The following is a 57671-nucleotide window of genomic DNA, read 5'->3' as shown; positions in this document are numbered from 1 at the left end:
TAGGAGCTTCGGGAGCTTTTGCGGGTTCAGCTTTAGCCTTGTCTTCTTTTGGTTTTGCAGCAGCTTGAGTTTTTTGTGCCTTTTCTTTGGGATAGAGTTTCTTTTGAATGCTATCTAAAAGAACAGATTGGCGGATTAAGACCTCCTGCCCTACTTTGGAGTTCTTTTCTTTAAGAGCATTGTACTTATTGATTGCCTTCTTTAATTTCTCTAAATCCCCTGTAATGAGAGCTTTTTGCTCAGGAGTAAGCTTTAGCTTCTCTTCAATGTTTTTTTCAGTAAGGTCATATTTTGAAGGCTTGGAACCGGTAGCTTGTTCTTGTTGTGATTGTTGCGGCTGTTCAGGTACGGCTCTTTTCCTTCTTGAGAGTACACTACTAGGTGCACTCACTTTACTAAGAGGTTCCGTTTGAAGAAAGGGATGCGTATATTTCCGAACATTTACAGGATTAAGAAGAAAGGTAGTTTTTCGTTTTCTCGGGGAAGGATGTGAAGTATTTGTAGGAAGGAGATGCTCCTCTGTTTTCAGGTTTTCTTTCGGAGATAATGGCGTTTCAGAAGAGGAAGTGTTTCCTTGAGAAGGAGGAATCGTTACAGGACGTACCCGGATTGGTTGCATCGTGGAAGGGAAAATCTGTGCAATCACCTGAGCAAGATTATAGAGAAACGAGGTTTTCCAGTTCCCGGAGTGGTGCGAAGGAGAAACTGAGAAAGAAATGTTTTCACTACCCCCCCCCCCCCCAGTCAGGTTATGGAATTGATCTTGAAGTTGTTGACCGATTCTTAAAACGTCTTCAATAGAGGCGTTTTTGGGAAGCGTGATATTGTCATATACAGAAACTGATCTTTCAAAGCTTTCCTTGGTTCGAAGGCGTTTTGGAGAAAGAGGGTGTGAAGAAGAAGAATTTGAAGATGCTATCCCTTGAGCAGGAGTAATTGGGTTAGAAACCGGCATGCATTCTCAGAAACATAATGTAAAACAAAATTTTAAAAAGGATAGAAGAGATTATGATTTTGTAGAAAATTAAAAAACAAACATTTTCTGTGAATTTCCTAAAGAAATGTAAGAAATCCTACTTGAGATCAAGGGGTAATAGGATTTTTATGAGATAATAAATTTTTTTAAAGTAATTTTAACATGAGAGTAAACTTTCGAGTAGTATAGCTTTAGAAGCACTTACCTAAATAAGATTTTCTATCTTTAGTAAGAAATTCGCAGAGTGTATTTTTACCCTGAACAAAGGTTATTAAGAATACAGTTTTCTTTTCTAGAAGCTAAAATTAGTTTTTTAAATTAAAACTTGTTTTCAAGAACAACAAAATGTATTTTTATTTTTTAATAAAAAAATCGATTTGTTTATAATTCTATTAATTTAATTAACTTTTTATTTTTTCTTAGTAGGATATTATGAGCACCCATAGTATTGGGGGGGGGGGGGGGAAGTTCAAGACACCACCCGTATTCAAGAAGTCATCATCACTATCACCGATCCTCACGAGAAGAAGAAAAATCGAGTTCTAGAAGAAGTAGAGAAGTATCAAGAAGTTCTAGGGACTCTCATCATAGATCTTCTGGGTCAGAGAGAATAAGATTATACAGGCATGATGATGGACATCATAGTGAAGGGAGCAGAAGGAGAGATCGCTATGGGCATAGACATGATGAGAATGTTGAAAGCAGAGTATCTAGTTTAGCCATACCCAGATTGCAAAGAACTGAAGAAAGAATAAGGATTTTTTCTACAGCCCAACAAACATATAATGAGCCTATAAGCATGATTTGTAGTGCTATTGAAGGTGCTAGAAGTCGGGTTGTTTTAAAAATTTATCATATTACTTCAGAAAGAATCATAACATCCTTAGTTAAGCAATCTCATAAAGTTCCTGTTAGTATTTATTATCAAGATTCTTTTAATTTGGCAGCCCTTACTGCAGGCTCTAGTATTGTATTAGATAAGAGAGCAAGTGGATCAATTTTGCATAAAAAAACACTTCTTGTGGACAATAGCCTTGTGATTTCGGGTAGTGCAAATTATACCGACCCTTCTTTAATTCAAGATATTAACTTCACATTGAGAATGCGTGGATCTTCATTGTGCAATATTGTTTCTAGCAATACGCGTGGAGTCGTAGATGTAGGAGACCAAATAGTAAAATATTATCCTCTGAGTAGAGTCAGGCATCGTGCATATAAAGATCATCATTTGCCTATTACTTCTGAGATTAATGAAGCTAAAAGTAGCATCCTTGTTGCCATGTATGCTTTCAGTCAATTAGAGATTCTCATGTGCTTAGAACAAGCTATAACAAGAGGAGTTAAGGTAAAAGTCATTACTGATAAAAAAGAAGCTTCTCTTCTTCAAAACATTACTCAGGGTAAAAAAGTTCGTTCGTGTATTTATGTTTACGATCAAATAGATAACGCAGATTATAGAGGCCTCTTTCATGCAAAGGCTTGTTGCATAGATTCTCGAGTTCTTTTGTGTGGTTCTGCCAACTGGACTAGTTCAGGATTAAATAAAAATTTAGAAGATTTTTTTGTGGTTTCTCCCCTAACAGAACGTCAAATACAGTGTTTCTCTGAAGCATGGGCATTCTTTGAAGAAAGAAGCGAACCAGCTTTCCCTGATTCAGCACTTCCTTCTACTTCCTCCTCTTCATTACCTCCGACCTCAGCTTCTTCTTAAAGTTACCTCATAAGCTATGAAGAGTCTTATTGCAGTCAGAGTATAAACAAAGCATTTTTCTTAAAGTTTTATCTCATCGATTTTCTAAATACAGGGCAATTGTTCCGTAGAATAGCAGTGTTTTCCCTATGTCTTGAGTAGTGTTTGGTCCATAAAATGGATTTCTTAAATTGCAATTACAGATATAGGCTTTCTATCAAGAAATTTTAATCTTTGAAGACCATGAGTTTTTATAAATCAAGAGACTGGTCTTCTTTTAATTTGTATTGCAGAATTCTTAATTATATCTTTATATAAAGAAAATTTTGTTTTATTTTTTGAATAATAAAATTAGTTTTTATAAAATTTTATTCTAAGTTTTTATTAATTTGTTTTTTTTAACAAACTATCTTACTGGAAAGTTATGAGTACACGTAGTATTGGGGGGGGGGGGGGACCTTCTGGTTCAAGATATCATCCCTACATAAGAGATGATCATCATAGATCGTCTCGAGAAGAAGTATCGAGACGATCAAGAGATCATCATAGGCGTCATGGATCTAATCAAAGGTCTAGAATACATGGACATCATGGACATCGTAGTAGGGAAACAGAAAGAGGCCCCCATCAGCAGCATAGGCATCATGAAGATATTGAAAGTAGATTATCTAGTTTAGCCATACCAAGATTACGAAGTAGTGAAGAAAGAATAAGACTTTTTTCTGCACATCAACACACATATAACCAGCCTATAAGCATGATTTGTAGTGCTATTGAAGACGCTAGAAAACAGATTTTATTAAAAATTTACCATATTTCTTCAGAAAAAATAATATTGTCACTTGTTAAACAAGCAAGAAATGTTCCTACTCGTGTTCAGTATCAAGAATCTCCTAATATAGAAGCTCTTTCTGCAGGTTCTAGTATTGTATTAGAGAAGAGACATGCTAGTGCAATACTGCATAAAAAAACTCTTTGTGTTGACGAGAGCCTCGTGATTTCTGGTAGTGCAAATTATACTGAGTTATCCTTACAGAAAGATGTGAATTTAACATTAAGGATGCGAGGATCTATGTTATATGAGATGGTCTCTAGAGGTCGTCGTGGAACAGTCAATGTTGGAAATCAGCAAGTAATTTATCATCCTATTACTAGAGTCAGAGGTCGTGGAGATAACTATAGATTTATTACTTCTGAGATTAATGAAGCTAAAAGTAGCATCCTTATTTCTATATACGCTTTAAATCAAAAAGAGATTTTATCTTGTTTAGAACAAGCTTTGTTAAGAGGAGTTTATATAAAAATAATTGTTGATGCTAAAGAATCTTGTCTACTCCAAAAAATTACTCAGGACATGAAGATTCGTTCCTGTATTTATGAACGAACTTGTGAGGAGACTCTTCATACAAAAGCTTGTTGTATAGATTCCAAAGTTCTTATATGTGGCTCAGCGAACTGGACTGGGGCAGGATTAAATAAAAACTTAGAAGATTTATTTATAGTATATCCTTTAACTGAAACTCAGTTGCAATGTTTCTTAGATATATGGAAGTACCTGGAAAGTAATAGCAAACTAGTTTTCCCTGATTCAGAAGTCCCCTCGACTTCTGTTTGAGGTTTGAGTTGTGTATCTCTTTCATGGGAAGTTTTTTAGGTTTGATTTGGGAAAAATATGCCTGAGATTCGTTAAGTTTTTATAGGTAGCGTTATAACATTGGGATCGTTTTTAAGTTTTTCTGTTTCTTCTGGGGCGAGTTCCATAACGATATAGATCCTTTTTTTGTTATATTCCGTTTCATCGATTTTCCTGACTATGAGTGTCACATCTTGTTTAAGATTTAGTGAGGTATCTCCAGATTTCTCGTGGGGGGTAAGGAAGGGTTCTAATCCTATAAAGCTATAGAAAATATCGAACCCTTGCGATCGTTTCTTTTTAAAGATGTTATTTTGTGATGTCGTAAGATACAGGGTTACTCCTTTAGCTGGGAGCTTGACTCTAGAGGCTGCTCTAAGGCGATAGCGTACCCAAGTTGGGACTTCAGATTTGTAATAGGTTATGGCTCCTTTCAGGAGACTTGGAGAAATTTCCCATTTCGGAACAGGTTTATCTAAATGCATAGCTGCTTCTAAGAGGTAGCTATCGTACATTTGTGAGCGCAAGCTAAAATCATCAATATGAGCTTCCCTGGCTCGTGTTTTAAGATCCGCCATGAGTAAATCTGTACGTGAGAAGAACTGCTTTACCGTTAAAGGGTCATAGCGGAGAACCTGGTCGTTGTTAAAGAAAATCATACGAGATCTGGAGATCGCTTTATCTTGAACTCTATCCTCCCCTTTGTCTGTATGGTGTGTTGTAAAGCCAAATTCTATATGGCGCAATTCTGGGCCATAAAATTGCAGTGCTGTCCCAACATTTCTGGTGCTAATTTCTGGAGTGTGCATAGATGTGAGCACAAAGGGATAAAACGCCTCTCTATTTTTCTTATAGCCTTTAAATGTAATAACAAACGCTTTCGTTTGTGGGGTTTTCATTAGGATCCGTGTTGCATAAAGATCTCCGCTTACAGGATCTAGGTAATATGACCCTATCGGAGAGGTGGGGAGTGGAAGGCGGAATTCTTTTAAAGCCCCCTCTAAGAAAGATAAGGTTGTCGAGGGTAACTCAGTATCTTTAGGATCTATAGTATAAGTTAATACTGCCAAATCCATCTCTTGGAATTTTTCTGGGATCAGGAGTTTGTGTTTATCCTGGGACATAGGAAGAATATGTTCTTTGCTACTAAACTCCTGAACTAAAATTGCTAGGTTTAAAGTCTCATCCCCTAATCTTAACTCAAGAAACTCTCTATATTTAGGATTGATTAACTTGTGAGCATTTTCCGCAAGGAGCGGTAAGGCTTCTTTTAAGAAGGTTTTCTCGGAGATGTCATTCATGGAATCTACGAAGAAGTTCTTAAAGGTGATGAGGACAGAACCTATCCCTTTAGTATGTCTAACGTAAAAGAGCTTTAGGAGGAGATCTGTATTGCGGATAGAAACGAGATTCTGTACGTATAGCAGCTGTCTATATAGGGCATCTGTCTCTTCATCGATAACGTAGCGGATGAAGTTTTCCAAGTATAATGAAGTGTTCTCTACATTGAGCTCATCATAGGAAGACCAGACCCTTTGTGAATATCGTGAAAGTGGGGTTTCTTTAGCATAGAGTATTTTAGGATACAAGGTGCTATAGAATAGGATGTTTGTCCCTGTGTCTGTGTTCTTATCGTTGTCCGTAAAGAAGAGGTATTTAGTTTTATGTGCATCTGTAGTGATGTCAAACTCGTTTAGGTTTTTAGTGAAGTAGATCTTGGTTTTTAGATCTTCCTTATACGCACCTGTGATGTGGCCAGATTGCATTTGCCCGTGCATTTTGATGTTGATATCTTCAGAGTTTTCTATCGCGAAGAGGTGTTCATTCTTTCTTTTGTTCTCACTCAACATTAAAATGACGGTGTTATTAAGACTGCGTACATTTTCCACCCTCTCTGGAATTAAGGTTTTTTCATGATAGATTACGTTCCATGCATATGGATATTTAGATTTTGTCAGTTCAGAATCTACAAATCCTAATCTGATTTGGGTAGAATCATTGATTTTAATTTTACTTTTGCTTGGAAGAGGCCCTTTCCAGGTTAATCTCACTGCAAGGCGATGCTCTGAAGAGGAAATCTCAATATCGATCTGTTGTATCCCGGATCTTTTTGCCATGATCGTCTTGGGAATGATAGAGCTGACATCGAGAATTTGCGGATAGAGAATATCATCGTGCGCTAAGAATATCTCCGTTTGTTTAGTGATTTGTGCACTGTAGTAGATTGTAGAGAGTACATAAGTATCCCCCTGAGACCCTTGGATTACCACACGGATATCTTGTTCTTGGAAGATTTCCAAAGTAGTATAGGGAGCGGGATAATATGTAACCTTCTTACTTTCTTTGAAGTAGATTGCAGTTCCTTGCTCTAAGGTAAACTTCACTTCAGCAGCTATCTCCCAAGATCTTTTTGTTAGCCAACGAAGTGCGTACTCAGGAGAGATAATCCCTTCGGGATGTTTTTTCTGCCATTTTACTAGGTTGCAGGACTTCACTCCTAAGGTAATTTGAGGTTCTTTTTTCTTATCTTTCTCTATAACATAAACAGGAACTACAGTCAGGCCATCCCCTAGGCGTGCCTCGTAATGATCTACCCAACGCGAGAAGTTTGTACTTTTATCTTCATTAAACACATAGATTCCCGAGAGCTGTTCATCTAAGAGTTGGGTGTTGCTTGCAAGACTTAAGCTCCCTGAGACAGGCTTAAGATGGGAAGCATCCATTTCTGTAATGATGAGGTGGCTTGTAGAGTTCTTCGATAAAAAGATATTTAAAGGAGCGGTAAGCTTCGGCACGTGGTATTCTACATCTCCCCCTCCAGAGTAGATCGTTCCCCCTTTAGGACTGACATAGAACTTCGTGTCAATATTCCCTACAAATGTATCGTTCCCACTACTTGAGCCGATAATTGTATTAAAACCTGTCTGGAGGATCTTTAGCATGTTCTCCCGGGTTCCATTAGGACGGATAAAGGGAACATCTTGCTCTAAGAGAGTAAGGTTAAAATTCACACCAAAAGGAGGAGGAATGGCTCTGAAAGAGATGGTGTTATCTACATGGGGATCTCCAGTAAGGTTATAGTACCCCGCACCCCCTACTTGAACTGTAAGGCCTCCTTTTCCTCCTACAAGGGTAATTTTATAGTCTTTGTACGATGAAGCAAAGTCGAGGGTCTCCCTGGTATCCTTTTCAAGTAGACGCGTAGGAATCACTGTTAAAGGCTCATTTCCACCTATGACTGTACTTGCCCTATTCTTTGCTTTTAGGGGGTCTTGATAGTATCGAGAAGTTTGCTCCATAATGGCTTCTCTCCATACAACTTGATTGGATAGATAAACAACTTCAGTAACAGCTTCATAGGTAGCACCATAGCCTAAAATTACAGTCCTATAGACTCCCTCTGGGATTTCAGGAATGCTACTAGGCCAAAAGCTATTGGCATGTCCTTGAGCTAAGGCATAAGAGGGACTCATCCTATAGGCGTAGCCAATCTTATCTCTGATTTCCCAGTCTGTCCAGCCAGCCTTATTCCCTATCCTCCAATTGGAATTATAGGAGCGATCTCCCTTAAGAATGGGAGGATTTTGCCTAAGATCTAAGTAGAAGTTTCCTAAAACATAGTTTCCAGAAAAATCTAGAAGGTGGCGTTCAGGAGAAGCAAAGAGAATATGCGCACTGCCATCTGTTAGGAATTTCTTATATACCTTCCACTTCTCATGTCGATCTTCACGAAGGGCAACGTTACGAGCGATAGCGCTTGCTCCCATTCCGATCGCAGCTAAGGGACCTGCAGCTAGCATCAATGAGGGGGCAGCTACGGAAGCTAGGGTAATCCCTAGCGTGATGCTATTAAAGGCGACATCTACGGTTGCTCCCACGCGATCAGGACGGTTATCTGAATGTATAAGTGTTTGAATACTATCGACAAGGTCCCATGTTCCTACAAGTGTTTCTAAAACGGGAAGTTCCAACACTGTCGCAATTTTAGAGAAAGCATTCCCGATTTTTCCTCCAGTCTTTGTGGCAACTTTTCGAAATTGCTCTGCTAAGAGATTCTCTAACCGAAAGCCATCAATCCCCTCGCTAGTGATAAATTTTTTATAACATGCTTGAAGGACAGACCCCAAGGTCATTTCCGTGAGTTCTTTCATATCAAGGAAGAGGTTCGCAATGGCAAGAGGCTCGTCTCCTCGTCCTTCTTGTACTAAACGGATATATTGCACTAAAGAGACGATGCTCATTCCGAGCTCAAGATCCGTCACTCCTGAGGCTCCAACTCCATTTACAAGTTGTCCAAAATCCCTAAAGAGAGAAACAAAAGTACTTTTAGGGAAAGAAATTTTTTCTATGGAAGATCCTTTTTTAAATTCTAAAGAAACACTATCATCGTCATGAATTGTGACTTTAGGAGGAGTTTTTCCATCGAGTTGCTTCGTTTTTATTTTGTTATAAAGATCTGAAAAGAAGCCCTTTAAGGCGCTTTTTGTTTTTGATGTGGAACTTTGAATCAGTTTTAGTAAAGAAGCTGCTTCTCTAGGGGTTTCAACAATCAGCGAGGGACTAACGTGTTTGGTTCCATCTTCAATTCCCCGAGTTTCTAAAAGAGTTAAAATTAATGTCACCAAATCAGCACTTAATGCGTTTTTAGATATGAAGTCCTCTAAAACATCTCCATTGAGTTTCATTTGGTCTAAGTCTTTATTGGAGGTATTTTCGTCTATCCTCCTATGCTCAATTGAGCCGCCAATCTTATATAGGGTTGCCCAGGTAGTTCGGATTCTTTCGATAACGGTAGCGCCCCTTTGACGCATTTTTTCTAGGGTGGTCTCTTGATAGTGAGAGAGTAGACCCGCATCTGTGGAGGAGAACCATGCATTTTTTGCCTCCTGTGTAGCAGGAAAAAAGACTTTAAGTTGTTCAGAGATAGGTTTCTCATTGGAAATCCCGTAGCGCATCTTGATAAGATCAGAGGATTGCACCATCTCCTCAATGAAGTGAAGCGCCATTACAATGGAAGGAAAGTCTACATGGCCAAAGTTTGGGTCCGTAACTCTAAAGAAGGAATCCATGAAACTTAACGTCAGAGTGTGAGTTGGAGTAGTAATCAGTAGGCTTTTGGTATTTTGCGTTTCAAAGATGTGCGTTAAGGTTTGTATATTCCAGGACTTTTCTGTGAGGATTTTTTTCTCCAAAAGGAAGCGGTTTCCTTGATATTGTAGCCAGTTGATTAAAGAAAGTGAGCGATTGAGAAGATCTTGATCAGACTTTGTTAAGGGAAGATGTTCTCGTTCTTTAGTTTGAAATAACGCTGAGACTGTCTCGAGGTTTTCCTGAAGGAGTCTATAGCTAGCAGCACTTTCAGCTGACATATAGAGCATAGACAAACCCATACAGCGCCCTTCTATTTCATAGAGGAATGATTGTGGGTGGGCAGAAAGAACATCAGCGCCATAGTGTCTGGCAAGGTCACTCCATAATGTAGAAAGGCTATGATAAAACTCCGGCCAGGAAATGAGAGTATATTTTGCCTGTTCCACTACAGATTGTGTTGTAGGAACCTCATGAGGAACAGAAAAGATATCCTTGCTTAGCCCTACACCAGTATAATCATAGGAATGGAGAGCCACAGAATCCGTCATGGTAGTGAGAAGAGGACGACTGAAATCTCCTTCTCGTTCAATAATTCTTCCTATTCCAGGTAAAACCACAGTCATCAATTTTGCTGAGGCTTCTGCTAAGTTTACCTGATTAGAAAGAGTTTGGTGAATCTCTGTTAATGAAAGATACTTTTTCTCTTTAGAGGCTTGTAGAAGCTTTTCTATAGCAGTTTTGTCATGTAGGAAACATGAGGCTCCTTTAGACTCTAATATATACTTCACAAAATCTTCAGTTAGAGAGCCCAGTTGTATACGTCTATGGATAGAAAACAAAGCTGAGAGATAGCGGTTCATGGAATAGGAAGCCCCGTTAAAGAATCCTGGGCTCACACTTGTCATGGTGTTTTCAGTTTCTCGCCCCCCTTCCATTCCAAAGCGCATTCCCCATCCAGAAACTTGCGTATCTATAGGAGGTGTAAGTAAATTCTTTGCTGTCTTTCCTTCTAATTTTTTTCTTAAATCTTCAGGGAGATCGTTAAAGAACTTTTGAGATTCTTTACTATCGTAATCTTCTGCGAGCCAGGAGTAGATTGTTGGAAGAACATCATGCATAGTTTCATAATCGTCTCCTAGAGTGGCTTTTAGAATGTCTACGAGGGTATTTGAGGGCGCAGGAAACACACTGCCTTCAGAAAAAATCCCAGAAATTCCATATTCTGCAAGAAGGTAACGAGAAATTTCCGTAAGGTCGGAAAAAGCATAGCCTTCAGTAGCAAGATTCAAGAATAATTCCGCATTCTTGAGGTAATTATCCATGTTTAAAAGAAAGATCCTTTCTGGCTCTGGGAGTTTCTTTATAAATTCTTGGATTTTCTTAATCGGTTCTTCGATCCTCTTTTTAAACCCTTGCTCATAAAGATCATCGAAAAGCTTTCGTTTCTGCTGGTCGGGATGCTGGTCTTTTCCCATGGTCGCTTTCATGTAATCTATGACCTTTTTCTTAAGATCTTGAGATGACAGTGACGCCCAGCCAGCTAAGGTTTCTTCTAACCTTAAGTAATATGCTCCAGAGGAGAGTTTATTTTCGATTTGTGTGACGCGCGAGCTCAATACGTCACTTTCATAGATCAAAGAAGAAATGGCTAATAATTTCTCTTGCTCTTGGGAGCCTAGAATGTCCAAGGTATCTTTAGATTGTAGTTCCGACCATTCTGAAAGGAGATTTTGTTCCGCTTCTGATATTGGAGTTTCTTCTGGATCGGAAAAACTTTCTTTTAGGAGACGATCACGTTCCACGATAGAAAGGATGTCTCTTAAGAACATTACCCTGTCGTTTATTGTGCTATGCCAAAGAACAATTTGGGTTTGAGTATGGCTTTGAAGATAGAGCTTTATAGACTTTTCTAGGTCTAGGTTGAGGTTATTGTGGAAGTTAAGAAACAAATTGACTTGGTTAGAGACAGGAAATGACATCGCACGAATAAGGTCTGCCATCTGCACTTGCAAAGAAAATATAGAGTTCTTTGCAGCAAAATCATCTCCTAGCTGATTGTAAAATGTATAAAGCTCTCTATCGAGCTCGGAAAATTTTAGGATATCAAAGTTTGAATCCTCAATTAACGCATTAAATTTATCCAAGAGATCTTTGGGTAAACGCTTTTTAGACTCTTCCTTCCAAAGCTTAGTGAAATCTTCTTTGTTTACTTGAGTACGAGTAATGCCTTTAGGCCTTTCCGGAGATAATTTTGAATCGTCTGAAAATAACAGTTCTGCAACGCAGCGTTGCTTCACTCCACACCAAGTACTCTCGTCCGCAGGAGTAACATCATTCGCTCCAATAGAAATAGGATTCAGCCAGTCATAGGTCTCCTTCCCCTCTACGATAATTTTATTATAAGCCCCTAAAAACGCTTTTTTCGCTAACCTCTTTCCATCAAGATAGTCTTCTCCAATTGGTCCTAGATTACGAAAATATGCTTTCATCTCTTTCATAATTAAATCAGGCCCTGAAATCCCTAAGGTACTTAAGGCTCCAGCAATGATGGTATCTTGCCTAAAGTTAGAAAAGAGACTGCCCCCAAGATAATTCTCAACAAGGTGGCCTCCAATAAGCGCTTTATGGTCGAGGTCTTTAAGATCTTCGATTTTTTTAAAATATTCCCCACTTAATACACTCTCACGCAATCCCTTGAGCTCATCATAGGCTCTGCGCTGTCCTTCAATAACAGCATCTACAGTAGCACTACCTTGATGTGCCATCATCAAGCCATTTAATCCCCGGACGTTCCAGCCAGTGTTCCACTTGTGATACCTTTGCAAAATTGGCATAAGGTCTCGAACAGAATCTGGAGCCATCCTTTGGAAAAGAGAGAATTTAGTATCCGAATCTCCTGGAACTTTAGCTTTTGCCCCCTCTCCTTCTGAACCTTGAGCTTTAGCCTTTTCTCCATCTTTACCGTCTTCCCCATTTTTGGATTTTTCACTTTCCTCTTTACTCTTGTCCTTTTCCTTGCCATCTTTGTCTTTCTTTTTATCTTCTTCACTTTCTGAGTCTTTTGAAGATTTTGCCTTATCTGCTTTTGTCACAGCGGGAAGTTTTTCTTCGATCTGCTTTAAAAGCTCGGTGACTTTCTTTCTATCGTCTCTTAAGAGCTTTGAGATATCGATATCTTGACTAATTTGTTCTATAGTAATACCTCTCTCTCCATTTGCTAGCTTTAATACGCCATCAGAAATCGCTCTTCTAATAGGGAGAGATTCAAAAAAACGGTTGCCTCCAATATCCATGATCATCTGTGTGACTTCTTTAGAGTACTGAGGCATCATATCTAAGTCTGTATAGATTCCTCCGTATTCCTTAAGCATGTACATTCTGGTTTGGTCTGATGCTGCAGGATAGTTCCAACGCAGAAGCATCTCCATCTCATAGTTATAGGTATTGACCTTGTCTTTCATGGAGTGCAGCTCCCGAATGTCTTTGATAAAGACTTTTTCCGAACCGAGATCTTTATTAACTTTATCGACGATACCTTGGATTTTCTTTTTATTCGCTTCGATAAGATCTTTGTATTGCTTGATATCTTCTTCTGGGAGCTTTAATACGTTTTGAAGGTATTCTATACGTGTTTCATCGTTTGTCGTTCCGAGACCTTTCAGGATACAATAGTTGAAAAACCCATCCTGAGAAGTCACCATGTTTTTAAGAAACATGGCATCAAAATTTGAGCGAATTTCCTTACTAATCTTTTGATACTGTTCGAAGAGCTTATGTAAAGCTTCATAATAGCTTTGTTTCAACTCACGGTTGTTGGCAATTTCATAGTTCGCTTTAAGCTCATCATATTGTTTAACAAAATCTTTAACTTCTTGGGAGGTTGCACTGCGTAACTCTGCAACAGCAGAATCAAAAGCGATTTTCTTTAGCATGGAGGAAAATTTCGCTGCAGCGTAGGCATGACCATCTACCCAAAAGTAAAAATCAAAGTCATTATAAGCTTGAAGAAATGTTTTAATGTATACATCGGTCCCATCTGGAGGCGCTCCAGCAATCCAAATTCCATGGAAGTGTTTGTTAATCTTTACACGATGGGAATCAAACTCTGTTTTAATCGTAGTCATGACCTGCTTGTACTCTGCAGTCTCTTCCAATTTCGCTCTTACACGAATGTTATTAAGAAAAGTGGACTGCTTAACAAGAAGATCTTGCCCTACTCTAGAATTCCTCTCTCCCAGAGCTTCACTTAAACTTAAATAGCGACGAATTGCTTTTTTTAAGTTGTTTAGCGAGACTTGGGATAACTTTATCTGCTCTGGAGTAAGTTTTAGTTTTTCTGCTATTGTTTCTGGGGTAAGGTCATACGGAGTGCTGGTGGCAACATCATCCGATTCTTCAGGCTCTAAAGCTCGCTTACGTCGAGAGCTTTTCTTAGGTTCTTTTACTCTAGAAACTTCTTCTGAAGAAACCTCAGAGGGAAATCTTTTTAGGGCTCTAGGAATAGGAGCCCTCTCTACAAAAGGCTTCTTTTTTTCAGGGACAGAAGACGCAGAGGAAACTCTTGGTTGGTGTTGAGAAGGGGTTTTTTCTTGTGTAGTGGGTTTCTTTTTTATTAAGGGTTTAATTTTTGGAAGAGGATTCTTTTGCGTAGGCCCGATAGGAATAGGATCTTTTGTAGTAAGATTCTTCTCTGGAGCCATCGGATTTTCTTGGGTCGCTCCCTCCTGAGGGTCTTGAGGTTCCGAAGGTGGAGGAATTACCGTGGTGTTCGGAAGGATCTTTGCAGGAACAATTGTGTTAGGGAAAATCTGCGCAACAAGTTGTGCAAGGTTATAAAGAAAAGAGGTCTTCCAATTCCCAGAATGATGAGAGGGAGAGGCTGAAAATGACAGATTTCTATTTTCCTTCATATTATAAAATTGATCTTGGAGTTGCTTCCCAATCTTAACAACATCTTCTGTAGAGTGGTTTTTATGGAGATCTATATCGTAAATAAAGAGAGAACTTGCGTTTGCAGAAGAAGAGTTCGTGCTAGGAACTGCAATATCAGAACGGTTTTTCGTTGAGGAAACAGGCGCAATTTCCGGCAGAGTCATGTGATATTTTCCTTTACAAACCTTACAGAAAAAAATAAACCTCGAAACTTATGCCAAAATAAAAAAAAAAAAAACAACTTTTTTTGAAATTTTCCTGGAGAGGAGCTCATGAAACAGTTTTGTAGCGATATTTTTAAGGCATAAGTTTCCCTGTGGATGGCTCTAGGGAGAGATTTCTTCTTTTTTTAGATTGGAAAGTCAACTACTAAGAAAAGTTCTCTCTTAATCTAACAATATGAAAAGTTAGCAGAAAGAAGGTCGATACACTCTGTATATTCCAAGTTTTGTTCGGGAAATCTGAAAGAACTCCCTAGAATTATTAGGATTTGTAAAGGGATAAGGAATGTTTATCTAAGAATAGACAATTATAGATCTATATTTCTCATATTTTATAAGAAAAAATTTTCTATTCGAGAATAGTTTGAGGTTTTTTATTTTAAAATTATTTTAAATTGAGTTAAAGATCTTCGTGTTTATATATTCTTTGTTGTTTTGTGAAATAGATTGTTTTTTTTGCTTAAAAGGTTATGAGTACACGTAGTATTGGGGGGGGGGGGGGAAGTTCAAGATACCACCCATATTCAAGTGATCAACATCGCAGGTCGTCTCTAGAAGGACGAAGAGCATCTGATAATAGAAGAGCGTCAACATCAAGAAGTTCTAGAGATCATCATACTAGAGATCATCATAGATACATAAGAGAACACAGGGAGTATAGGCATGGTGGTGGACATCGGAGTGAAGAAAGCAGAAGAAGAGACAGAGAGCGCTATGAACGTAGGGATCATGATGAACATCGTAGAGGCCTTGAAGGAAGAGTACATCATGCAGCTATCCCGCGCATACCAAAAAATCAAGAGGATAGAATACAACTCTTTTCTACTTATCAAACCACCCATAGTGATCCTATGGGAATGATTTGTAGCGCTATTGAAGAAGCAAGAAAAAAGATTTTATTAAAAATTTATCATATTAATTCAGAGAAAATAATTGAAACTCTTGTTAGGAAATCCATGCAGATTCCTATTTGTGTTCACTATCAAGAGTCTCCTGAATTAGAGAGCCAGGCTAAAGGTTCTAAGATCGCGTTAGATAAGAGATGTGGTGATGCGTTATTACATAAAAAAACACTTCTCGTTGATAGTAACTTGGTTATTTCAGGAAGCGCAAATTATACTGATTTATCTTTATATCGAGATGTAAACGTAACTCTAAGAATTTTTAGCTCTTCATTATATAAGATAGTTTCTTCAGGTCATCATGGAACAGCAAATATTAATAACCAGCAGAGAGTAGATTATTACCCCATCTGCAGAACGAGGAGACGTTTAGAGAATGTTAGTATAATTACTGAGCAGATAGATAGAGCTAGAAACAGTATTCTTCTTTCTATTCACACCTTAACCCAATCAGAAATTTTATTTAGTTTAGAAGGAGCTTTAATTAGAGGCGTTTCTATAAAAATTATTGTCGATACTAAAGAAAAACAACTAATGAGAGAAACCTTAAAGCATAGGAAACTTTCTTCTTATATTTTTGAACGAACATGTGAGGGTACACTTCATACAAAAGCTTGTTGTATAGATTCTAGGGTTCTTATATCCGGTTCTGCGAATTGGACTGGTGGAGGATTAAATAAAAACTTAGAAGATATATTTATTTTTCGTCCTTTGACTGAAACACAGTTACGATGTTTCATGGAACTATGGAAATTTCTTGAAGAGCATAGCCGACCTCTCTTCCCAGATTCTGATCAACCATCAACTTCTTCTACTTAATTTGCATTAAAGATCAAAAGATTTTTTATTTGAAAGCCTAAAAACCTCTCTGTTTTAGAGAGAGAGTTTCATTGTAAAGACATTTACATTTTCAAATATAAAGAAATTAAATTTAATTTTAGGTTAATTTTGAGAATTAAAAATGTTTATTATCAATAAAATATGATGTTTTTATAAAAGAATAATAATAAAATTGTTTTTTTTAGTTTTTATTTGAAGAATTTATGAGTATCCCTCCTGTTTATCCCTGCCCGTATTGTGGCTACAATTTTATGTTGTGCGCGCATGGGCCGAATGCATTGGCGGTTGGGATTTCCAGATTATCTTTAGAGACTATAGAGTGCAGTAAAAAAACCTCGAATTTAAACCCTTCTGCCAAGGAGTTTATACCCAGGTTCACTATGTCCCATCCCTACGTCCCCCCCCCCCCCCAGTCAGAAGGGGTATCGGCTGGAAGAGGAGATGCAAGTTGTCCCGTAGAGGGTGCGGGTTATTCTTCTTTAGGAGCGCGTCCTAAAGTAAGAAAACAGAGACCTGAAGAGAGTGTGGTTCCTCAATCTCTTGTTCATAAAGCATTAAATATTCCAGGGTCTCCTCATTGTCTTGAGGAAGGTGTACAATTTTTCTCTAAAGACTGTGGGGATAACATAGAGGAGATTATTTTAAGCGCTATTAGATCTGCCTCCAGTGAGATAAACGTAAAAATTTACCATCTATCTTCAGAAAGTATTATGCGAGCCTTAAGAGAAAGAGCAGATGAAGGTCTTAATGTCAGTGTACACTATCAGCTTTTAAGAGATAATGCGGAAGTATTTTCTGATGCTTCTCATATGAAGTTACAGCTGAATACAAAATCTCATAGATCCTTCCAGCATAAAAAAGAGATCATCATAGATGATAGTGTAGCTATCATAGGGACGATGAACTTCTCGAATGTATCAATTCATAGTGACGCTAACTGTTTAATAAAAATCCATAGTCCTAAATTGTGCTATTTTATGAAACGCAATTTTTCTGGAAAATGTTACGTTCGAAGACAAGAGATTATCTATTACTCCTTGTATCGAAATGGTCCTGATGTTTCTAAAGAGATCGTACACGCAATAGATAGGGCTAAGAAAGAGATCCTTGTGGCAGTGTTTATTATTTCTCATACTTCTATTTTGGAGGCTTTAGATAGAGCCCATAGGCGAGGAGTAAAAGTTACGATAATAGTAGACTGTGTTCAACGACTTACGACATTTTTAGAATTACAAAAATTAAATTCTCAAATAGAGCTTTTAGAATGTTTGGAGTGTGGATGTCTTCACTGTAAAATGTGTGTAATAGATGAGAATTTGATAGTAGGATCTGCAAACTGGACAAAACGTGGATTTACGGGGAATACTGAGAATATTCTGATGATCAAAGGAATGACGCCATCTCAAAAAGAAAGTGTGAATAGATTTTGGGAGTATCTACTCTCTCATAGCCATAAGGTTACTATGGAGAATGTATATATAAAGCGTAATCGCGTGCATCTGCAAGATGATCTAGAAGAAGATTAGTTCTTTTTTAGTTTCTCCCTGACCAGTGATAGGAGATCGAAATAGTTTAGATCTTCAGGTATACATGCTTATAAGCATCTCTTCTTCTTTGTGGACTTAGACGAGCATGTGATAGAAGATCTAAAAAATTAAAATTTTCTTTTTCTGAAAGAAAAAAGACAATTTTCTGGCAGAGTAGTTGCTATTGTTCTTATTTTATAAGAATAAAAGTACTATGAATCCCTTGCTATCAAAACCTGCATTAGCTGTAGGTTACATGCCTTCTCAGACTCAGACTCCATTAGAAACAAGGTTTCCCAAACCCTCTTGTGATGGAGAGTATCATCTTTTTAATGCTGCTCCTCCAAGTAATCCTAATCCACTTCCACTTCCTGGGTACTTGCCTATAGAGGAGGTTTTGTTGAGAGTTGTTGGGAATCGCTTGTGGACCCCTCACCCTCAATCTACTCCTTATCATCCCCCCTTGCCGGGATTCCCATCTGATGCAGTATTGAGTATAGTTTTCTCCTCACTTTCTTCTTCAGCTAAAAATACATGATAAGGTAAGAAATCCCTTTATGCTGCTTAAAAAATAGGCTTTTCATTTTATTCCCTAAAAATGAAGAAAGGCACTCTTTAAATTTTTGTCTTTCTTATTTTGATTTATTTCTTAATTTTCTGTAAAACCATTGGTTTTATCTTGTCTTAAGAACACAAACGATCTTTGTGTTAAAGTCCAATTGTGGTTATCTATGAAAAAACTATCCGTCTTTGATTCTTTTAACGAGAGCCTTTCTTTAAGTCATGAGGAGTTTTTGGCGATTCCTTTTGAAGCTGAAGATGCCTTAGAAGCTTTTATTAAGGGATTATCAGCACATGATTTTCCCCAAGAAGTTCCGACATCTGGATTATGTTCTTCGCAAGAAAATGAGAATGCGAATACGTTTGTTCTTCTATGTTCACGTATGGATGCGTATGGAGCTTACTATACTATCAAAAATGTGGCTTTGCAGAGGCCTGTTGCTATATGTGTAGTTGCTAATTCTTTGTTAAAACAGCCGTTTGATGCTGATATAGTGTCAGAGATCCAAGAAGGATTCATGAGGAGTTATTTGCAAGGGCAAATCTATCGCTTATCTGAAGAGGATAGAGAGCCGTGTTTGCAATCTGAGCCCATGGAGTTAATCAAGAATGTCTCGTTTTTAGGACAGGCTGTAGATATTGTGAAATTAGATCCTGCAAATATCGTAAATAGCTTGAGCCCTTGTGGAGTGGTTGATTATTCCTTTACAGAAGCGACAGCTATTGCTAGCCCAGATGGAAGATTTGGGATCCCTCCAGGGACAAAGATCTTTCCTAAACATACTGCAGACGTAGCGATAAATACTTCAATTTTTGATGAGAAGACTTCCTTTTCGAGCAATTTTTCTGCGACGGTAACAGTACACCTCCCCCCACCTATGATGGGTATGATGGGAATGGCTCCAGGGTCAAACTCTAAAGAGATTCGAGTAGAGCGTAAGCATCTCTTCCCTAGCTACTCTGCCAATCTTCCAGATATTGTCAAGAAAGCAAAGAGGTTTGCGAAGATCTTGATTAACAAGATGACTTATACAAATATTTGGAGGAATCAGGCAAAGAGTCAGATTTTAACTGAGGGAGATGTACGGTTAGACCTTCAGGGATTTGATGCAGATAAGTTTAATTATCAGATTCAGGTAGGGGCACATACGATCGCTGCAGTTTTGATAGATCGTGCGATTTCTGAGATAAAAATTCCTTCAGAGCAAACGTATGCGCTTCGTAGGATAAAGTCTGGGTTTCAACAGAGCCTTGATGATTCCCATATCTACCATGTAGGTTTTAAGCATGCATATGCTTTAGGAATGTGCATGGAAGAGGATATGGATGAGGACCCTATGAGTACGGTTATTGGCGAGGCTGCGTCTAATGCTTCGGCATTTTCTGGAAGTATGACGTTTGACTTTGTCAGGAAAAATACCTGTGCCTGTAAAAACACTGTAACACATTCTACAGCAACGCATACTCTCTATACTTTGAAACAGGATATCGGTTATGATCCTAAGAACCTAAAGTTAGATAGTGAGTTTTGCTTTTGGATAGAAAAGAAGCTTGATATCCATAAGCCTGCTTCTTTACAGAGCTTTATTAAGGAAGTCGGGACACATTACACCACCTCAGTAACGTATGGAGGAGTGGGTTTTCAGTTCTTAAAGATCTCTGTTGAAGATATTGAAAAACTTCAAGAAAAAAATATTTCTATAGAGGTAGCTGCTGCTGAGGTCTTATTGAAAAGTAAAACCTCAACAAGTACAGAGCAAGGATACACTTTCTACTCTGAGTCCTTATCTGCACAAACTGTATTTTTAGGAGGCACAGTTCTCCCTGAAATTAGCAAAGATCAGCTAGACTTTAAACCGTGGTCTGAAAGCATTCCTCAAGAGCCTGTACCTTTAGAGATTAGCGTCTCTCCAATCACGGAGTTAATTACCCCTGAGTATTTCCCTTCTATGAATCCTCAGGTGCTTGCAAAAACAAAAAGCGCCTTAGGGAAAGCAATTTTAGAGTATCTTAAAGAAAACACCCCGAACATTGACAAACCTAAGGATAAAATCTTTACGACAGGTTATCATTGGTCGGCATCACAATTTATTCTTTGTTCTGAGAAGGCTCCTCTAGTTGTGAGTGACCCTTATAAGAGTACGTGGTCTACTCTTCCCTATTTATTCCCTACTGTAAAGGAAGCTTCTGGAGCGCAACCTCTAGTCTTTTATTTCTTCCTTGGGAATCTTCGAACCCATCAAAATGTCTTACATAATAGTGCCTATTCTCTGTGTTGTCTTTCTTCACGCTTTGGCAACTATGGTAAAGAGTTTATCCAGTACGATGCTTTAAGTTTTTATGGGAGTTGGGAAGAGGGGTACTTAGATATGCCGGAGTATACAGATCGTTCTGCTTGGGTTATTGAAAAACTAGACCTTACTAAGGATCTTTTTATCCGTGATGGAGATGCTGTGCGCTTTAAGCATGTCTCGAGTGGCAGATACTTATCTGCAATTGCTATGAAAGATTGCCATCAAACAATAACAAGAACAACTGTTGCTGGCGATGCAGTGTTTATTATTAAAAGACCTAGTGTGTGCTTATAAGAAGAAAATATTTTAGCACTCCCCTCCCCAGAAAACAGTGGTCTTTTACCGTTTCCTGGGGAGGTTTTTTTTTGCAAGTGCATCCCTCTGCGAGTCCTGGAGCATAAAGTTGTTTGCAAAGTGTTGTGCTCGTCTCTTTCCAATAAATAAAAAATTAAGTTGTGAGAATTTTGTGGCAATTCGATAAATATGTTGCCTTCAAGATATGTATTTCACAATAAACAAAGGCATAGAGATGTAACTTATGCTCTTTTCTTATCAATCTAGAGAAAGTCTTTAGAGAAAGTGGAAACACACTCTGTTTAAGAAGAAGATATTGGCTTATCTTAAGGAAAATTTAGAGGAAACTATGAGCTCAGAGATAAACTCTTTAAGTCTGGTTAAAAACTGAAGCTTGATGTCCTCAGAGGCAAAAGCTGAAGTTATAGCGTGTATCATAAGGGTAATGAGCTCGTGAAGTTGTAGAGGAGATGCTTGTGCAGCTTGTATTGATAAAGGGTTTATATTTACAGGCTGTATGCCTGCAAGCAACAGCATTGCAGTACATAGGGAGACTCCTCCCATATGGGGATTATCAGAGCTTAGAGCAACGTTTAGCCCATAGTCACGAAAGAGATGGAAAATAGGATGCGCATCGAGGTTATGGATGAAAGTCTTTCCAACTTTTTGCTTGTTGTGATAGTGGTAAATCCTTGCTCCTAAGATAAGGTTAATTACCGGAGACATTACCAAGGTAATTTGAGATTCTTTAATGGCTTGGATAGTGCTGAGGTTTTCTATTGCTTGAAATCCATGCGCAATGCGTTGCACGGGAAGCTCATGGAGAGTGTCGTGAAGATACTGAAAGCCAATCCCCTCCCCTGCATGAGCCTCACAGCCAAAGCCATGTTCGTAAGCGAGGTAGTACCCCTGAGAAAGAAGAGATGGAGAGGCTCCGGGACAAGACTCTAGCCCTGCAGATTGTAAACCTACAAAAAGACCAGGGAAAGACTCTTGGGTTTCTTTAAGCCATAGAGCAGCTTCTATAGCACGTTCCTGAGAGGTTGTCGAAAGTCCAGAAACTTGGGTTTTATTGAAGCAATTAAGGAAATGTAAAATGATACCGTATTGTGAAAAGAGCTGTTGGAAGTGTGCTAGGAGTTGATAGAAGCTTTCACGGGCCTTGTGAGGAGGGAGATGAGGATAGATAGTATGGGCAAGACGGATATTTTGTTGGACTTCAGTATAGAAGATATTGTCTTCAAGACAGTGGTGTAGATATGCTTGCAAGATCAGAGAAATGTCTTCTTTAGTTTGAATCCCTCCAGGTGGGAATCTATGCCCTTGGACTGTAGCCATGATACGATCGAAACTACTAAAGTCTTGGGGGACTATGTGGTAGCGCAAAAGTCTTAGGTCTGGATGGCTGTCGTAGCGGAGTTCTTCGAAGTTGACAAAGATTTCGGAGTATTTTTTGTGGGGGTTATGTGGGGAGAGGAGGCGAGAGTCTTCCCAACAAGAATGTTTCCAGGATAGGAAGCCATGGCGCTCTCCAAGATGCCAGGCGGTTTGTGGGGAGATTGTCCCAGGAAGATGTACATGGATATCTGCTTTAGGAAGATTTCGGATAAGAGTTTCTGTACAAGGAAGCCCTTGAATTTGAAAAAGAGCTTCCTTAATTTCAAGAAGCAACTTAGAAAGCCTTACAGTATACACAGTTATTCCCACTCAATAGTTGCAGGGGGTTTATCAGAAATATCATAAACAACACGACTAACTTCTGGGATCTCGTTAATGATACGAGAAGAACAGCGATGTAAAAATTCATAAGGGAGATGAGCCCAACGGCAGGTCATAAAATCTGTGGATTCTATTGCTCTTAAGGCAATAGTATATCCATAGCTTCTGCAGTCTCCCTTAACTGCAACAGATTTTACAGGGAGGAACACTGCGAAAGCTTGATTTATAGAGGTAAGTAACCCCTGAGCATCTAGCTCCTCAAGGAAAATCTTATCTGCTTTACGAAGAATGGGAAGGTACTCAGGAAGGACTTCCCCTAAAACGCGAATCGCGAGACCCGGCCCTGGGAAAGGATGACGATCTATAAGCTGTGAAGATAAAGATAGCGATCTTCCCAATGTACGAACTTCATCCTTAAATAGATAGCGCAAGGGTTCTAAAAGCTTAAGATGGAGATGTTCAGGGAGGCCTCCAACATTGTGATGGGACTTGATCACTTGCGAGGAGTTCCCAGAATGTGCGGATTCAATGACATCAGAATAAATTGTACCTTGAGCTAGCCAATGAATATCGAGGTTCTTGGCTATGCTTTCAAATACTTCAATAAAGGTCTGTCCAAGAAGTTTTCTTTTCTCCTCGGGATCATGGATGCCTTTAAGTTTGCTATAGAAAAGTTCAGAGGCATTCTCAATAAGCAAGTTCTCTTTAAGAAAGGCACATTGCGAGGCAATTTCTTCTACTTCGTTTTCTCGAAGGAATCCTGTATCTACAAGCACACAAATTACACGTTCCCCAAGCGCTTTATGAAGGAGTGCAGCAGTTATCGTAGAGTCTACTCCTCCAGAAAGGCCTAGAAGAACACGTTCATTTTCCTCAACTTTCTCTTGGATATCGCGAATGAGACTCTCCTGAATAGCTTGGGGATTCCAGGTGCTTGGAGCTTGGCAAATACGTTGCACAAAAGTTTTTAGGATCTTCTCCCCTACAGGAGTCGTGTCAGAAACCTCAGGATGAAATTGTACACAGAAAATTTTTTTCTGCATGTGCTCTATCGCAGCAATCGGACAGGTAGGTGTGCTGGCAATAAGCTTAAAGTTTTCTGGAATCTTTGCTACGTAATCGCTATGGCTCATGCGGATTTCAGTAACAAAATCTTTCTCTTCCAAGACAATATCTTTGAAAAGCTCGCTAGCCATAAGAGTAATTGGTGTATAGCCAAATTCTCGATTCCCTTGATACACTTCGCTGCCAAAGTCTTTGGAGATAAGCTGCATCCCATAGCAAATTCCCAAAATAGGAATGGAGCTCTCATAAATTTCCCAGGGTACCTTAGGAGAGTTTTCGTGAAACACCGAATGAGGCCCCCCAGAAAAAATAATTCCTAAGGGAGAAAGAGAGCGTAGAGTTTCCCAAGAAACATCCCAAGGGAGAACTTCACAGTACGTGGAAAGCTGACGAATGCGTTTCGCAAGAAGTTGCGTATACTGAGATCCAAAGTCAAGAATGACTATAGTGCTCATATGCCCTTCCTGGGTAAAGATTAATAATTCGGGGAGCGTTGCACATGGTAAAGATTGTGTACATGGCTTTCAGCTCTTCCTGCTTGTGAGAGCTTTATGAAAGTGGTGTTTTTCTTAAGTTCTTTAAGTGTCTTTGCCCCTAAATATCCCATTCCTGAACGCAGCCCCCCGAGGATATGAAAGAGCACATCTTTAACAGAGCCTTTAAAAGGAACAAACCCTTCGACGCCTTCCGGAATAAACTTTTTCTGCTCCTGCTTTTGAAAATAGCGATCTGCGCTACCTTGCTTCATTGCTCCTATAGAACCCATCCCTCGATACTTTTTATAAGCTTGCTCTTCGATATATACTATCTCCCCTGGAGCTTCTTTTGTTCCAGCAAGCATCCCTCCAAGCATGACACAATCTGCCCCTGCAGCTAAGGCTTTGACAATATCCCCAGAATAGCGCATCCCTCCATCTGCAATAAGGGAAACAGAAGAACCTTGAAGAGCTTGAGATACTGAAAGGATCGCAGTAATTTGGGGACAGCCCACTCCAGATACAATTCTAGTGGTGCAAATAGAGCCTGGCCCAATCCCCACTTTAACAGCATCTACACCAACATCTGCTAACTGCTTTGCAGCCTCTCCTGTGACGATATTTCCAGCAATTAATGTTGTTGCAGGGAAGAGAGACTTTATCTGTATAGCAGTCTGTAGTACAGATTTAGAGTGCGCATGAGCGGTATCTATGACTAAAGCTTGAACTCCAGCTTCTACCAGCGCCTGAGCTCTTTCTATTCCTGGATTCCCTATGCCTATCGCAGCTGCGATAGGCATTTCCTTCCCAGTGCACTTTCTGAATTCTTGTACACAGAGGCTTTGAGCATCTTTGGAGAGGTTTTTATGCACAACACCCATTCCTCCTAGCTGAGCCATAGCTAAAGCCATAGGAAGCTCTGTCACAGAATCCATGGCAGCTGAGAGGATAGGGATAGACAAAGATAAAGAGGAAGACAGTCTCGTTTCTATACAGACGTCTGAAGGAAGAACTTCAGAGTATTGTGGGAGAAGAAGAACATCATCAAAGGTTAACGCCTCTTCCATTTGTTCCTTTTGCGATCAAAAGAAAATAAGTTTTAAGATTTTAATGAATATTGTCAAGTGCCTGTGAGTCATTTATGTTTTAATAGAAATGCCTTCCAAGAGGTTTCTAGGAAAGAATTCCATGCACATCTTGAAAATTAAAAATTTTTTTAACATATTTTGTTTGTGAAAACTCACTAGGATATGAAAACATGACTGTTTCAGTGGAACTTTCCCCAATATCAGTGGGGACTCAAACATCTTTGCCTTATAATGAGCTGAAAATAGAGCGCATGACCTCTTATCGTTTGTTTATAGATATTATGGTTTTTACTTTAGGCTTGGGAACGATCATATCAAGTTTTGTTATTCTGTTCCTTCTTAGTGGATTAAGTATGCTAAATGTTCCCATCATTGCTGTGGCTTCAGTGTTGGTGATTCTTGGAATTTTATTTATTGGTCTAGGTGCTTATTTTGTAGTGAGCTCTGTAAATTCCAGTCTTGTAGGAATCCTAAGGAAACAGCTTGCAGCAACGGAAAAAGAGGCCCAATCTTTGCAAAAAGAGCTTGAGAGATTGCGCAGTATAGAGGTAATACAAGTTAGCGAACTCTAAGATAAATAGAGTTTGTAAAGTCTATGGCCCTTCTAGAATTTCTATAGAAAAGGTCTTTTACCTCGCTTTATAACAGCGCTAGTAGAGGAAAGATTTTTAGAGATAGGAAGAATTTACAAATCTATCCATCCTAGTTCTCTTTATTTTTTAATATCGCTTATTTTCCCCTGCTCCTGGTTCTTTTTTTATATAATTTTTTTTATCGTAAACAAAGATTCGTGCTGCTAGTCTAGCTTCGTTTTTGTTTAAGATAGTGTAAAGAGAGTGAAATATGAAAACATCAAGCTCACTTAATTTTATAAAAAGAGTTAGCATTTTGGCTTTTGCGTGCGTATCGCTTGTTTTAGCAGGATGCAGACATGACGTCTTTACTAAAGATTATTCTGAGGCTAGAGAAGCCGAAGCTGCATTGCCAAAATTTGACCATGGTGCTCTTAAACATCCTGATGCCGTTTGGGAGAGGATTGCTGCTGCAGTTTCCCCTTCTCCACTCAATTCTCTTTTTGTTGTGATGTATAACGAATTGATGAACCCAGAAGTTTTTCGGGAAACACTTTCACAGTCTGCTTTATGGAGTATTCCTGTAAACGTTTTAGGCTGTCGTCGTAGTTTTAACTTTAATGTTTCTGGAGACAAAGCAAAACTTGCAGATATCAATGCGGAAGTTGTCACTCTTGAAGAAGGCAGCGGCATCTTTTTCTCCGGTGTGTGTTGTAATGTCAATCAAGAAACATTTAATACTTTGTGCTCTATCTATAGCGAGTGCCACGACCTAGTTCCCGTTATTGTTTCTGATGTCAGCGGAGACAGGTTCACTGTTGCCTACATGTTCTCCGTTCGTGAGGCTCGGTTCCATACAGGTGCAGATGCTCTACCTTTAGGTGACCGCTTTAATGCTATCTGGCAAGCCGTGGAAACTGCAGGCTATGGTGCAGAATTTGCCTCTTCTTACTTAGATACAACTTTTGCTGCAAATGGCAATAGCATCACAACACTTTTACCCTCAAATTCTCAAAATGTAGAAGCTAGGGAAGTTGTCGCTGAAGCTCGATCTTAAAAAATAAAATCCTCCATATTTTTTATTCTAATACCCCCAAGGTTCCCGAGGGGGTATTTCTATTTTTCTCTCTTTTTATTAATTTTTTTAAAAAAGAATGTGATCGTTTTTTGTGGCTAGTTTATTTTTAGTTTTAATAAAATGTTATTCTTGATTCTTTAGTTCTTCTTAAAAATAAATAAGATTTCCTTATGTTATGTTGTCGTTATAAAGACAGTTGCGAGTTTGTCATACAGAATTGCTCTCGTCATCCCCTAGTGCGTTTAGGTTTTGTGCGACAATCCTCAGGTCTTATCTCAGCGTTATCTTTTTCTTGGCTCAGGGTGGCTCTGGCTTCTCTCCCTATAGTAGGGAGTATATTGGGGCTTTCACGGTTGTATAGTGTGTGGTCTACAAACCATGCTCAAGACTCCAAAGTGAGATGTTTTGGCCATACTCTAATAGGCATTGTTGAGAGTGTAGGATTAGGGGGAATATTCCTTGTTGCCCTGATTACACTGATCCTTCTTCAGATAGTATTTGTCCTCCTAACTATTTGGGTGATCTCCCCTCTACACTACATCATCTTGAAGGGGATGAATCTATGTCTTCCGCAATCCAAGAACTAGGATTTTCTATAGCATAGACATAGATCGCTTCTTACCTAAAAGTATTGTTGGTTATTTTCAAAGGAAACTTTCTTAGAGAGGCGGCTATACCAGCATATTATTGAAGTAAGTTTTAGTTTTTATTAAAAATAGTTCCAATATCTTAAGTAAATCTCTTCTTTTGTGAGAGATTTTTAAAATTCAAAAGAAGAGCAAATAGTACTCCTTCCTACTGTTCTCATCCCTCTTCCCTAAATAGGTTCTTTGGATTTTTGCCTAAGAAAGATTCAGAATTGCGTGAATACCAGAAGGGCACACCCAATTAGCAGTTTTTATTCTTTCTAACATACATTTTTTAGGAAGCGCTTTTCTTTTTTTTTGCAAATTTCTTAAAATCAGAGGCATATGAAATCTTATGGTTTTTCTGAGTATTATCCTAAAACCCGCTTAGAGAGAGTTTCCGAAGCACTCGATTCTTTTCTTTCTCTTGGAGAAGAGAAGGTGGTATTTTTGGGGAGATCCCCTGAGGGAGTACGTGTGTGTTTGTCGTACTACCCTAAAACTTCCATATGCGTTAGAATCTTAAAAATTCTTGCTTTTATCTTTATCCCAGTGTTGATTCTTGCCTATATTGTGCGCTACCTTTTGCATGTATGTTTAGGCAGGTTTCTTAAAAATGCTTTTTTTTTAGATCCCTACCTTCCTTATCAAGATAAACAGCTTCTCCTCTCAAAATCTTATGTAGTTCAGGAAGCTATTACTGCAGCACATCCATTATTCTTTAGAGTTCCTTTGGAATGCCGCAGGGTGTCTTACTCTGCAGAACCCAAGCTAGCTTTTGATATTGATGGGAATATGTTGAAGCTTCTTTATCCTAAGCTTCATCAAGAAGCTCTAGAAGTGGCCCCTCTGAACTTTCTCTTTGTTCCAGAAGAATATCGTAAAATTAGCTTGTCGGTTTCACAAGCAGGAGAGCTAAAATTGTCTTATACTCTTGATCTTGAGAAGATCGCAGAAGAAATCCTCTTTGTGTTCAATCTAGACCATATTACCTCTTTGGATGAGATTAAAGAGAATAAGGAGTACCCTCCTACTATTATTGAAGCGCTTGAAGCAGTTTTAAAGTTAAGACAAACTAGTTGGAAAACATCTGTAACAACCTTTGATAAAAATTATTGTCAGAAGCTGAAAGAACTTCTAATGTTGTATCTAAATTCCCTGCTTATTGAAAATGTTAGTGAGCAACCCCAAACCCAAGCATTAGAATCTACTATGCAGTATTATACTTATAATTATAGTTGCAAGGATAGCAAGGATCTTTGGAAACCAACAATATGGCAAGTGATCTTGGGTAGCAATCAAAAGGTAGTTTTGTCCAGATTAGCACAGGCTGGAGTCATAGGCTCTTATATAGAAAATAAAAGGGGGATTACTGCATTTTGGTCTTAATGTTTGCCCAGAGTTAGGGAGCTCTAAAGCGAATATTTGTATTTTTTATTTGTTAAGGATTTTTATTTTCTTTATGTAAGCTCTTCCCTTCTAAAAATTTATGGCTTTCATAAAAGGCTCTTTCCCCTCCTATGCATATGTGTTATTATTCTAGCTAACATACCCTAGTTAGTGTTACAGGGAGTTAAGAAGCCTTTTTAGGAGCAAGAGGGCAAAGTCTTATGCAAATTATTGCTTCTTATGGATGTTAACGAGATTATTTTCTGTATACAAATTAGCTTATGTGTCTTCTTTGGGATGTTCTTCGCCTCTAGAGGAAGAAGTTGGCTCTTGGGATGGCTTTCATTGCTTTCCATTGTGATGAACATTTTCGTACTAAAACAAGTGCGCCTCTGGGGACTTGAAGTGACTAGCGCAGATGTTTATATGGTGGGGATGTTGACGAGCTTGAACTATGCTCGAGAGCTTTATGATCGGGAAAGCATTAACGAGATCATGTTGGGATCCTGGGTTATTACCATGGCGTTTTTGCTTATGACACAGCTACACCTAGCTTTAATCCCCTCTAAATATGATATTAGCCAAGAGCACTTTCTTGCGCTTTTTTCTCCTACTTTACGTTTAATCGTGGCCTCCCTAGTCACCATGATGACAGTGCAGGTATTAGACGGAAGGCTTTTTAGTTGGTTACAAAAAATATGTAAATATCGGTACTTTGGGATTCGCAACGCTATGACAATAGCAATTACTCAGATTCTCGATACTGTAATGTTTTCCTATCTTGGCTTGTATGGGATTGTAGCGCATCTTAACGAGGTAATTTTTCTCGCATTGCTAATAAAACTAAGCGTTGTCGCTATTTCTCTACCCATTACAGTTTTCGGAGGCTATAGAAAGAGGGCGCTATTAAATAATCACTTCGCTAAGTTCCCCTAAAAACATAGAAAAGCGTAACATTTGCTGGGATGCGGGATGTGAAAAACGGGAAATTACGCTAGCAAAGTCTACGGCATGCATGGATAGCAGAGATAAGACAAAAGCAAGGACATAGCGAACAATATCAAAAATAAATAAAAGAATTCCTAACCCTAAAAGCTCAATAACTCCGCAGAGAAGCTCGATTTTATGTGCACAACGGTCTTTGGGGTGCAAGGGAGCTTTAATTGCTTCTAGAATCCGAATGCTTCCGGCGAGTGTAGAAATGAGGGGAAGACTACGATACAAACGCATTTTAAGAGGCATCTGGCTTGCATAGGGCAAGATCCTTTTGGGAGTATGTTCAAGCTCACCATAGTCATGGTACCTCCCAACAACAAGACATTTTATTGGGGAAGGATAGGTTTGTATAGTTTGAATAAACTCCTCATAGGGAGTGGTTACTGCATGCATTTTGGACTTTACAGCTTTTTTTTAAAGAATCGCTACCTATTATACACGACTTTTTAAAAAAAACCTATTGCAGCAAGGAAGTTTTTCAGTTATGTAAATATCTTAACTTCTTTTCTTATTAGAGAATAAACAAATAATATTTACTCTAAACCCTTCCCCCGATATTCTTTTCTTCTGTAAAGTTCTAAATCCTTGCAGTTGTTAAGATTTTGGCACTAAAATTTCATCTTCTTCATCAATCTACGCGTTCCCGAGCTCGGGTAGGACAAATAGAAACTGCTCACGGTGTAATTGATACCCCAGCATTTGTTCCTGTAGCCACGCATGGGGCTCTTAAAGGCGTCATAGATCATAGTTTTATTCCCCTATTGTTTTGCAATACCTACCATCTTCTCCTGCATCCTGGGACTGCAGAGATTGCTAAACTAGGAGGCTTGCATACCTTTATAGGAAGGAATGCTCCCATAATTACCGACTCCGGGGGATTTCAGATTTTTAGTTTAGCATATGGCTCTGTAGCAGCAGAGATCAAGAGCTGTGGGAAGAAACAAGGGGCACCCTCTTTGCTTAAAGTGACTGATGAAGGGGCGTGGTTTAAGTCTTATCGTGATGGAAGACAACTTTTTCTTTCCCCAGAGGTTTCTGTCCAGGCACAGAAAGATTTAGGTGCAGATATTATTATCCCCTTAGATGAGCTTCTCCCCTTTCATTCTGAAAAGGAATACTTTTTAAGTTCATGTTCACGAACCTATGTTTGGGAGAAGCGCTCCCTAGATTACCATAAAAAAAACCCAGGATATCAATCGATGTATGGGGTGGTTCATGGTGGGACTGACTTTGAGCAGCGTCGTGTAGGGTGTAAGTTTGTAGAGGATGAACCTTTCGATGGAGTGGCCATAGGAGGAAGTTTAGGCCGCAATAGAGAGGAGATGCACTCCGTAGTACAGGCAACCACTTCATGTTTATCTCAAGAGCGCCCTGTGCATCTTCTTGGGATTGGAGACCTTCCTTCTATAGAAGCTCTGGTAAAGTGCGGTATAGATTCTTTTGATAGTTCTTATCCTACTAAAGCTGCGCGCCACGGCTTAATCCTTTCTCGACAGGGAGCTATTAAGATTCTCCATCAACAATACAGTCATGACTTAGAAACTCTAGATCCTCAATGCTCTTGCATAACCTGTTCGTCGGGGATTTCAAGAGCATATCTGCGTCATTTATTTAAGGTTCATGAGCCTAATGCTGCAATATGGGCTTCTATCCATAATCTTCACTATATGCAGCAAGTAATGAAAAATTTACGTGAAGCCATTTTATGTAATGAGATTTAGAAAACGCATTTCTCCCTGAGTATTGCTGTGGGAAAAAGATGGTTTCTAAAGGAATCTTCTTATTACACAGGTTGAGTTTTACAACTACATTCCTATGATTTTCATTTTTTAAATCGTTTAAGAGTTCCTGTAGGCCTGGCTTTATAGAAGAGTGTTTTAGGATAAAAAGACTAGTCGCGTTTTGCTAAGATCAGCAGGCAGGCTATGAGACAAAAGCCCAAAGCTGAGGCCATGGGGATGGTAATAAAGCTAAAGAGAAGGATTCTTGTGCTACAGGAAATATGTCCACAAATATCGATTTGCATTCCAGGGATTTCCTGAAGGCAGATTTGGTATATGGCAATGGCAAGCCCAAGAAGAGTTTGGGGAAGTATGTAGAGTTTTATAGAGGGATCGTTGCGATAAGCGGCGATCCCTAAAATTAGCGTGAGAGGAAATAAACAGATTCTTTGGTAGTGGCAAAGGATGCAGGGTTCGATATTGAGAATATAGCTGTAGAAAATGCTAATGAGAGTGCCCAAGCAAGATACAAGCCAGGCACAATAAAGCGCATGAGCACGTAGGAATTTAATCATCATCTTCCTCCGCGGCTTGTAGCTGGCGAATTTGACGGATCACCCTCTCGATTTCATCAAAAGTAGGATCTTCGATGAGATAATCTCCAACTACGGCAGTGGGAGTGGCGAGCTGTCCACCCAAAACCTGAGAGCCATAAATATTGTTTTTTTTGATTTGCTCTAAGTAATTCCCCGAAGCAACACATTGCTCTAAGCCTTTGGCGTTGATGCTTCTTCCAGAGTTAGTCTTTAATCCCTCTGCTAGCTTTGTTAAAACATGAGGTTCAGCCCAGTAGCTCCCCTCCTTCTTTGGATAGATAAGCAAACGATGAAAATACTCCATATAAGCCTGTATATCAGGATGACGAGCATCATGATGGTAGATGCAATACAAGGCTTGTGCTGCAGGCTTGGAACCACGAATAAAGCATACAGGGATCAATGTAAAGGAGACCTCACCAGTATCAATATAGTGCTTCTTTATCAGAGGAAATACTTCTGTAGAGAACTCTGCACAAGCAGAACATGAAGGCTCCTCAAAGACCGTAATGTTAATGGGAGCATAAGGGTTGCCAATGGTAGGAAAATTTTTCGCGTTCGTAGGAATGTGGGATTTCGGAGGAAGGAGGGTATGTTTTTTATGGACCATCAGTCCTAAACATACAAAGAAAAACAATGCTGTTGCAGAAACTAGGGCCTTTCTATTCAAAGTTGTTCTCTTCATGAAGATCTCCTTTAAGCAATAGAACAAAAAATCAAAAAAATCAAAAAAGTTTTATTTAAGAGGGGTTTTCTTTAGGAAAATTAGGAAATCTTATTTGAAGTATTCGTAGATAAAAAGCTTCCACTTTTATCCCCTTCTTTTTTATACGAAGAAGAACGTGCAAAAGCCTTTTGATTATGGATAAAGAAGCTATCGATAATATTTATAAGCATTTTCGTTATCGATTTTTAAAATTAAATATTTTCCCAGCTTTCCTAGGGCTTTTACTGATTTGTACACCTACGCTCCTGAACTACACGCAAAGAGATCTTATTGTTTCTGATTCTGTTTGTGGAGTCGTTTTGATTCTTTTATCTCTTGTTTTCTTAAAAAGAAGAGATTTTCTCTGGTTGGGGGCTTTCATAGGACTTTGGGTGATTTTATTTGCCTGTATTCAGGGACGCCCTTCAGTAGCTTTTGCACATGATACCCTAGTAGGATTTGCCATCTTAGCAGTTGTATGTATTTCCCCGACAAGACCCGAAGCTTTAGAAGTAGGCCCTACTCTTCCTGAAGGATCCTCCTACAATCCCTCTGCAGGAGGAAGAAGAGCCGCCGTTTTGGTAATCTGCTCTTTAGCATGGTTGCATACACGCTACCTTACAGCAGCAAGCTTGGGGATTTCGGAAATTACGCTTTCTAAGTTTTCCATGATATACCCTATGCTGATGACGGCATATACCCTTCTTGTTGTGCTATCTTTAGCAGGAAGTGAGCGTCGATGGCATACAAGACCAAAGATTGTCATAGCTACAGCACTCACACTAGGAAGCTCAATAGTTCTCACTTTAGTTCCTATAGTTTTGTACTTGCAACGATTCGACTGTTGGCTATGTTTTTGTTTAACACTAGAGCCTGCACTAGCCATGGCCTTTGCGTATGATGAGGTCCTTGCAACAGTAAAGTATCTGCTTCAGTTCTGGGAAGATAAGAAAACCTTATTACAAACTGCTTTTTTGGGTTCAGAGTACTATAAACATACCCTACTTTGGGAAGAGCGCACCGTGTTACCCTTGCAAAGAGCGTGTAAGCAGGCATTTTTAGGGATCTCTTTTCCCTTAAATCAGGTTGTCCAAGTTGTCGTCGTTGCGATTTTTATAAAGATCATAGGTACAATGCAGCCCTCACCCATTTTAAAGAGCTTTTTAAACATTTGCTGCTGGGCAATTTTGGTTTTTTCTACCCTAGCTTTTTCTGAGAGCTTACGACAGATCCGATGGATAAATTTGCTTTTTTCGGCAGCGATCTTACTTTCTCCTGTATTTTTCCACATTCATATTCACGCGCCTCTATTCCTTCCTATTCTTATTACAGGAATCCTCTCTTTTATCCTTACCGTAGTAGGAAAAGGGACGTTAAGGGCATAGGATCTTCTACTTTAAAAGCTTTAAGTGAGGAGAGGAAAAAGGAGAAGGTAAAATATAAGAAGTAGATTTCTGAGCTTTTTCTTCCTCTTCTTCTTTTTCTTTTTTTTCTTGTTTTAAACGCTGCTCTTTATTCATGAAAATTCTTTCTTTTACAGTATCTATAGACTGGCTAATAAGGCTATGATAAGAAGATTCTTCTAAAGAAGACATTTTTGAAATGTACTTCTGCGTATAAAAAAGATTAGAATAAGAAAATCTACGAGAATACGTAGGTTCTAAGACTTCAGTTTCGATAAAATTCACTAAAACCTGCTTTTTAGGTCTAGGCAGAGAGGGACTTTGCTGACAGCGTGCAAGGATTTGAGTGTAGTTGCTTTTAGCAAGATTCTCTTGTAAAGCCATAGCTTTTTCGTGATGCAGATAGGCATAAATACATAAGGGAATCACTAATAAGACTATTGCAAGAATAGCAGGAACGAGAAATGGAAGGATAACCTCCATCCAAATATTCAGGTCTTCAGAGACACAACATAACCCACACCCTAAAAAGATACTCATTGTAGCAAAGGTTAAAATCAGCGCAGCAAAAATCGCAGCTGGAGCTCCAAGATAGCGATGCCTGGTGATCTTTTGGTAAAGCACAACCTTTTCTTCAGAAGAAAAAACATGCGCTTGCATTAGAGAGTTAAGAGATGCCCCTGGAGTTTTCATGTTGTGCTTAAAAGGTCTTTAAGGGAGTTCAGTACATGATGATCATTAGAGGAAACTCGTTGTAAGGATACAGGAATGCATTTATGATTTTTAATCACAAAAACAAAATCCCCTAAAAATAGAACATCTCGGAAATCATGAGTCACTAAGATTACAGCTTTATTTTCTTGTTTCGCTAACATCTCGATATCTTTATAAAGCTGCTCTTTAAGAAGAAGATCTAAAGAAGAAAATGGCTCATCTAAAAGAAGAATAGGCTTCTGAGATAAATATTGCGTTGCTAAAGCAACTCTCTGTCTCTGCCCCCCAGAGAGCTCATCAGGATAGCGATCCAAAATAGTATCCAAGTCAAAATTTTTAATAATTTTCTGTAGCTGATAAGAAGGTACCGAAGTTCTTAGATGAGAAGGCCCTAATTCATAGGGAAGTAAGATATTTTTTAAGGCTGTACGCCAAGGAAGCAAAGCTTCCTTTTGTTGCATATAGGCAACAAGATCTTGAGTGAGAGGCTCTCCTTGCCAAAGTAGAGAGCCTTGATCTGGAAGCAAAAGGCCTGAGAGCAAACGAAATAAAGTGGTTTTCCCCACACCAGATCTTCCTAAGATTATAGTGATAGCCCCCCGAGGTGCTGAAAAAGAAACATCTTGAAAAATGACTTCTTGCTTGTAGGAATAATCCAAATTGGAAACTTGTAACATAAAAAGATCCAAAACATAGCAGAAAGCTTGCGGTTACCAAGACTTGAACTTGGGACCTCGACATTATCAGTGTCGCGCTCTAACCAACTGAGCTATAACCGCAGGTTTGGAGACTAGGAGATTCGAACTCCTGACCTTCTGAATGCAAATCAGACGCTCTACCAACTAAGCTAAGTCCCCATTCATGTTTCGGGAAAGAAATTAAACCACTATCTTACTTGCTCAAAGATTTAACCTCAATAAAGAAAGTATGATAACGTTTTGATTAGTGGGTTACACAGAGTTCTGATAAAACACTTTTCAGCAACGTATCCATATAAATTTTACTTGTTGCTGTTTGAAACATTTGCCAACTTTCTTTGCTTGGAGATTCTAAGGGATGCGGAACAACTATATTCACTCCCAAGCATGGCGTATTATATTCATAGCAAACTTGAGAGACTGCACCACTTGCACTATCAAACCCCAGGATATCAGGATAAAGTTTCTGTAAGGAAAGAAAGTAATTGCGAGACATCGCAAAAGATTCTCCTGTAGCCACCAGCCCTTCGGTTAGAGTGTGTTGCGTTTCTGTTGTAGGTTTTAAATAACCATAAGTTTGCAAAAGTGTTTGAATCTCTTTTTTATGGTTCAAAAGAAATTTCTTCCCCCCCTCTTTAATCGCTTCTTTATAGAGGGTGTTAGTTTTAAAGATGCTCTGCTTAATATCAGGAATTTCGAACCGTTCAAAGAAAGGCCTTACATCAGCATCGTAGTTAATATAACCTTGAGAAATTAAGACGTCTCCAAAGCAGCTATTGTCAGCTCGTGAATAACACGTTCCAATAATTAAAATAAGATCCACATTGTGTTTTAGGATCATGTTGCACGCTACAACAGCTGAAGAAACTTTGTTGGGCCACAAAGAAGAGACTACCAGATATTTTCCAAAGTAATCTCCCGAATAATAAGTGCGTTTCCCCTCTCTAGAGCGCTCGCTGTTGGAAAACCAAGGAATAGGACACGTAGACTCTGAAGCTCCGCGTTCTGTTTCTGGAAGTGCGAATATAATGCCTATACGGCTTATAGGAGCCTGCTTTTCTAAAAGGAGAAGACCATCTTCACTAGCAAATCCTGAGATCGCAGATCCCAAAAAGAGAATGAGCGCAAATAGACGAAGCATAGCACTGGCACACAAAAAGCATATAAGCACCTTATAGGAGAAATAGAGTTAAAGAGAATAGAAAAACCTGAATTCCTAGGTAGAAGATATAGGAAAGCTCTCAGAAAGAGACATGGAAAAGCTTCCTGGTGAAGATGGCTCTTTCAAGTCTAGTAGGTAGCGAAAAAACTAAACTTGAAAGAGCAAATCTTCGAAATAAGGAGAACTGGTTTATAACCGGATTTTCTTTCGTATAGAAGTTAGTGTTTTCGACTCTTTGACTTTTGTGACAGTAAAAGATTTTGAGAACGTCTCGTATTCTTTGTCTAAAGCCTTAGGATTTTTGTTTTTATACACCATAAAGACTTGGTACAAGGTATGGTTTACAGAAACGAGAATTCCTCGAAAATACACATCCTCACAAGAAACCCAAAACTCTAAAGCTTTATGTCCCTGGACTTGCGTTGCCTGCATGAATAGAACTTGGCACTCAGGTAGTGCCTGCAGCATACCCGCAAATCCTTCTTGGAGATTGAGTTCTGGACGGCTAATATCCACTTTTTCTGGATACTCCCAAACAGAAACAACGTAAACAGTATTGTCATTAGAGGTCTCTGTAACATAGGTATTATAGTGTATAGTAATGTCAGACTGAGGAATTTCAACAATTTGCCCTGTATGATCCGGTTCTCCAGGAAGCTTTATAGAAAACCCATTGCTTTGCGTATAGTCATAGCGCTTCCACTGTAGGGAATCCTTAACCTGGGTTGTTTCCAGTATATCGTTTTGCAGTTCTCCCTTAGAAAACCACCCCTTAATTCTTCCTAAAAACCCTGAAGGAGTTTCTGCCGCAGCGTCTAAGGAAAAAGTCATAATGGAGAGAAGAGAGAGCAATAAAACCTTTTTGAAGAAACGAAACATAATAAATTAAAAAACAAAACATGCTAATTAATTTAATATTATTATTTTGCAGGTTTATTTATGAAAATAAACTATTTTTTTCGAAAAAAATAAAAATTTCTTGTCTTTTATAAAACCTCTGAAGATAATCCTGGTGATTTAAAACTAGAGAAAAAGTGATTTTTACGCGTGCTATGAGTGGCCAACGAATTCAGGGTAAGCGGGTTGGGGTTTTGCCTGCACGATGGGGAAGCTCTCGTTTCCCAGGAAAACCATTATCTGAAATTCTTGGAAAATCTTTAATTCGAAGGGCTTATGAAAACGCTGCGAGTAGCACTTCTCTTGATGCTGTGGTTGTTGCAACAGAAGATCCTCGTATTATGGAGCATGTTCATAGTTTCGGAGGGTGCTGTGTTTTAACTAGCCCAGACTGTCTTAACGGTACAGAGCGCACTGCTGAGGTTGCCGAAAGGTATCTTAATGAAGCAGAAATTATCGTGAATATTCAAGGGGATGAGCCTTGTTTAGCCCCAAGCGTAATAGATGCTTTAATTGGTAAGTTGGATGAGTGCCCCGAGGCAAATGTAGTGACTCCTGTAGCAATAAGTACGGATCCTGAGGAGATTTTTACGGAAAAAAAAGTAAAGTGTGTCTTTGATCAGCAAGGAAAAGCTTTATATTTTAGCCGGAGTCCGATTCCTTGTGTATATAAGAAGCCTGCTCCTAGATATTTGCATATTGGGGTATATGCATTTAGAAAAGAATTTCTTTTTCAATATGTGCGGCTACTTCCGACTGCTTTAAATGAAGCAGAAGATCTTGAGCAATTGCGCATTCTAGAGTCTGGAGGGCACATATATGTTTGTGTCGTCGAAGCTAAAAGCCCTTCTGTAGATTATCCTGAAGATATAACAAAGGTGGAAAAATACATCTCATGCCTTTCAAATGCATCTTTTTAACGGGAGGCGTAGTTTCTTCCCTAGGTAAAGGATTAACAGCAGCTTCTTTGGCGTTGTTATTAGAAAGACAGCAGCTTAAAGTGGCCATGTTAAAGTTAGATCCCTATTTGAACGTAGACCCAGGAACTATGAATCCTTTTGAACACGGGGAAGTGTACGTCACTAGTGATGGTGTGGAGACAGATTTAGATCTCGGCCATTATCATAGGTTCTGCTCCGCAGAGCTTTCCAAGCATTCCACAGCAACTTCGGGACAAATTTATGCTAGAGTTATAAAGAAAGAGCGCGAAGGGTACTATCTTGGAAATACCGTACAGGTGATTCCCCATATTACCAACGAAATTATCCAAGTGATATATGAGTGTGCAGAGAAGCATTCTCCTGATGTCGTCATCGTAGAGATTGGTGGGACCGTTGGAGATATAGAGTCGCTCCCCTTTTTAGAAGCCATACGACAGTTTCGTCATGAGCATTCTAGTGATTGCTTTAGCATTCATATGACCTATGTCCCTTACCTATCTGCTGCAGGAGAAGTTAAAACAAAACCTACCCAGCACTCTGTCCAGACTCTCCGAGGGATTGGGATTATTCCTGATGCTATTATGTGTCGCTCAGAACAACCTCTTAGCTCGGAAGTAAAATCTAAGATAGGATTATTCTGTAATGTAGCTAAAGAAGCCGTCTTTAATGTTGTTGATGTCCAGCATTCTATTTATGAATTGCCACTCATCCTTGCTAAGGAAAAAATCTCAAGTTTTATAGGAAAAAAATTAAACATACATACTCGAGAAGAAAACTTAAGCGATTGGGAAGTCTTGGTCCATCGTTTATCTCAGCCTCTTCCTAAAATACGTATAGGAGTTGTAGGCAAGTATGTTCAGCATCAGGATGCTTACAAGTCTGTATATGAGTCTTTAACGCATGCAGCCTTGAGCTTAAATTATGCTATAGAAACCCTACCTATAGATGCTGAAGATCCCAATCTAAATGAATTTTTAGAGCAGTGTGATGGATGCCTTGTTCCCGGAGGATTTGGTGTTCGTGGGTGGGAAGGGAAAATTTCCGCTGCAAAGTTTTGTCGAGAACACGGTGTTCCTTATTTTGGAATTTGCTTGGGAATGCAGGTCCTTGTTGTTGAGTATGCCCGTAATGTTTTAAAGCTTTCCTTAGCAGACTCTACAGAAATGAATAAAGAGACTCCAGATCCTGTAATCTGCATCATGAAAGGACAAGATTCCTTATTAGAAACTGGAGGCTCTATGCGTTTAGGAGTTTATCCTTGCGTATTAAACACAGAAAGTAAGGTATTCCAAGCTTATCATGGAACCTCCTTAATTTATGAACGTCATCGCCATCGTTACGAGTTGAATTTTGATTATGTCTCGGCTTTAGAAGATCATGGATTAAAAGTTGTTGGCATTTGTCCACAAAAAAATCTTTGTGAGATTGTTGAAATTGAAGACCTTCCTTGGATGGTTGGTGTCCAGTTTCATCCTGAATTTATTTCAAAATTAACATCACCTCATCCTCTATTTGTTGGTTTTATTCAAGCTGCTATTGCCTATTCTAGGGACCAAAGTTATGTTTGAGTCCTCAGATACTAAAGTATATCTTGGAGTGGATTATGGGCTGAAACGCGTTGGCCTAGCATGTGCCTCAGCACCTTTATTTCTTAGTGTTCCTATTGGTACCGTAGAAAGAGGAAAAAACCTGGATGTTATAGTAACAACACTTCGAAAGATCATTGTAGAAAGACACGTATCTTGTGTGATTTTAGGAAATCCTATTCCGATGTATGGGAATCAAGTCTCCGCTTTGCAAGAAGAAATTGCTATTTTTGCAAAGAAACTTAAAGAAGCTACTTGTATAGAAGTTATTCTTTGGGATGAACGTCTTTCTTCAGCTCAGGCTGAGCGTATGTTGAAACATGATTGTGGTTTAAGCCGAAAGCAAAGAAAAGGGAAAACAGATACTCTAGCCGCAACTTTGATACTCTCAAGTTTTTTAGAGAGATGTCTTTAGTCTTATCTTTTATTATCCTTTAGAGAAGATTTTCCTCATAGGAACTTTTTTCTATTTTTGTTATTTTCCTCTTGGTTTGGTAAGGCAAAAATTAGGAGAGTGTCATGAGAGAACAGAATGATAGCTTAGATGAAGCAAAGGCTTCTCCTTGCTGTCCTCCTTGTGTTATGATTATTTTTGGAGCCACAGGAGACCTTACCGCAAGGAAATTGTTACCAGCACTGTATCATTTAACTAAAGAAGGACGTCTGTCTAAAAAGTTTGTATGTGTAGGATTTGCCCGCAGAGAACAGTCTCATGAACAATTTCGAGATGCAATGAAACATGCGATTACCATGTTTTCCTCTTCATCAGAAATAGACATTAAAGTTTGGGAAGATTTCCAAAGTCGTATTTTTTATCATCGTTCAGCATTTGATGATCCTTCTGGTTATTCATCTTTAAGAGAGTTTTTAAAAAAGATAGATGAGCTTTATGGAACAGAAGGAAATCGTGTTTTTTATCTTTCAACTCCCCCACAATATTTCCCCACAATTATCAAAAATTTAAATACTCATCGGTTGTTTTACCATGATCAGGATAAAAGTTCGCCATGGTCTCGAGTCATTATAGAAAAACCCTTTGGAAGAGATTTAGAAAGTGCTGAAGAACTTCAAAAATGCATAGAGGAAAATTTAGAAGAGAATTCCGTATATCGGATAGATCATTATTTAGGGAAAGAGACAGTTCAAAACATATTAACCATACGTTTTGCTAACATGCTATTTGAGTCATGCTGGAATGCTCAGTACATAGATCATGTCCAAATTAGCTTGGGAGAGGCTATTGGGATTGGAACCAGAGGGAACTTATTTGAACAGTCCGGAATGCTTCGAGATATGGTACAAAACCATATGATGCAGCTTTTATGCTTACTGACTATGGAGCCTCCCGCAATCTTTAATTCTGAAGAAATAAAAAAGGAAAAAATAAAAATTTTAGAGAAGATACTTCCTTTTTCTCAAGATCTTATAGTGCGAGGACAGTATGGTCAGGGAACAGTCCAAGGAGTTTCTGTATTAGGATATCGAGAGGAAGAGAATGTCTCTCCTGATTCTTTAGTAGAAACTTACGTGGCTTTAAAAGTTTTTATTAATAATCCTCGTTGGCTAGGTGTTCCATTTTATTTAAGAGCTGGCAAGCGTTTAGAAAAAAGATCTACGGATATCTCTATAATTTTTAAAAAACCCCCCTATACTTTATTTTCTTCTGAGGCATGTCGGCAATGTCCTTTAGAAAATGACTTATTGATTATTCGGATTCAACCTGATGAAGGTGTTGCTCTACAATTCAATTGTAAAGTTCCAGGAACAAATAACACTGTACGTCCTGTAAAAATGGACTTCCGTTACGATAGTTATTTCCATGCGACCACAGCAGAAGCTTATGAACGCCTGCTATGTGACTGCATCTTGGGAGAACGAACTTTATTTACAAGTTGGGATGAAGTCCGTGCTTCTTGGAAACTTTTCACTCCTGTGTTGAAAGCTTGGGAAGAAAATACGGATATATCTTTCCCAAATTATCCAGCGGGTTCTTCTGGCCCCAAAGAAGCCGATCAATTACTTTTAAAAGATGGGCGATATTGGAGGCCCTTATAAAGGATTTCGAGAATCTATGGCGACACTTGTAAACTTTAATAATCATCATAAGATCTTGCTTACAAAAAAAGAGGATCTTTTTCTAGAGCTTGCTTGTAAGGATTGGATAGCCTCCGCAAACAAGGCTATAAAGTCACAAGGTGCTTTCTATGTCGCTCTTTCTGGAGGAAAAACTCCCCTAACTATTTATAAAGAAATTGTTAAGAATAAAGAAGATCTTCTAGATCCCAACAAGATTTTTTTATTTTGGGGAGATGAAAGGGATGTGCCTGTAACGTCATCGGAAAGTAATTATGGCCAAGCTATGAGTGTTTTACAGGATTTACGTATTCCAGAAGAGCATATTTTTCGTATGGAAGTGGAAAATCCCGAGGGAGCAAAAATTTATCAGAGTTCTATAGAATCTATCGTTCCAGAGTGCAGTTTTGATATGGTCATGCTTGGAGTAGGACAAGACGGTCATACTCTTTCTCTATTTCCTAATACTGAAGCTTTAAAGGAGCAGGAGCGTTTTGTTGTATTCAATTATATCCCTCAATTGGACTCTAAAAGAATAACACTAACTTTCCCTTGTGTCAGAAAAAGTAAACACTCCGTAGTTTATGTTTCTGGAGAAAATAAAAAAGAAATTATAAGAAGAATCTTGTTCCCCGAAAATAGAACAGAGCTTTTCCCTATAGAATCTATAGGAACAGAAAAAGCACCTTTATTTTGGATTCTCTCCCCAGATGCATTTGATATGCGTGACTTTGAGTCTATTCCTTCAATGCATAAACTAGATATTTTGTAGAAAAAACTTTTTTACGGTGCGATTACTACTATTCATAAGGTGGGGGTGGCGCTGAAGGTGTAACATGATGATCGGGGTTGTATGGTGGTGGGACGTAATTCGTCGATCCTACAGCCTCTTCATAAGATGGTGGAGAGCTTTGCACTCCCGCCCACAGGTTATCACCACTTTCTGAGCCTTGAAGCCCTAAAGCCATTAGATCTTCAGAAGAAAAAAGGTAGCGATGGTTATTTAGGCAACGGTCAAGAACAGCTTTGGAAATTGAGCAATTACGGAACCTCTCGGGATGTTGTAAGAGACGTTCGCTCATAGCTGTGTGTAGAAGTGCTTTTTGTAGAATATAGGATGTTTTTGCTTGTTTTCGACAATTATCAAGAGTTGCCAAGATAAAACCAACAATAGCTAAGCTAAAAGCTATAGCTCCAGAAGCACAGCATCCAATCACAGCTGCTGAAATAATTGTTGCAGCTCCCGGCCCTGTAAAGAAAGCAGCTAAAACAATGCCAGCGACTAAGGCTAAAAGAGCTAGTGTAGCAATAATGCCCACTACAAGGAGATATATAGAAGAGGCTTTAAAGACTTTATAGGCATTAATTGTATACTGCGATCCTTGAAGAGCTGTTAATGCAGCAGCACGAGATAATGCAGAAGATTCTGAAGAAGAACCTAACTTTTGTTGTAACTTGATTACAGAGGCTTTTTGTCGCAGTATGTACCGAGATGCCTTGTGAATTTTCATAGAAGTTATAACAACAATCCCTGCAGTTAAACCTAGGATTACTGTCAGTATCATTACTATAAATCCAAGTACAATCGCCGCAAGCGTTCCCTCCTCATGTTGCGACCTGCTTCCTCCTCTGAAGATATCCCTTAATATACTTATCCACCCCAGCATTTCTAAGAAATATGTTAAGGAGTCAACAAAAGAAAAGGCTGAAAGAAGTAATTCAGACTGCTGTGTCGGACCTTCCGATGGAGAAATTATATTATTTGCTTCTGCTAAAGCACGAAGAAGTCTTAGGTCAAAATCTCTTCTATTTTGAAGAAAACGAGTTAAACAACGAACAGATTGGTTGCCTGCTGTTGGAGAAGGTATAAGATTAGCATACTCTGGACTACAGAGTTTTTTTATGGAGGCAATCGTTAATTCATTAGCTTGGATGGATGCATTTATTAACATTACAAACGTTTTTTTGCACTTTTTTTGATTAAGAATTATAAGTTAAAAAGCATTTGTTATTCTATAGAATTATAAAATACTAATCAACGGGGTTTGTTGAAGTAAATATTGAATAGCTTTGAAAGAACTACAGAGATAAAAGGAGCGTTTGATTATAGGCCCTATACAGGAAGTTTCAACAAGGCTATGAATACAAGAATAGTACAAAAATTTAATACATTCTTTATAGAAGTTTTTTTTTAAGATTCTAAATTAAACCAGTTAAAAACCATCATAAAGCTTACTAGATATACAATTCTGTTCAAGATGGTATCTAGCACCTTTCTTATTTACCTCATAAGTAGAGGAATAAGCTATAAGCCCCTTTTAGTTAAAAAGGAGGCTTTCTTTTTATGCTAATTATCTACCATTTTTGAGCAAGAGTCTTAAGATGTTCCCAAGGACAGCCTAAAGCAGTTACAGTAACATCTAAACACGAGACTTCATATCCTTCGTTTTCTTTAAAGACTTTAGAAATCGCTGAGCAGTAAATTAACGTGCCTATTACAGGGATTAAAAGGAGCGGAACAAGATAAGAATTCATGTAAATACAGGAAGAAAACCAGTCAGCCGTTGTAGGGGGTGTCACACCATGAAACCTACTAGCAAGTTGAGAGATAGGAAAGGTTAGAAGCCGGAATATAAATTTAATTAGAAGAAGGACAGTTCCTACCACACCGACAATGATGGAGGTTATCGGTAAAAGAAGGGAGTCAATCGCTATACACGAAAGTTTAGTACATGTAGCTGGTTGTACAAGGTCGGATTCATAACTTTTGGCTAATAGATAACAAGACATATCGTTACTCCCTCAGGTTTTTTATAGCAAAAAAGCTCATAAAAACACTTGATTTACAATGACTTTAGGATAAAATTTCCAACTATTATAGCATAACTCCTTTTTAAAAGAAAAATTGTTGATATTTTTTCGGGTATTGTCGGGTATTGTTAGTTTTTTAACATTCCCCTGCTCTCAGAGCGAGGGAACATACTACTTAAGAGAGTTCAACAAATTGATAAGAAGCTCGTTTAAGAAATTTTCTTACTTTTGTCATGAGGAATAATAGGATTCAGAATAAGAGAATCGAGCATCAAGTAACAAGGAGAACAGGCAGATATGCATAGAGCTTCAGAGAATGACATCGAACCTTCTTGATGAGAAATCACTTTATTCAAAAGAAAAGTTACATACACAATATTCCCGAATACTGGAATGAGCAAAATTGGCGCTAAATATGCTAGGTTAGGAGAATGTGTTATGCATGAAAATCTCTGATATAGGGAGATAGGATTTGTTTTGCAAATAGCTCCTAAAGCATGGATAATAAGGAAATATACTGTTTTTACTATAAGAAGGATGGTTCCTACAACTCCAGCTATTATTGAAATGATCGGTATTGAAAGGGAACATAGAGTATAGCCAAGGACTTTTATTGCTGCATAAGACATCTTGTTACAAAGATTCGAATTCGAGCAGACAGAAATTGAATGACAAGCCACTGTTCCCCTCTTGGTTCTTTTTAGCTAGGTGATGAAAGACTACGTTGAATTTTAATCGTTTATTATTTAATAAAATATTTTTTTCTCTACTATTTTCATCTAGTCTCTTTTTTTAAAGATCTCTTTGCTGAATAAAATAAAGATTTTTCTGTTTTTTTATAGATAGGTTTGTGTGTTGAAACAAGAGATTATAGTAAGAATGTGTTGGTGATAATTTGTTTTAAATGCTGTTCTTAAGAGAGGTTCAGACATGCATAAAGGTTTTGTTTATATTATTATGGGGCTTCCTGGATCTGGAAAAGGAACGCAATCACAACATCTTTCTACAAAGCTAGGAATCCCCCACATTAGCTCTGGGGATTTATTGCGTTCAGCAATTAAGAAAAATTCTCCTCTAGGGATCGAGATTAAAAAAAATTTAGATCAGGGATTATTTGTCCCCGATGACTTGATTTGGAGTTTGGTTTCTCATCGATTAGAAGAACCTGATTGTTCTTGTGGAGCTATTGTTGATGGGTTTCCAAGAAATCTAGATCAGGCACATAAGTTAAATGATTTTTTAGAAACTCTAGGCTTTGATTATCGCGTGATTTTCTTAGAGGTTTCTAAAGAACAGATTATCCGCAGGATCAGTTCACGATATATCTGTCCTTCTTGTCATAGGGTTTATAAACAAAAAGAAGACATCTCGGCTTGCTCTGTATGTCATACGGCTTTGGTACAACGTTCTGATGATGATCCTAAAGTTGTGGAACAAAGGTTAGAAGTGTATCTTGAAAGTACAGTCCCTGTGATTGCTTATTATGAAAGTTTAGGGAAGGTCGCTAGAATTTCTGCTGAACATTCTGAAGAGGAAGTTTTCCAAAGTATCCTTCAATGTAGCGTAGTCTAGCCTGCTAAAACATTTTTATGCAATACTACCGCATTTTTTCCTCTATAGCTGATTTATATTCTCCTTGTGGGGGGCTAGAAACTCAGTTGCTTTTTGGAGAAAGTGTGTTGTCTGGAGGCTCAGGAAGGTTTTACGCCTATTCTCAGATAGTGCGAGATCAATATTTTTGGCGTCCCTATCCTGGGACCTTAGCTTTAGAGCAACTTGTTCCCTGTGTAGTTCATTCTGATTGCACTCCTAATGCTGCGGTGATTTCTTTTTCAGCACTTTTAGAGCCTTGGAAGCTTCCCCTTCCTTTCGGCACATTATTGTCCTTATCCCCAAATAATCAGCTTTCTTTACCTTCAGAGATGGTGAAATATTTATCTCAAACTTTCGGCCCAGGGATACCTACATGTAATCCTAGAGACATCCGCCATCTTAAAGAAAACATTTCTTCCTCTTGTTTATTAGAGGATGCCGAACGATGTTTAGATTTTCCCTATCTTTGGGGAGGGCGCAGTTTACATAAGGGTCTTCATAATTTTGGGATTGATTGCTCAGGGTTTGTAAATCTTTTATATCAGTCTCAAGGTTGGAATATCCCTAGAAATGCTAGAGATCAGTACCTAGATTGCATTTTTGTAGATAGCTTTGAAGAGCTCCCTATCGGAGGGCTGGTTTTTCTTCATGAAAAGGAAACATCAAAAATTTCTCATGTGATGTTAAAGAAAGATTCCCATGGTTTAATTCATGCCTCTGAGAGTATTGGCAAAGTGCACATCAGTATCTTAGGTAGAGATTGTGAGCTTTCTAAAGGAAACTTCTATACAGGAGTAAGCACAGAAGAAAAGAAAATCGCTTCTTTTGGAATCCCCAAAAAAAGAAAAGCCTTTCTTTAAAGAAAGGCTTTGCAAAACAATAGAACAAAAGAAAAATTTTAACGCTTTGAAAATTGGAAGCTTTTACGAGCCTTCTTATGTCCGTATTTTTTACGCTCTTTCTTCCTAGGATCCCGAGTAAGAAATCCTAAACTCTTTAACTCATGTTTAGATTCACTATTTTCTTTAAGCAACGCTCTAGCTAAGCCTAAACGAGTTGCAATGACTTGTCCTTGGATTCCTCCGCCACTAACTCGAATAATAAGATCATATTGATTTATATCCCCAATAGTTTTCAAAGGCGATAGGATTGTGGACCTTTGAATTTCCAAAGGAAAATAGACATTAAAATCTTTCCCATTCACATCTATTTTCCCACTTCCAGGACGGAGGCGTACACTAGATACAGCTTGTTTTCTTCTTCCTGTAGCTACAGACTCTTGTAACGTATTTTTTGCCACGAATTACCCTATTTTAAAAATTTAGTGCGATTGGCTTTTGAGATTGGTATTCCTCATAAGACTCGCCTTTGACGATCCTTAAGGATTTCAATAACTTCTTACCTAAACGATTTTTAGGCATCATACCTTTAACTGCGTTCTCAATAATATATGCAGGTTTCCTTGCGAGCATGTTTTCGAAAGGTATTTCTCTTAGTCCAGAAATATATCCCGTGTAATAGCGATAAACCTTCTGTGCCCTTTTAGCTCCTGTTAAACGTACCTTCTCAGCATTGATTACAATAACTCCATCTCCCATAGCAATGTGTGGAGTAAATGTTACTTTATGCTTTCCACGTAAAATCTTTGCAACTTCAGATGATAATCTTCCTAAAGTTTTACCTGCGGCATCAACTACATACCAAGATTTTTTGACTTCAGAGGCTTTAGCAAGGGTTGTCTTCGTATCTTTTCTTTTTTCCATAAACAATTTAACCGCTCTATCAGAAAGAAGGGATTATAATTTTGTGCAAAATTTTTTCCAAATAAAAAGAGAGTCTGGTAGCTTGATCTATTTATTTAAGATTCAAGTTATTAATTGAAGAAAACTCTCTTAAAAAAGAAGGCGTCCTCTAATAATACTCCCCTCTCTGTTGCATTGAGAAGCGAGTTTTTTATTGTGTGTAACAATAAGAAGTCCACGGTGTGGATTTACTTGAGAAAGAAGAAGTTCATGAATGTGTTGGGACGTATGCTCATCTAAATTTCCTGAGGGTTCATCAGCCAGAATAATCGACGGCTCATTAATTAAAGCTCTCGCTATAGCGACGCGTTGTTTTTCTCCTCCTGAAAGCTTAGAGCATGAACTATGCAGCTTATGAGAAAGCTTGACCTTTTCAATTAGCTCTAAGGCTCTTTCATACATATAAGACTTTTTAGAAGTCTTTTCTCTACGAATGTTTGCTGGCATCAAAACATTGTTTAATACAGAATCATCTTCTAGCAAATAAAAATTTTGGAAAACAAAACCAATATGTTGGTTCCGAAACTTGCAAAGGTCTGAGTTTTGCAAACTCTTTCCAAAAAATTTTATTTCTCCCGAAGAGGGAGCATCTAAAGTTCCTAGAAGATGCAGTAGGGTGGTTTTCCCATTTCCTGAAGGCCCTGTAATAGCTACGGCTTCCCCTGCATTTAAGGTAAGGTTAACATCATTGAGTATAGAAATTTTTTGATCTTGTTGTGATACACTTTTAGAAAGATGTTTTGCCTCTATAAGAACAGTCATTTTTAATCAGCTTTTAAGATTTCTGAAACTTGCATTTTTGCGACTTTTCTTGCAGGGAATACTCCAGAAATTGCTGCAAGGATTAAGGTCCCTAAACCTAACCAAAGGATTGCTTGTGGATGGATGGCATTTGGGAGATGGTTCCCAAAAAATACGGGATTAAAGGCGTTTCTCCCTTGTAAGTAGCTCAGAAACTTTACAATTTCCTGTAGATTATTGAGAGTAATTATTGCCAATGCTGTTCCTAAAATGACTCCAATACTTCCAGAAATAGCTCCACAAAGAGCAAAGATTTTTTTGAGGCTTTTTGAAGAGATTCCCATAGCTTTTAAAGCCCCAATTTCTTTTTTCTTATTGTTTACTAGGAGGATAGACATAGTTACGATATTTGAACACGCAACAATAAGAATAATCATGGTAACAAAGAGAAAAAGAATTTGATCACTTTGTAGCTGGTCCAAAATGGGCTTAAAGTACTCATAGTCATAAATAGAAGAAATTTCCCAATAATCTTCTACTTCCAAGTTTTTTAAAATTTTTTGTATTTGTGTTTTAATGAGTTGAATATTTTTCGTATTTTTGAAAAATATTCTAAATCCGTTGTTTATACCAGCTCCTTCAGTTCTTGTTCTAATAAGCTCAGCAAGCTCTGGATCAATAAAGACAGTTTTTGCTCCCAAAGGAGATAGTCCTGGATTATAAAATCCGATAACATGGACTGTATAAGAAATCTCTTTTTGGGTTTCCAAATTGTAAATGTTTAAGTTCCCAACATCCCCTATTTTGTAACCCTGATCTTTATAGTTTTGAGGAAGAAGGATTGCAGATCCTTGATAGCGTTCTTGTAGTATCCTAAAGTCTTCTTCCCAACCTTGAGAACTACGATTAAGAGCATTGAGCATTGTAGAGCTGTAATCAGCTTCCTCATAAGGGAGAACCTTTTGTTTGTAAAAGCTCTTAGAAGAGTAGGAAATAAAATGAGAGAGCGTTTGTGCTAAAGGTCTATGCATTTCTGTATTGAGATAAAGGTTCCCCATTCCCTCTTCAAATTCTAAAATTTCTGCGTGCTGATGTGTTAAATATGGTGTAATCGCTTGTATGGTGAGAGAAACAGGATCTTTTAATTCTCCTGTGGAGTTAAGATCTGGCTTAGGAAAATGCTGAGGAAGACGATAATCTATTTCTGGATCGTAAGGATCTGAGGGATAGGAAAAAAGCTTTTCCCCCAGAGTCTTGGTAGTATAGTTTGAAAGATTCGCATGTTTATCAATCTGATAAAAATAAGAATCATAATAAGTTTCAGAAGGAAGTAAAGTAATTGGCGAGTGAAGTTGAGAAAGATCATTAAGCCACCTTTGCTCAAGTCCATAAATCACAGAAATGAAAACAATAGATAACCAGATAACAAGAGAAATGATCCCCATGGAGAATAGGGATACAATTGCTGAAGAAATTCTTCCTCGCCTAGGGATTAAATACTTTAAAGCTATGCAGAATTCTAATTTCATATTTCAGCTCACCAACCTTACGTAAGAGGTTTATAGAGCTGATGCAAAAACCTTTTACTTAGCTTCTTTAAAAATTACATGTTTACGCAGCTTTCTATCATATTTTTTAAGTTCTAGTCGACCTGTTGTTTTCTTTTTATTTTTTACGGTCCAATACATATCAGAACTTTCGGAACTTTTTAGTTTAATGATTTCTCGATTCTTGCTTGCCATAAAAGAGCCCTTTCCAGTGATGGTAAATCACTTATTATGCTATATTTTTTCAAAAAGAATCAAGATTTCCTCTTAAAATTAACCTTTTAGAATGCTCATGACTACTCAAAATCTTTTTTCACAAAAAATAGTTCATACTAGAAATAAAATTCATTTTATTAGCCTGGGGTGTTCTCGTAATCTTGTAGATAGCGAGGTAATGTTAGGGATCTTATTAAAAGCAGGATATGAGGCTACGGATCAATTGGCAAATGCAGATTATTTAATTTTGAATACCTGTGCCTTTCTTAAAGCAGCAAGAGATGAAGGTAAAGCGTACTTGCAACGCTTGATTCAAGAGAAAAAGAAGGGTGCGAAGATTATCCTTACAGGATGTATGGTTTCAAAGCATAAAAGTGAGCTTGAACCTTGGCTTCCTTATATTCATTACCTTCTAGGCTCTGGTGATGTTGAACATATTTTAGAAGCTATAGAATCTAAAGAAAAAGGCGAGAGCATTTCAGCAAAAAGTTATCTTGAAATTGGAGAAGTTCCTAGGAAATTATCCACTCCTAAGCACTATGCATACCTAAAAGTTTCAGAAGGGTGCAAAAAGCAGTGCGCCTTTTGTATTATCCCCGCAATTAAAGGTAAGTTGCGCAGCAAGCCTGTAGAGCAAGTTCTTAAAGAAGTGCGCCTACTTTTATCTTCAGGAATAAAGGAGATTATTCTTATTGCACAAGACCTTGGAGACTATGGTAAGGACTTCTCTTCGGATCGTAGTTCTCAATTAGAATATTTATTAAAAGAAATTTTAAAAGAACCTGGAGATTATTGGCTGCGTCTTTTGTATCTTTATCCTGATGAGGTAAATGATGCGATAATAGATCTTATGGAGCATGACCCTCGTCTTCTTCCCTATGTGGATATCCCCTTACAACATATTAATGATCGCATTTTAAAGAGCATGCGTAGAACAACTTCTAAAGCGCAAATCTTGGCTCTTTTACAAAAGCTTAGAGAAAGAATTCCCCATGTGTATATCCGCTCTTCTGTTATTGTAGGTTTTCCTGGAGAAACACAAGAGGAGTTTCAAGAGCTTGCGGATTTCATCCAAGAAGGTTGGGTGGATAACTTGGGAATTTTCACATATTCTCAAGAGCCAGGAACTCCGGCAGCGGCACTTCCAAACCAAATTTCTGAAAAAATCAAATCTTCAAGGCTCAAAATATTATCTCAGATACAGAAAAGCAATGTAGAGCATCATAATCGCAATCTTCTAGGACAGAAGGTAGAGGTAATAGTTGATGGGTATCATCCTGAAAGCGATCTCTTGCTTACAGCGAGATTTTATGGACAATCTCCAGAAGTTGATCCTTGCGTGATTCTTAATGAAGCAAAAATGGTTACAGGTTTTGGGGAGCGCTACATTGTAGAGATTACAGGAGGTGCTGGATATGATCTCGTAGGACGCGTGATAAAAAAATCTCCCAGTTGATAGACCCTGGGAGACCGCAGTCAAAGGATGAAAGGCAAAACAGTTACGTTCCAGGAAAAGAATCGCACGCGAAACGTTCCATCCATATTTCTTAATGAAAAATATCCATTAGATGTAGCGTAGAATGTTGAGCAAAACCATGACATAGGGCGAGTTCTATAGTTGCTTTGTCCTGAACATGTGGATACGGCTAATGTTTTTTTGGTGCCATTTACAGTGACTTCTAGGGCAACCTCTCCTCCTGTTCCATTATCTAACCATCGCCCATCTTTTGTCATGAACACGCTAATTCTTAACAATTTAGGTTGTGTAGAGCTTGCTGTAAAGTTTAATTGCCCATTATTTGATGAAAAAGTAACAGCGCCCGTAGTGTTATAGCTTTGATTATCAAATTTCTCCCAAGGAAGGTTTTTACCTCCGCCAAAATCTCCACTTCCTACCCATCCACCTGATGTTGCAGAGCGTTCTGTATAGACAACTCTTGTATTTTTAAATTCTCCAAAAGGAACGTATTGTTGGTCTGCTCTGTCATTAATATTGGCATAATCTGTGCGTAGGGAACTTCCATTTTTGTAATATAGTGGTGTACTAGCAAGATTGACTCTTCCTTTGAACTGCATAGAAGAGGATGAAGTAGGATTAACATTGATATTCCCTATAACATCTAAATTGCGTCTACACTCAAGTCCTCCATTAGTTATACTCAGATTTCCTGATGCCTGTAGGTTTTCTGTAGTAATCCCTTGACCAACAGTAAGTGCCTTTGTTTTCTTTTCTTCTGTAAGGTTTGTAGATGTAATGTTGAGTCGAATGAAAGTTGGGAAACCGATAGTTGTTTTTGGTGCGGGATTAGACATTTTAATCTACCTCGGAAAAACTCATATTAAAAGGGAACCAAATCACATTGGTTGAAAAGTATTTAATTTTCATGTCAGCAGTCGATGTTGCTTGTATATAAAAATCTCCTTCCCTAGTAAGTTCTGGGACGGGGAAAATTGCATGTAAAACTTTTGTTGTTCTGTCAGTATTACTTAGTCCTCGAGTATCTGTACTAGACAGTAAGCTTTTATTTGTGGGGGACATCAAGTATAAAAAAAACGTGGCGTTATCATTTCCTGAGTGCTTTCCGCTAAAACGAGTACACTGTATGGTTATTTGATAAATCCCAGCTTTCCTAGGAGTGATTCTATCCTCACTAATAGTGAAATAGTCTGAGTATCTGGGAGTAGAGTTCACTTCATTGTTTCCATTGCCCGCAAATAATTTTACAACCCCAGATAGAAAGTCATAGGTGTTCGTATATGAGACAGAAGAATGATATGCTTGAACGCTATTTCTTCTATAAAAAGCATAGGTTACGGCGTCTCTTGGAGATTGTGGATCACTAATATTGGCTAAAAATGGTGTTTTACTTTTTTCGCTAGCAGAAATGATATCCATTCCCCTAGATAGAGTAGTTGCATGAAAATCTGTGTTTTCTGTTAAGAGATCCCCCCCAATTTCAACATCACAAGTGGATGTTGTGGAATCTGTAACTGTAAGATTCCTTACTGATAAGGTATCATCAATACTAGAGCTACCTGTTATGGAGAGAGTGGCACCATCCATGAAAAGGTTTTGATCCTTTACTCCTGATGCTACTGCTGTAGTATCCATGCGAAAATTTGTAGAGTTTGTCATGTTGTATTTAGGTTGATTTTTCATATGAGATATTCATCCATCGGGTAAAAGAGAATGCTGAAATAAAAAGCATTTAAAATAGAGTAATCATCATCTTGTGTAAGATAGAAAATATGTTTGGTATAATCATCCCCTAAAGGAGCAGCATTAGGATCTGGAGCCGGGTTAGTGACTTGAATTGTTGTCCCAAGAGTCGCTTGTTCAGCATATGCTCCTCCTCCTCTTAGAGTTGAGTTGGAATAAAAATTTGGAGGCCCTCCTGCACAATGTAAGTATACAGGAGATCCCCAGCCGTTATTCCATCCAGGACGTTTTGAGATTCCAAATGAAAGAGTATACGTTCCTTTAGCTGTCAGCTGGATATAGTACCTCCCTGGATAAGTAACTTTTTTCGTACTTTTGTCATAATCCACTATGCGACAGACTCTATTTGCATTTCTTGATTGGTAGATAATTGTTTGAGCTGAAACAAGTTCTAAAGGACTGCTATTTCTATTGAATGTTGTTCGTGCATCTTCTGGAATCGTTGTATAATAGAATTCAGGAGAGCGAACATAAAAGGCTGGCACTGGCTCACAATCATTTTGAGGAAGAGCAGCATTGCTTAGGCGGTTCCCATTAAGATTCACTTGTACACGAGTTGACGCTCCTGTGGCATCTAGAGAATATTTGGAGCAATAAGTTTGCCCTGAAACTCTTGTGCCGGATTTTACGGTTGCATTTCCATTAACAGAAAACGTTGCAGAAGAACTGATCGACTTTGCTTGGGTATCAAATGTTGTTATATTCGCTGCTGATAAGTTTCCATCAATAATAGAATCAACTTTGAAATAACATTCATTACTATTAGGTGTTGTCATTTTTATTTTTTATTTCATTTTTTTCTTCAAAAAAACAAAAACAACTTTTTCAGTCAAAATTAAAAATAAATAATTTCTATTTCGTTTTTAAATTAATTTAAGAATGAAAGGCAAAAGAATAAAAAGAGAAAATGATAGAACCCTGGGGGTGGCTGGATTTGAACCAACGTATCCGTAAGGAGTCGGATTTACAGTCCGATGCAATTGACCGCTATGCGACACCCCCAGAAAAAAGAATGCTGGAGAAAGGAATTGAACCCTCAACCGTTCGATTACAAATCGAATGCTCTGCCAATTGAGCTACTCCAGCAAAGGAAAGTTATTATCACAAAAAGAAAACTTTATTCTCAATAAGAAAGTATATTTTTACATGCTAATCAGAATCTTTGGGAAGAGAGTTCGGCGTTTTTGATACGCGATAATCTTCTTGTGTTGGGATGAAGACCTCGGAAGAAAATTCAGGCTTTTGCTGCTTTGTTTTTAAAGCTTGTTGAATTTCCTGATGTTCTTCTTTAGATAACATTTGGAAGTCATATTGCTTGAGTTTTTCCGAAATAATGCGCTCTTCTTTTGCTTTTGCTTTATTTAAAGACTTTTTACTTGGGGGGACTTTACTTTTTGTTATCGAACGATACTGATTAATTTGTTCTTTTTGCTCTTCTGTGAGTTGCGATGACGCTTTTTGAAATAATTGAGTGAAGTTTTCTTTTATCTTATCCGAATCCGCAGAGGAAAGCACCGAAGCTGAAAATTTAAACTTTCCCTCTGGGGTATGTCTGGCTATGATTTCCTCTTTTTTTAGACAACACTGTTTGTACTTTTTATTAGATCCACAGGGACAAGGATCGTTTCTATTGATCTTTTTAGCCACAAACTTCTCTTGGTTAAATTTCTAAAAATTTTAATAAAGACAAACATAAAAACCAATAAGTTTACTAGCTTTTAAAATAAGCTTACCTAAAAATATCTTTCTTAAAAAAAAGTTATTTCTTGTTTATGACAGTATTATTACACCCTCCTTGGGTAAAGACTGGGAAGCGGATAGAGAGTTTAATACGCAAGGCTTTATATACATATTCTATGTTGGAAAATCATCGAAAAATTATTGTGGCGCTAAGTGGAGGGAAAGATAGTCTTTCTTTGCTGCTTATGCTTAAAGCAATTTCTGGAAGAGGATTTCCCGAGTTAGATCTTCATGCTGTGAATATCTCAGGGAAGTATTCTTGTGGCGCCGAAGTCAATACACATTATTTAATAAAAATATGTGATCGATTACAAATTCCCTTTACCTCCTTGGTCTCCCCTTACGCTCCTGAAACACCAGAATGCTATTCTTGTTCTCAAGCAAGAAGACGACTATTATTTCAAGCAGCTAAAGAAATCGGAGCAACAGCCATAGCATTCGGCCATCATAGAGATGATCTTGTACAAACCACTTTAATGAATCTTTTACATAAAGCTGAATTTTCTGGGATGCTGCCTGTTTTGGATATGGTGCATTTTGGCATAACAATTTTACGTCCTTTAATTTTCACTCCAGAATCTTTGATCAAAAAATTTGCAAAAGAACATGGATTTGCAAGAGTGACTTGTCGATGTCCCGTAGTTTCTCTAAGATCTAAGGCAGAACAAAGTTTAAAAATGTTGGAGGATTTTTTTCCTTTAGCTAGACATAATATAGCTTTAGCCGTTTGTGAAAACGGTTCGTCTAAATCGCAAAAAGAAAAAATAGAGACATAAGTTTTTCTATTTAACCTTATATAACACAAATATTAATGGTTTACTGTGTCTAAAAGATTAAAAATTGTGTTAACAAATGATGACGGAATAGAAGCTAAAGGAATGAGCTACTTAGTTTCTGCCCTATTATCAGCTGATATTGCGGATCTTTATATTGTTGCTCCACATACAGAGCAGTCAGGGAAAAGCATGGCTTTTTCTTTTAGCTCTGTGCTTTGTGTGTCTCCGCATGCATATTCTCAAGAAGTTCGAGAGGCTTGGGCTGTAAAAGGGACCCCCGTAGATTGCGTAAAGATTGCTCTTAGGACAATGTTTCAAGACTCCCCCCCAGATCTTTTGATTTCAGGAATTAATAGCGGAAATAATTATGGGAAAAATGCTTGGCTTTCAGGAACCATAGGAGCAGCTAAGCAAGCCTTGTTAGATAATATTCCAGCTCTAGCATTATCACAAGACCATCATATTTCCTGTTTTCAAAAGGAAAAGGCTCCGGAAATTTTAAAGATGATCATAGAATATCTTTTGTCCCATCCCTTTCCTTGTTTGACGGGATTGAATGTAAACTTTCCTGCTAGTCCTGAATCTTCATCTTGGAAAGGCGTTCGTCTTGTTCCTCCGGGAGAAGAAATCATTTATGAAGAACCTCACTTTTTAGGAACAGTAAATAAGAATCAATATTATATTGGGAAAATTATCGGGCCACAGACAGAAGGAGACCCCTCTTCTGAATATACTGCACTATCAGAAAACTATATTAGC

At 38.3% G+C, this 57671-nt stretch carries 48 protein-coding genes and 4 tRNA genes (2 of these 52 only partly in view); 24 read left to right on the top strand and 28 right to left on the bottom strand.

Annotated elements, in window-relative coordinates; genetic code table 11:
- Positions 1–955, bottom strand: the 5' end (the start) of a protein-coding gene (locus tag G5S_RS04140; RefSeq protein WP_013712951.1) for a LifA/Efa1-related large cytotoxin. The gene continues 9362 nt to the left of window position 1, outside the view; the window shows 955 of its 10317 coding nt (coding positions 1–955); the start codon lies at positions 953–955; its stop codon lies beyond the left edge, outside the window.
- Positions 956–1775: 820 nt separating this feature from the next.
- Here G5S_RS04140 and G5S_RS04135 point away from each other — a divergent pair.
- Together G5S_RS04135 and G5S_RS04130 are read left to right on the top strand one after the other, a co-directional pair.
- Positions 1776–2687, top strand: a complete 912-nt coding sequence (locus G5S_RS04135; protein ID WP_013712947.1) for a phospholipase D-like domain-containing protein — start codon at positions 1776–1778, stop codon at positions 2685–2687.
- 403 nt (positions 2688–3090) lie between these two features.
- Positions 3091–4281 (top strand): phospholipase D-like domain-containing protein, encoded by a 1191-nt coding sequence (locus G5S_RS04130; protein WP_013712945.1) that lies wholly within the window; start codon positions 3091–3093, stop codon positions 4279–4281.
- A 71-nt stretch (positions 4282–4352) separates the two neighbouring features.
- Here the strand turns inward: G5S_RS04130 and G5S_RS04125 are convergent, their stop codons facing one another.
- A complete protein-coding gene (locus G5S_RS04125; protein WP_013712944.1) occupies positions 4353–14486 on the bottom strand; it encodes a LifA/Efa1-related large cytotoxin in 10134 nt (3377 codons plus the stop codon).
- A 720-nt stretch (positions 14487–15206) separates the two neighbouring features.
- Here G5S_RS04125 and G5S_RS05055 point away from each other — a divergent pair.
- The 5 genes from G5S_RS05055 (at position 15207) to G5S_RS04100 (ending at position 20960) form a co-directional block, all read left to right on the top strand.
- Entirely contained in the window at positions 15207–15404 is a 198-nt protein-coding gene (locus G5S_RS05055) for a hypothetical protein (protein WP_035416166.1), read from the top strand.
- The gene (locus tag G5S_RS04115; RefSeq protein WP_329735263.1) at positions 15395–16264 is read left to right on the top strand and encodes a phospholipase D-like domain-containing protein; all 870 of its coding nucleotides are present in this window, start codon (positions 15395–15397) and stop codon (positions 16262–16264) included. Before G5S_RS05055 ends, G5S_RS04115 begins: the two co-directional genes overlap by 10 nt.
- A 401-nt stretch (positions 16265–16665) precedes the next feature.
- Complete coding sequence (locus G5S_RS04110) at positions 16666–17811, top strand: phospholipase D-like domain-containing protein (RefSeq protein WP_013712940.1); 1146 nt, start codon at positions 16666–16668, stop codon at positions 17809–17811.
- A 214-nt stretch (positions 17812–18025) separates the two neighbouring features.
- Entirely contained in the window at positions 18026–18349 is a 324-nt protein-coding gene (locus tag G5S_RS04105; RefSeq protein WP_041467040.1) for a hypothetical protein, read from the top strand.
- Positions 18350–18542: 193 nt separating this feature from the next.
- Positions 18543–20960, top strand: a complete 2418-nt coding sequence (locus tag G5S_RS04100; protein WP_024010916.1) for an MAC/perforin domain-containing protein — start codon at positions 18543–18545, stop codon at positions 20958–20960.
- 321 nt (positions 20961–21281) lie between these two features.
- Here the strand turns inward: G5S_RS04100 and G5S_RS04095 are convergent, their stop codons facing one another.
- From G5S_RS04095 to guaB, 3 genes are read right to left on the bottom strand one after another with little or no spacing between them, the layout of a single operon-like run.
- Entirely contained in the window at positions 21282–22655 is a 1374-nt protein-coding gene (locus G5S_RS04095) for an amidohydrolase family protein (protein ID WP_013712938.1), read from the bottom strand.
- 2 nt (positions 22656–22657) lie between these two features.
- Entirely contained in the window at positions 22658–24199 is a 1542-nt protein-coding gene (gene guaA, locus G5S_RS04090; RefSeq protein ID WP_013712937.1) for a glutamine-hydrolyzing GMP synthase, read from the bottom strand.
- 20 nt (positions 24200–24219) lie between these two features.
- Complete coding sequence (gene guaB, locus G5S_RS04085) at positions 24220–25287, bottom strand: IMP dehydrogenase (protein WP_013712936.1); 1068 nt, start codon at positions 25285–25287, stop codon at positions 24220–24222.
- 191 nt (positions 25288–25478) lie between these two features.
- Here guaB and G5S_RS04080 point away from each other — a divergent pair, with 191 nt between their 5' ends.
- The 5 genes from G5S_RS04080 (at position 25479) to G5S_RS04060 (ending at position 29909) form a co-directional block, all read left to right on the top strand.
- The gene (locus tag G5S_RS04080; RefSeq protein ID WP_013712935.1) at positions 25479–25880 is read left to right on the top strand and encodes a hypothetical protein; all 402 of its coding nucleotides are present in this window, start codon (positions 25479–25481) and stop codon (positions 25878–25880) included.
- 316 nt (positions 25881–26196) lie between these two features.
- Positions 26197–26937 carry a hypothetical protein gene (locus tag G5S_RS04075; RefSeq protein ID WP_041467039.1) on the top strand — a complete coding sequence of 247 codons (741 nt, stop codon included), beginning with the start codon at positions 26197–26199 and terminating at the stop codon, positions 26935–26937.
- Positions 26938–27128: 191 nt separating this feature from the next.
- Positions 27129–27545, top strand: coding sequence for a hypothetical protein (locus G5S_RS04070; RefSeq protein ID WP_024010915.1), 417 nt, complete (start codon positions 27129–27131; stop codon positions 27543–27545).
- A 384-nt stretch (positions 27546–27929) separates the two neighbouring features.
- Entirely contained in the window at positions 27930–28973 is a 1044-nt protein-coding gene (locus G5S_RS04065; protein WP_013712932.1) for a DUF648 domain-containing protein, read from the top strand.
- A gap of 240 nt (positions 28974–29213) precedes the next feature.
- The gene (locus G5S_RS04060; RefSeq protein WP_013712931.1) at positions 29214–29909 is read left to right on the top strand and encodes a queuosine precursor transporter; all 696 of its coding nucleotides are present in this window, start codon (positions 29214–29216) and stop codon (positions 29907–29909) included.
- Here the strand turns inward: G5S_RS04060 and G5S_RS04055 are convergent.
- Complete coding sequence (locus G5S_RS04055) at positions 29880–30362, bottom strand: hypothetical protein (protein ID WP_013712930.1); 483 nt, start codon at positions 30360–30362, stop codon at positions 29880–29882. The two genes, G5S_RS04060 and G5S_RS04055, sit on opposite strands and share 30 nt — an antisense overlap.
- 209 nt (positions 30363–30571) lie before the next feature.
- Here G5S_RS04055 and tgt point away from each other — a divergent pair, with 209 nt between their 5' ends.
- On the top strand, positions 30572–31690 hold the full coding sequence (tgt, locus tag G5S_RS04050; protein WP_013712929.1) for a tRNA guanosine(34) transglycosylase Tgt: 1119 nt from the start codon (positions 30572–30574) through the stop codon (positions 31688–31690).
- Positions 31691–31860: 170 nt separating this feature from the next.
- Here tgt and G5S_RS04045 read toward each other — a convergent pair whose 3' ends face one another.
- Both G5S_RS04045 and G5S_RS04040 read right to left on the bottom strand, forming a co-directional pair.
- Positions 31861–32265: a disulfide bond formation protein B gene (locus G5S_RS04045; RefSeq protein ID WP_013712928.1), complete on the bottom strand. Its 405-nt coding sequence runs from the start codon at positions 32263–32265 to the stop codon at positions 31861–31863.
- Positions 32258–32956, bottom strand: a complete 699-nt coding sequence (locus tag G5S_RS04040; RefSeq protein WP_021757332.1) for a thioredoxin domain-containing protein — start codon at positions 32954–32956, stop codon at positions 32258–32260. Before G5S_RS04040 ends, G5S_RS04045 begins: the two co-directional genes overlap by 8 nt.
- A gap of 191 nt (positions 32957–33147) precedes the next feature.
- On the opposite strand from G5S_RS04040, the gene G5S_RS04035 reads away from it, so the two are divergent.
- A complete protein-coding gene (locus G5S_RS04035) occupies positions 33148–34377 on the top strand; it encodes an SPW repeat domain-containing protein (RefSeq protein ID WP_013712925.1) in 1230 nt (409 codons plus the stop codon).
- 6 nt (positions 34378–34383) lie between these two features.
- Here G5S_RS04035 and G5S_RS04030 read toward each other — a convergent pair whose 3' ends face one another.
- From G5S_RS04030 to G5S_RS04005, 6 genes are all read right to left on the bottom strand, one after another.
- Positions 34384–35088 (bottom strand): hypothetical protein, encoded by a 705-nt coding sequence (locus tag G5S_RS04030; protein ID WP_024010480.1) that lies wholly within the window; start codon positions 35086–35088, stop codon positions 34384–34386.
- Entirely contained in the window at positions 35085–35786 is a 702-nt protein-coding gene (locus G5S_RS04025) for an ATP-binding cassette domain-containing protein (protein ID WP_013712923.1), read from the bottom strand. The genes G5S_RS04030 and G5S_RS04025 overlap by 4 nt, the downstream gene beginning before the upstream one ends.
- A gap of 28 nt (positions 35787–35814) precedes the next feature.
- A tRNA-Ile gene (locus G5S_RS04020) sits at positions 35815–35888 on the bottom strand.
- A gap of 5 nt (positions 35889–35893) precedes the next feature.
- A tRNA-Ala gene (locus G5S_RS04015) sits at positions 35894–35966 on the bottom strand.
- An 85-nt stretch (positions 35967–36051) separates the two neighbouring features.
- Positions 36052–36948, bottom strand: coding sequence for a 5'-methylthioadenosine/S-adenosylhomocysteine nucleosidase family protein (locus G5S_RS04010; protein WP_013712922.1), 897 nt, complete (start codon positions 36946–36948; stop codon positions 36052–36054).
- Between the two features lie 210 nt (positions 36949–37158).
- Complete coding sequence (locus tag G5S_RS04005; RefSeq protein WP_013712921.1) at positions 37159–37848, bottom strand: hypothetical protein; 690 nt, start codon at positions 37846–37848, stop codon at positions 37159–37161.
- A gap of 173 nt (positions 37849–38021) precedes the next feature.
- On the opposite strand from G5S_RS04005, the gene kdsB reads away from it, so the two are divergent.
- The 5 genes from kdsB to pgl all read left to right on the top strand — a co-directional run bounded on the left by kdsB (position 38022) and on the right by pgl (position 43238).
- Positions 38022–38786, top strand: coding sequence for a 3-deoxy-manno-octulosonate cytidylyltransferase (gene kdsB / locus G5S_RS04000; protein ID WP_021756668.1), 765 nt, complete (start codon positions 38022–38024; stop codon positions 38784–38786).
- Complete coding sequence (locus G5S_RS03995) at positions 38762–40375, top strand: CTP synthase (RefSeq protein ID WP_013712919.1); 1614 nt, start codon at positions 38762–38764, stop codon at positions 40373–40375. The genes kdsB and G5S_RS03995 overlap by 25 nt, the downstream gene beginning before the upstream one ends.
- Complete coding sequence (ruvX, locus tag G5S_RS03990) at positions 40368–40808, top strand: Holliday junction resolvase RuvX (protein ID WP_013712918.1); 441 nt, start codon at positions 40368–40370, stop codon at positions 40806–40808. The genes G5S_RS03995 and ruvX overlap by 8 nt, the downstream gene beginning before the upstream one ends.
- A 104-nt stretch (positions 40809–40912) precedes the next feature.
- Positions 40913–42448, top strand: coding sequence for a glucose-6-phosphate dehydrogenase (gene zwf / locus G5S_RS03985; protein WP_013712917.1), 1536 nt, complete (start codon positions 40913–40915; stop codon positions 42446–42448).
- A 16-nt stretch (positions 42449–42464) separates the two neighbouring features.
- Positions 42465–43238 (top strand): 6-phosphogluconolactonase, encoded by a 774-nt coding sequence (pgl, locus tag G5S_RS03980; RefSeq protein ID WP_013712916.1) that lies wholly within the window; start codon positions 42465–42467, stop codon positions 43236–43238.
- 28 nt (positions 43239–43266) lie between these two features.
- On the opposite strand, the gene garD is transcribed toward pgl, so the two are convergent.
- From garD to G5S_RS03965, 3 genes are all read right to left on the bottom strand, one after another.
- Positions 43267–44418: an inclusion membrane protein GarD gene (gene garD, locus G5S_RS03975; RefSeq protein WP_013712915.1), complete on the bottom strand. Its 1152-nt coding sequence runs from the start codon at positions 44416–44418 to the stop codon at positions 43267–43269.
- A 403-nt stretch (positions 44419–44821) separates the two neighbouring features.
- Complete coding sequence (locus G5S_RS03970) at positions 44822–45256, bottom strand: hypothetical protein (RefSeq protein ID WP_024010911.1); 435 nt, start codon at positions 45254–45256, stop codon at positions 44822–44824.
- 230 nt (positions 45257–45486) lie between these two features.
- On the bottom strand, positions 45487–45957 hold the full coding sequence (locus G5S_RS03965) for a hypothetical protein (RefSeq protein WP_013712914.1): 471 nt from the start codon (positions 45955–45957) through the stop codon (positions 45487–45489).
- A gap of 250 nt (positions 45958–46207) precedes the next feature.
- Between G5S_RS03965 and G5S_RS03960 the strand changes: the two genes are divergently transcribed.
- Both G5S_RS03960 and G5S_RS03955 read left to right on the top strand, forming a co-directional pair.
- Entirely contained in the window at positions 46208–46849 is a 642-nt protein-coding gene (locus tag G5S_RS03960; RefSeq protein ID WP_013712913.1) for a nucleoside monophosphate kinase, read from the top strand.
- A 17-nt stretch (positions 46850–46866) separates the two neighbouring features.
- Entirely contained in the window at positions 46867–47730 is an 864-nt protein-coding gene (locus G5S_RS03955; RefSeq protein ID WP_021757310.1) for a C40 family peptidase, read from the top strand.
- A gap of 38 nt (positions 47731–47768) precedes the next feature.
- Here the strand turns inward: G5S_RS03955 and rpsI are convergent, their stop codons facing one another.
- From rpsI to rpmG, 5 genes are all read right to left on the bottom strand, one after another.
- Positions 47769–48170 (bottom strand): 30S ribosomal protein S9, encoded by a 402-nt coding sequence (gene rpsI, locus G5S_RS03950; protein WP_013712910.1) that lies wholly within the window; start codon positions 48168–48170, stop codon positions 47769–47771.
- 13 nt (positions 48171–48183) lie between these two features.
- Entirely contained in the window at positions 48184–48633 is a 450-nt protein-coding gene (rplM, locus tag G5S_RS03945) for a 50S ribosomal protein L13 (RefSeq protein WP_013712909.1), read from the bottom strand.
- A gap of 129 nt (positions 48634–48762) precedes the next feature.
- On the bottom strand, positions 48763–49434 hold the full coding sequence (locus G5S_RS03940) for an ABC transporter ATP-binding protein (protein ID WP_013712908.1): 672 nt from the start codon (positions 49432–49434) through the stop codon (positions 48763–48765).
- A 2-nt stretch (positions 49435–49436) separates the two neighbouring features.
- The gene (locus G5S_RS03935) at positions 49437–50942 is read right to left on the bottom strand and encodes an ABC transporter permease (RefSeq protein ID WP_013712907.1); all 1506 of its coding nucleotides are present in this window, start codon (positions 50940–50942) and stop codon (positions 49437–49439) included.
- Between the two features lie 54 nt (positions 50943–50996).
- Positions 50997–51155 carry a 50S ribosomal protein L33 gene (rpmG, locus tag G5S_RS03930; protein WP_013712905.1) on the bottom strand — a complete coding sequence of 53 codons (159 nt, stop codon included), beginning with the start codon at positions 51153–51155 and terminating at the stop codon, positions 50997–50999.
- A gap of 97 nt (positions 51156–51252) precedes the next feature.
- Between rpmG and rimO the strand changes: the two genes are divergently transcribed.
- Positions 51253–52632, top strand: coding sequence for a 30S ribosomal protein S12 methylthiotransferase RimO (rimO, locus tag G5S_RS03925; RefSeq protein ID WP_041467095.1), 1380 nt, complete (start codon positions 51253–51255; stop codon positions 52630–52632).
- A gap of 20 nt (positions 52633–52652) precedes the next feature.
- Here the strand turns inward: rimO and G5S_RS03920 are convergent, their stop codons facing one another.
- The 6 genes from G5S_RS03920 to G5S_RS03895 form a co-directional block, all read right to left on the bottom strand.
- Positions 52653–53489, bottom strand: a complete 837-nt coding sequence (locus G5S_RS03920; protein WP_013712903.1) for a hypothetical protein — start codon at positions 53487–53489, stop codon at positions 52653–52655.
- A 1-nt stretch (position 53490) separates the two neighbouring features.
- On the bottom strand, positions 53491–54336 hold the full coding sequence (locus G5S_RS03915; protein ID WP_024010910.1) for a hypothetical protein: 846 nt from the start codon (positions 54334–54336) through the stop codon (positions 53491–53493).
- Complete coding sequence (locus G5S_RS03910) at positions 54333–55172, bottom strand: hypothetical protein (protein ID WP_013712901.1); 840 nt, start codon at positions 55170–55172, stop codon at positions 54333–54335. Before G5S_RS03910 ends, G5S_RS03915 begins: the two co-directional genes overlap by 4 nt.
- A gap of 143 nt (positions 55173–55315) precedes the next feature.
- Positions 55316–55398: transfer RNA gene (locus tag G5S_RS03905), tRNA-Tyr, on the bottom strand.
- An 11-nt stretch (positions 55399–55409) separates the two neighbouring features.
- Positions 55410–55482 (bottom strand) — tRNA-Thr (locus tag G5S_RS03900).
- A 63-nt stretch (positions 55483–55545) separates the two neighbouring features.
- Positions 55546–56043: an SEC-C metal-binding domain-containing protein gene (locus G5S_RS03895; protein WP_013712899.1), complete on the bottom strand. Its 498-nt coding sequence runs from the start codon at positions 56041–56043 to the stop codon at positions 55546–55548.
- A gap of 125 nt (positions 56044–56168) precedes the next feature.
- Between G5S_RS03895 and G5S_RS03890 the strand changes: the two genes are divergently transcribed.
- Together G5S_RS03890 and surE are read left to right on the top strand one after the other, a co-directional pair.
- On the top strand, positions 56169–56912 hold the full coding sequence (locus tag G5S_RS03890) for a tRNA 2-thiocytidine biosynthesis TtcA family protein (RefSeq protein WP_013712898.1): 744 nt from the start codon (positions 56169–56171) through the stop codon (positions 56910–56912).
- A 45-nt stretch (positions 56913–56957) separates the two neighbouring features.
- Positions 56958–57671: the 5' portion of a 5'/3'-nucleotidase SurE gene (surE, locus tag G5S_RS03885; protein ID WP_013712897.1), read on the top strand. Its footprint extends 120 nt past the window's final position; the window shows 714 of its 834 coding nt (coding positions 1–714); the start codon lies at positions 56958–56960; its stop codon lies beyond the right edge, outside the window.

Source organism: Chlamydia pecorum E58 (genome assembly GCF_000204135.1).
Lineage (GTDB): Bacteria > Chlamydiota > Chlamydiia > Chlamydiales > Chlamydiaceae > Chlamydia > Chlamydia pecorum.
Note: the sequence above shows the minus strand (reverse complement) of the source record. Positions and strands in the feature narration are given on the sequence as shown.

What these genes read in the sequence shown, in the direction of transcription:
- rpmG (WP_013712905.1), bottom strand. Translation starts at nt 51,155, where the DNA reads ATGGCAAGCAAGAATCGAGAAATCATTAAACTAAAAAGTTCCGAAAGT.
- rplM (WP_013712909.1), bottom strand. Translation starts at nt 48,633, where the DNA reads ATGGAAAAAAGAAAAGATACGAAGACAACCCTTGCTAAAGCCTCTGAA.
- G5S_RS03920 (WP_013712903.1), bottom strand. Translation starts at nt 53,489, where the DNA reads ATGTCTAATCCCGCACCAAAAACAACTATCGGTTTCCCAACTTTCATT.
- G5S_RS04055 (WP_013712930.1), bottom strand. Translation starts at nt 30,362, where the DNA reads ATGCATGCAGTAACCACTCCCTATGAGGAGTTTATTCAAACTATACAA.
- G5S_RS04105 (WP_041467040.1), top strand. Translation starts at nt 18,026, where the DNA reads ATGAATCCCTTGCTATCAAAACCTGCATTAGCTGTAGGTTACATGCCT.
- G5S_RS05055 (WP_035416166.1), top strand. Translation starts at nt 15,207, where the DNA reads ATGGTGGTGGACATCGGAGTGAAGAAAGCAGAAGAAGAGACAGAGAGC.
- G5S_RS03995 (WP_013712919.1), top strand. Translation starts at nt 38,762, where the DNA reads ATGCCTTTCAAATGCATCTTTTTAACGGGAGGCGTAGTTTCTTCCCTA.
- G5S_RS04010 (WP_013712922.1), bottom strand. Translation starts at nt 36,948, where the DNA reads ATGCTTCGTCTATTTGCGCTCATTCTCTTTTTGGGATCTGCGATCTCA.
- G5S_RS03910 (WP_013712901.1), bottom strand. Translation starts at nt 55,172, where the DNA reads ATGACAACACCTAATAGTAATGAATGTTATTTCAAAGTTGATTCTATT.
- G5S_RS04065 (WP_013712932.1), top strand. Translation starts at nt 27,930, where the DNA reads ATGAAATCTTATGGTTTTTCTGAGTATTATCCTAAAACCCGCTTAGAG.
- guaA (WP_013712937.1), bottom strand. Translation starts at nt 24,199, where the DNA reads ATGAGCACTATAGTCATTCTTGACTTTGGATCTCAGTATACGCAACTT.
- rimO (WP_041467095.1), top strand. Translation starts at nt 51,253, where the DNA reads ATGACTACTCAAAATCTTTTTTCACAAAAAATAGTTCATACTAGAAAT.
- G5S_RS04045 (WP_013712928.1), bottom strand. Translation starts at nt 32,265, where the DNA reads ATGATTAAATTCCTACGTGCTCATGCGCTTTATTGTGCCTGGCTTGTA.
- pgl (WP_013712916.1), top strand. Translation starts at nt 42,465, where the DNA reads ATGGCGACACTTGTAAACTTTAATAATCATCATAAGATCTTGCTTACA.
- G5S_RS04110 (WP_013712940.1), top strand. Translation starts at nt 16,666, where the DNA reads ATGTCCCATCCCTACGTCCCCCCCCCCCCCCAGTCAGAAGGGGTATCG.
- G5S_RS03955 (WP_021757310.1), top strand. Translation starts at nt 46,867, where the DNA reads ATGCAATACTACCGCATTTTTTCCTCTATAGCTGATTTATATTCTCCT.
- G5S_RS04125 (WP_013712944.1), bottom strand. Translation starts at nt 14,486, where the DNA reads ATGACTCTGCCGGAAATTGCGCCTGTTTCCTCAACGAAAAACCGTTCT.
- G5S_RS03960 (WP_013712913.1), top strand. Translation starts at nt 46,208, where the DNA reads ATGCATAAAGGTTTTGTTTATATTATTATGGGGCTTCCTGGATCTGGA.
- kdsB (WP_021756668.1), top strand. Translation starts at nt 38,022, where the DNA reads ATGAGTGGCCAACGAATTCAGGGTAAGCGGGTTGGGGTTTTGCCTGCA.
- G5S_RS04135 (WP_013712947.1), top strand. Translation starts at nt 1,776, where the DNA reads ATGATTTGTAGTGCTATTGAAGGTGCTAGAAGTCGGGTTGTTTTAAAA.
- zwf (WP_013712917.1), top strand. Translation starts at nt 40,913, where the DNA reads ATGAGAGAACAGAATGATAGCTTAGATGAAGCAAAGGCTTCTCCTTGC.
- G5S_RS03970 (WP_024010911.1), bottom strand. Translation starts at nt 45,256, where the DNA reads ATGTCTTGTTATCTATTAGCCAAAAGTTATGAATCCGACCTTGTACAA.
- G5S_RS04025 (WP_013712923.1), bottom strand. Translation starts at nt 35,786, where the DNA reads ATGTTACAAGTTTCCAATTTGGATTATTCCTACAAGCAAGAAGTCATT.
- G5S_RS04080 (WP_013712935.1), top strand. Translation starts at nt 25,479, where the DNA reads ATGACTGTTTCAGTGGAACTTTCCCCAATATCAGTGGGGACTCAAACA.
- G5S_RS03940 (WP_013712908.1), bottom strand. Translation starts at nt 49,434, where the DNA reads ATGACTGTTCTTATAGAGGCAAAACATCTTTCTAAAAGTGTATCACAA.
- G5S_RS04115 (WP_329735263.1), top strand. Translation starts at nt 15,395, where the DNA reads ATGGGAATGATTTGTAGCGCTATTGAAGAAGCAAGAAAAAAGATTTTA.
- G5S_RS04035 (WP_013712925.1), top strand. Translation starts at nt 33,148, where the DNA reads ATGGATAAAGAAGCTATCGATAATATTTATAAGCATTTTCGTTATCGA.
- guaB (WP_013712936.1), bottom strand. Translation starts at nt 25,287, where the DNA reads ATGGAAGAGGCGTTAACCTTTGATGATGTTCTTCTTCTCCCACAATAC.
- G5S_RS03890 (WP_013712898.1), top strand. Translation starts at nt 56,169, where the DNA reads ATGACAGTATTATTACACCCTCCTTGGGTAAAGACTGGGAAGCGGATA.
- G5S_RS04060 (WP_013712931.1), top strand. Translation starts at nt 29,214, where the DNA reads ATGGATGTTAACGAGATTATTTTCTGTATACAAATTAGCTTATGTGTC.
- G5S_RS04005 (WP_013712921.1), bottom strand. Translation starts at nt 37,848, where the DNA reads ATGTTTCGTTTCTTCAAAAAGGTTTTATTGCTCTCTCTTCTCTCCATT.
- ruvX (WP_013712918.1), top strand. Translation starts at nt 40,368, where the DNA reads ATGTTTGAGTCCTCAGATACTAAAGTATATCTTGGAGTGGATTATGGG.
- G5S_RS03935 (WP_013712907.1), bottom strand. Translation starts at nt 50,942, where the DNA reads ATGAAATTAGAATTCTGCATAGCTTTAAAGTATTTAATCCCTAGGCGA.
- G5S_RS04130 (WP_013712945.1), top strand. Translation starts at nt 3,091, where the DNA reads ATGAGTACACGTAGTATTGGGGGGGGGGGGGGACCTTCTGGTTCAAGA.
- G5S_RS04100 (WP_024010916.1), top strand. Translation starts at nt 18,543, where the DNA reads ATGAAAAAACTATCCGTCTTTGATTCTTTTAACGAGAGCCTTTCTTTA.
- G5S_RS04070 (WP_024010915.1), top strand. Translation starts at nt 27,129, where the DNA reads ATGTTATGTTGTCGTTATAAAGACAGTTGCGAGTTTGTCATACAGAAT.
- G5S_RS03915 (WP_024010910.1), bottom strand. Translation starts at nt 54,336, where the DNA reads ATGAAAAATCAACCTAAATACAACATGACAAACTCTACAAATTTTCGC.
- G5S_RS04030 (WP_024010480.1), bottom strand. Translation starts at nt 35,088, where the DNA reads ATGAAAACTCCAGGGGCATCTCTTAACTCTCTAATGCAAGCGCATGTT.
- garD (WP_013712915.1), bottom strand. Translation starts at nt 44,418, where the DNA reads ATGTTAATAAATGCATCCATCCAAGCTAATGAATTAACGATTGCCTCC.